At 71.2% G+C, this 55812-nt stretch carries 52 protein-coding genes and 3 pseudogenes; 21 read left to right on the top strand and 34 right to left on the bottom strand.

All coding sequences use genetic code 11. The annotated features are described in order from the left end of the window. Positions 1–144 precede the first annotated feature (144 nt). Positions 145–687 carry a GNAT family N-acetyltransferase gene (locus ACFC09_RS14345; protein ID WP_376527263.1) on the bottom strand — a complete coding sequence of 181 codons (543 nt, stop codon included), beginning with the start codon at positions 685–687 and terminating at the stop codon, positions 145–147. Between the two features lie 121 nt (positions 688–808). Then, a complete protein-coding gene (locus tag ACFC09_RS14340; protein ID WP_376527261.1) occupies positions 809–1372 on the bottom strand; it encodes an NADPH-dependent FMN reductase in 564 nt (187 codons plus the stop codon). A gap of 211 nt (positions 1373–1583) precedes the next feature. Here ACFC09_RS14340 and ACFC09_RS14335 point away from each other — a divergent pair, with 211 nt between their 5' ends. After that, positions 1584–2135 (top strand): MarR family winged helix-turn-helix transcriptional regulator, encoded by a 552-nt coding sequence (locus ACFC09_RS14335; RefSeq protein WP_376527258.1) that lies wholly within the window; start codon positions 1584–1586, stop codon positions 2133–2135. Positions 2136–2222: 87 nt separating this feature from the next. Here the strand turns inward: ACFC09_RS14335 and ACFC09_RS14330 are convergent, their stop codons facing one another. The 8 genes from ACFC09_RS14330 to ACFC09_RS14295 form a co-directional block, all read right to left on the bottom strand. Beyond that, on the bottom strand, positions 2223–4217 hold the full coding sequence (locus tag ACFC09_RS14330) for a phosphocholine-specific phospholipase C (RefSeq protein WP_376527256.1): 1995 nt from the start codon (positions 4215–4217) through the stop codon (positions 2223–2225). Positions 4218–4246: 29 nt separating this feature from the next. Then, positions 4247–5998 (bottom strand): endonuclease/exonuclease/phosphatase family protein, encoded by a 1752-nt coding sequence (locus tag ACFC09_RS14325; RefSeq protein ID WP_376527253.1) that lies wholly within the window; start codon positions 5996–5998, stop codon positions 4247–4249. Between the two features lie 552 nt (positions 5999–6550). Next, on the bottom strand, positions 6551–6871 hold the full coding sequence (locus tag ACFC09_RS14320) for a DMT family transporter (RefSeq protein ID WP_376527250.1): 321 nt from the start codon (positions 6869–6871) through the stop codon (positions 6551–6553). Positions 6872–6996: 125 nt separating this feature from the next. Then, the gene (locus tag ACFC09_RS14315) at positions 6997–7695 is read right to left on the bottom strand and encodes an HAD family hydrolase (protein ID WP_376527248.1); all 699 of its coding nucleotides are present in this window, start codon (positions 7693–7695) and stop codon (positions 6997–6999) included. 222 nt (positions 7696–7917) lie between these two features. Further along, complete coding sequence (locus tag ACFC09_RS14310; protein WP_376527246.1) at positions 7918–9012, bottom strand: ABC transporter ATP-binding protein; 1095 nt, start codon at positions 9010–9012, stop codon at positions 7918–7920. Further along, positions 9009–9989: an ABC transporter permease gene (locus tag ACFC09_RS14305; RefSeq protein ID WP_376527243.1), complete on the bottom strand. Its 981-nt coding sequence runs from the start codon at positions 9987–9989 to the stop codon at positions 9009–9011. Before ACFC09_RS14305 ends, ACFC09_RS14310 begins: the two co-directional genes overlap by 4 nt. Continuing rightward, positions 9977–10933, bottom strand: coding sequence for an ABC transporter permease (locus ACFC09_RS14300; protein ID WP_376527240.1), 957 nt, complete (start codon positions 10931–10933; stop codon positions 9977–9979). The genes ACFC09_RS14305 and ACFC09_RS14300 overlap by 13 nt, the downstream gene beginning before the upstream one ends. 8 nt (positions 10934–10941) lie before the next feature. Beyond that, positions 10942–12093: an ABC transporter substrate-binding protein gene (locus tag ACFC09_RS14295; RefSeq protein ID WP_376527237.1), complete on the bottom strand. Its 1152-nt coding sequence runs from the start codon at positions 12091–12093 to the stop codon at positions 10942–10944. Positions 12094–12367: 274 nt separating this feature from the next. Here ACFC09_RS14295 and ACFC09_RS14290 point away from each other — a divergent pair, with 274 nt between their 5' ends. Next, positions 12368–13138: a GntR family transcriptional regulator gene (locus tag ACFC09_RS14290; RefSeq protein WP_376527234.1), complete on the top strand. Its 771-nt coding sequence runs from the start codon at positions 12368–12370 to the stop codon at positions 13136–13138. Positions 13139–13446: 308 nt separating this feature from the next. Here the strand turns inward: ACFC09_RS14290 and ACFC09_RS14285 are convergent, their stop codons facing one another. From ACFC09_RS14285 to ACFC09_RS14260, 6 genes are all read right to left on the bottom strand, one after another. After that, entirely contained in the window at positions 13447–15132 is a 1686-nt protein-coding gene (locus ACFC09_RS14285) for a TauD/TfdA family dioxygenase (protein ID WP_376527232.1), read from the bottom strand. Between the two features lie 493 nt (positions 15133–15625). Continuing rightward, entirely contained in the window at positions 15626–16174 is a 549-nt protein-coding gene (locus ACFC09_RS14280) for a carbonic anhydrase (RefSeq protein ID WP_376527230.1), read from the bottom strand. 354 nt (positions 16175–16528) lie between these two features. Continuing rightward, complete coding sequence (locus tag ACFC09_RS14275; protein ID WP_376527227.1) at positions 16529–18829, bottom strand: glycoside hydrolase family 3 N-terminal domain-containing protein; 2301 nt, start codon at positions 18827–18829, stop codon at positions 16529–16531. A 54-nt stretch (positions 18830–18883) separates the two neighbouring features. Continuing rightward, positions 18884–19798, bottom strand: a complete 915-nt coding sequence (locus tag ACFC09_RS14270) for a carbohydrate ABC transporter permease (RefSeq protein ID WP_376527225.1) — start codon at positions 19796–19798, stop codon at positions 18884–18886. A gap of 4 nt (positions 19799–19802) precedes the next feature. After that, the gene (locus tag ACFC09_RS14265; RefSeq protein WP_376527580.1) at positions 19803–20618 is read right to left on the bottom strand and encodes a carbohydrate ABC transporter permease; all 816 of its coding nucleotides are present in this window, start codon (positions 20616–20618) and stop codon (positions 19803–19805) included. Between the two features lie 62 nt (positions 20619–20680). Next, on the bottom strand, positions 20681–22012 hold the full coding sequence (locus ACFC09_RS14260) for an ABC transporter substrate-binding protein (protein WP_376527222.1): 1332 nt from the start codon (positions 22010–22012) through the stop codon (positions 20681–20683). Between the two features lie 108 nt (positions 22013–22120). On the opposite strand from ACFC09_RS14260, the gene ACFC09_RS14255 reads away from it, so the two are divergent. Next, positions 22121–23164, top strand: coding sequence for a LacI family DNA-binding transcriptional regulator (locus tag ACFC09_RS14255; RefSeq protein ID WP_376527219.1), 1044 nt, complete (start codon positions 22121–22123; stop codon positions 23162–23164). A gap of 56 nt (positions 23165–23220) precedes the next feature. Here ACFC09_RS14255 and ACFC09_RS14250 read toward each other — a convergent pair. Then, positions 23221–23484 (bottom strand): annotated as a pseudogene (locus tag ACFC09_RS14250) (bifunctional 5,10-methylene-tetrahydrofolate dehydrogenase/5,10-methylene-tetrahydrofolate cyclohydrolase); the annotation flags it as partial. 159 nt (positions 23485–23643) lie between these two features. Here ACFC09_RS14250 and ACFC09_RS14245 point away from each other — a divergent pair. After that, a complete protein-coding gene (locus tag ACFC09_RS14245) occupies positions 23644–23937 on the top strand; it encodes a hypothetical protein (RefSeq protein ID WP_376527217.1) in 294 nt (97 codons plus the stop codon). 20 nt (positions 23938–23957) lie between these two features. Here the strand turns inward: ACFC09_RS14245 and ACFC09_RS14240 are convergent, their stop codons facing one another. Continuing rightward, positions 23958–25427, bottom strand: a complete 1470-nt coding sequence (locus ACFC09_RS14240; protein ID WP_376527214.1) for a PLP-dependent aminotransferase family protein — start codon at positions 25425–25427, stop codon at positions 23958–23960. A gap of 72 nt (positions 25428–25499) precedes the next feature. On the opposite strand from ACFC09_RS14240, the gene ACFC09_RS14235 reads away from it, so the two are divergent. The 6 genes and pseudogenes from ACFC09_RS14235 to ACFC09_RS14210 all read left to right on the top strand — a co-directional run bounded on the left by ACFC09_RS14235 (position 25500) and on the right by ACFC09_RS14210 (position 28542). Beyond that, positions 25500–25961 carry a Tm-1-like ATP-binding domain-containing protein gene (locus ACFC09_RS14235; RefSeq protein WP_376527212.1) on the top strand — a complete coding sequence of 154 codons (462 nt, stop codon included), beginning with the start codon at positions 25500–25502 and terminating at the stop codon, positions 25959–25961. Next, positions 25871–26764, top strand: coding sequence for a Tm-1-like ATP-binding domain-containing protein (locus ACFC09_RS14230; RefSeq protein WP_376527210.1), 894 nt, complete (start codon positions 25871–25873; stop codon positions 26762–26764). The genes ACFC09_RS14235 and ACFC09_RS14230 overlap by 91 nt, the downstream gene beginning before the upstream one ends. A 103-nt stretch (positions 26765–26867) precedes the next feature. Next, positions 26868–27695 (top strand): phosphoenolpyruvate hydrolase family protein, encoded by an 828-nt coding sequence (locus ACFC09_RS14225; RefSeq protein ID WP_376527207.1) that lies wholly within the window; start codon positions 26868–26870, stop codon positions 27693–27695. Positions 27696–27774: 79 nt separating this feature from the next. Next, positions 27775–27906 (top strand): hypothetical protein, encoded by a 132-nt coding sequence (locus ACFC09_RS14220; RefSeq protein WP_376527205.1) that lies wholly within the window; start codon positions 27775–27777, stop codon positions 27904–27906. Between the two features lie 45 nt (positions 27907–27951). Continuing rightward, positions 27952–28206, top strand: a pseudogene (locus ACFC09_RS14215) (cupin domain-containing protein); the annotation flags it as partial. Between the two features lie 93 nt (positions 28207–28299). Further along, a complete protein-coding gene (locus tag ACFC09_RS14210) occupies positions 28300–28542 on the top strand; it encodes a zinc-binding dehydrogenase (RefSeq protein ID WP_376527202.1) in 243 nt (80 codons plus the stop codon). Between the two features lie 128 nt (positions 28543–28670). Here ACFC09_RS14210 and ACFC09_RS14205 read toward each other — a convergent pair whose 3' ends face one another. Then, complete coding sequence (locus ACFC09_RS14205; RefSeq protein WP_376527200.1) at positions 28671–29474, bottom strand: VOC family protein; 804 nt, start codon at positions 29472–29474, stop codon at positions 28671–28673. Between the two features lie 568 nt (positions 29475–30042). Here ACFC09_RS14205 and ACFC09_RS14200 point away from each other — a divergent pair. Both ACFC09_RS14200 and ACFC09_RS14195 read left to right on the top strand, forming a co-directional pair. Further along, positions 30043–30246 carry a cold-shock protein gene (locus ACFC09_RS14200; RefSeq protein WP_007502648.1) on the top strand — a complete coding sequence of 68 codons (204 nt, stop codon included), beginning with the start codon at positions 30043–30045 and terminating at the stop codon, positions 30244–30246. Between the two features lie 88 nt (positions 30247–30334). After that, positions 30335–31999: a DEAD/DEAH box helicase gene (locus ACFC09_RS14195; RefSeq protein WP_376527197.1), complete on the top strand. Its 1665-nt coding sequence runs from the start codon at positions 30335–30337 to the stop codon at positions 31997–31999. A gap of 259 nt (positions 32000–32258) precedes the next feature. Here ACFC09_RS14195 and ACFC09_RS14190 read toward each other — a convergent pair whose 3' ends face one another. Next, positions 32259–33359, bottom strand: coding sequence for a PucR family transcriptional regulator (locus tag ACFC09_RS14190; RefSeq protein WP_376527195.1), 1101 nt, complete (start codon positions 33357–33359; stop codon positions 32259–32261). 84 nt (positions 33360–33443) lie between these two features. Then, positions 33444–34310, bottom strand: a complete 867-nt coding sequence (locus ACFC09_RS14185; RefSeq protein WP_376527193.1) for a hypothetical protein — start codon at positions 34308–34310, stop codon at positions 33444–33446. A gap of 80 nt (positions 34311–34390) precedes the next feature. On the opposite strand from ACFC09_RS14185, the gene ACFC09_RS14180 reads away from it, so the two are divergent. Next, positions 34391–34756, top strand: coding sequence for a hypothetical protein (locus ACFC09_RS14180; RefSeq protein ID WP_376527191.1), 366 nt, complete (start codon positions 34391–34393; stop codon positions 34754–34756). Positions 34757–34875: 119 nt separating this feature from the next. On the opposite strand, the gene ACFC09_RS14175 is transcribed toward ACFC09_RS14180, so the two are convergent. Next, positions 34876–35805 carry an NADP-dependent oxidoreductase gene (locus ACFC09_RS14175; RefSeq protein WP_376527189.1) on the bottom strand — a complete coding sequence of 310 codons (930 nt, stop codon included), beginning with the start codon at positions 35803–35805 and terminating at the stop codon, positions 34876–34878. 40 nt (positions 35806–35845) lie between these two features. Further along, positions 35846–35989, bottom strand: a complete 144-nt coding sequence (locus ACFC09_RS14170) for a hypothetical protein (RefSeq protein WP_376527187.1) — start codon at positions 35987–35989, stop codon at positions 35846–35848. Positions 35990–36165: 176 nt separating this feature from the next. Here ACFC09_RS14170 and ACFC09_RS14165 point away from each other — a divergent pair, with 176 nt between their 5' ends. Beyond that, positions 36166–36675 (top strand): nuclear transport factor 2 family protein, encoded by a 510-nt coding sequence (locus ACFC09_RS14165; protein WP_376527185.1) that lies wholly within the window; start codon positions 36166–36168, stop codon positions 36673–36675. Between the two features lie 64 nt (positions 36676–36739). Here the strand turns inward: ACFC09_RS14165 and ACFC09_RS14160 are convergent, their stop codons facing one another. Further along, complete coding sequence (locus ACFC09_RS14160) at positions 36740–37156, bottom strand: winged helix-turn-helix transcriptional regulator (protein WP_376527183.1); 417 nt, start codon at positions 37154–37156, stop codon at positions 36740–36742. Between the two features lie 480 nt (positions 37157–37636). Continuing rightward, positions 37637–39907 (bottom strand): SpoIIE family protein phosphatase, encoded by a 2271-nt coding sequence (locus tag ACFC09_RS14155; RefSeq protein WP_376527181.1) that lies wholly within the window; start codon positions 39905–39907, stop codon positions 37637–37639. 643 nt (positions 39908–40550) lie between these two features. On the opposite strand from ACFC09_RS14155, the gene ACFC09_RS14150 reads away from it, so the two are divergent. The 3 genes from ACFC09_RS14150 to ACFC09_RS14140 all read left to right on the top strand — a co-directional run bounded on the left by ACFC09_RS14150 (position 40551) and on the right by ACFC09_RS14140 (position 43479). After that, the gene (locus tag ACFC09_RS14150) at positions 40551–40967 is read left to right on the top strand and encodes a nitroreductase family deazaflavin-dependent oxidoreductase (protein WP_376527178.1); all 417 of its coding nucleotides are present in this window, start codon (positions 40551–40553) and stop codon (positions 40965–40967) included. A 421-nt stretch (positions 40968–41388) separates the two neighbouring features. After that, a complete protein-coding gene (locus tag ACFC09_RS14145) occupies positions 41389–42789 on the top strand; it encodes an MmgE/PrpD family protein (RefSeq protein WP_376527176.1) in 1401 nt (466 codons plus the stop codon). A gap of 30 nt (positions 42790–42819) precedes the next feature. Further along, entirely contained in the window at positions 42820–43479 is a 660-nt protein-coding gene (locus tag ACFC09_RS14140; RefSeq protein ID WP_376527174.1) for a TetR/AcrR family transcriptional regulator, read from the top strand. A 151-nt stretch (positions 43480–43630) separates the two neighbouring features. Here ACFC09_RS14140 and ACFC09_RS14135 read toward each other — a convergent pair whose 3' ends face one another. From ACFC09_RS14135 to ACFC09_RS14125, 3 genes and pseudogenes are all read right to left on the bottom strand, one after another. Then, the gene (locus ACFC09_RS14135) at positions 43631–45493 is read right to left on the bottom strand and encodes an ABC transporter ATP-binding protein (RefSeq protein ID WP_376527577.1); all 1863 of its coding nucleotides are present in this window, start codon (positions 45491–45493) and stop codon (positions 43631–43633) included. A gap of 519 nt (positions 45494–46012) precedes the next feature. Continuing rightward, positions 46013–46219 (bottom strand): annotated as a pseudogene (locus tag ACFC09_RS14130) (ABATE domain-containing protein); the annotation flags it as partial. A gap of 334 nt (positions 46220–46553) precedes the next feature. Beyond that, positions 46554–47123 (bottom strand): TetR/AcrR family transcriptional regulator, encoded by a 570-nt coding sequence (locus ACFC09_RS14125; protein ID WP_376527172.1) that lies wholly within the window; start codon positions 47121–47123, stop codon positions 46554–46556. Positions 47124–47345: 222 nt separating this feature from the next. Between ACFC09_RS14125 and ACFC09_RS14120 the strand changes: the two genes are divergently transcribed. Then, complete coding sequence (locus tag ACFC09_RS14120) at positions 47346–48050, top strand: TetR/AcrR family transcriptional regulator (RefSeq protein WP_376527170.1); 705 nt, start codon at positions 47346–47348, stop codon at positions 48048–48050. A gap of 233 nt (positions 48051–48283) precedes the next feature. Here the strand turns inward: ACFC09_RS14120 and ACFC09_RS14115 are convergent, their stop codons facing one another. The 3 genes from ACFC09_RS14115 to ACFC09_RS14105 form a co-directional block, all read right to left on the bottom strand. Beyond that, the gene (locus ACFC09_RS14115; protein WP_376527574.1) at positions 48284–48670 is read right to left on the bottom strand and encodes an SsgA family sporulation/cell division regulator; all 387 of its coding nucleotides are present in this window, start codon (positions 48668–48670) and stop codon (positions 48284–48286) included. 361 nt (positions 48671–49031) lie between these two features. Then, the gene (locus ACFC09_RS14110) at positions 49032–49412 is read right to left on the bottom strand and encodes a hypothetical protein (protein WP_376527168.1); all 381 of its coding nucleotides are present in this window, start codon (positions 49410–49412) and stop codon (positions 49032–49034) included. A 420-nt stretch (positions 49413–49832) separates the two neighbouring features. Continuing rightward, positions 49833–50789 (bottom strand): SDR family NAD(P)-dependent oxidoreductase, encoded by a 957-nt coding sequence (locus ACFC09_RS14105; RefSeq protein WP_376527166.1) that lies wholly within the window; start codon positions 50787–50789, stop codon positions 49833–49835. 267 nt (positions 50790–51056) lie between these two features. Here ACFC09_RS14105 and ACFC09_RS14100 point away from each other — a divergent pair, with 267 nt between their 5' ends. After that, positions 51057–51515 carry a MaoC family dehydratase gene (locus tag ACFC09_RS14100; RefSeq protein WP_376527164.1) on the top strand — a complete coding sequence of 153 codons (459 nt, stop codon included), beginning with the start codon at positions 51057–51059 and terminating at the stop codon, positions 51513–51515. Positions 51516–51558: 43 nt separating this feature from the next. Here ACFC09_RS14100 and ACFC09_RS14095 read toward each other — a convergent pair whose 3' ends face one another. The 3 genes from ACFC09_RS14095 to ACFC09_RS14085 form a co-directional block, all read right to left on the bottom strand. Further along, a complete protein-coding gene (locus tag ACFC09_RS14095; protein WP_376527162.1) occupies positions 51559–52479 on the bottom strand; it encodes a sulfotransferase domain-containing protein in 921 nt (306 codons plus the stop codon). A 382-nt stretch (positions 52480–52861) separates the two neighbouring features. Continuing rightward, a complete protein-coding gene (locus ACFC09_RS14090; protein ID WP_376527160.1) occupies positions 52862–53359 on the bottom strand; it encodes a GNAT family N-acetyltransferase in 498 nt (165 codons plus the stop codon). Positions 53360–53401: 42 nt separating this feature from the next. Beyond that, positions 53402–54271 carry a maleylpyruvate isomerase family mycothiol-dependent enzyme gene (locus ACFC09_RS14085; protein ID WP_376527158.1) on the bottom strand — a complete coding sequence of 290 codons (870 nt, stop codon included), beginning with the start codon at positions 54269–54271 and terminating at the stop codon, positions 53402–53404. A 137-nt stretch (positions 54272–54408) separates the two neighbouring features. On the opposite strand from ACFC09_RS14085, the gene ACFC09_RS14080 reads away from it, so the two are divergent. Together ACFC09_RS14080 and ACFC09_RS14075 are read left to right on the top strand one after the other, a co-directional pair. Then, positions 54409–54537 (top strand): hypothetical protein, encoded by a 129-nt coding sequence (locus ACFC09_RS14080; RefSeq protein WP_376527156.1) that lies wholly within the window; start codon positions 54409–54411, stop codon positions 54535–54537. 248 nt (positions 54538–54785) lie between these two features. Further along, positions 54786–55586 (top strand): SDR family NAD(P)-dependent oxidoreductase, encoded by an 801-nt coding sequence (locus tag ACFC09_RS14075; protein ID WP_376527154.1) that lies wholly within the window; start codon positions 54786–54788, stop codon positions 55584–55586. Positions 55587–55812: the final 226 nt, after the last annotated feature.

Genomic DNA, 55812 nt, shown 5'->3' with positions numbered 1-55812 from the left:
CGTGTCGAGCGCGCGGTAGAACTCGAAGCTGGACCGCAGTGCTTCCGGGTCGGTGCGCTCACGCACCGAGCGACGGCGGGCCGGCGTGGACCTTGGTGTGCCGGCAGGTGTCCTCGGCCCCGTCCCTGGCCCTCGGGCGGCAGCCTAGGCGCTCGGGTCCGGCTTCCAGTCCTGGGCGAGGAGCCCGAGCAGTACCTCGTCCAGGAACTCGCCCATCACCCAGGCCGAGGAGCGCAGCACGCCCTCGCGGACGAAGCCGTTGCGCTCGGCGGAGCGCAGCATCGCGGCATTGTCCGACAGGGTCTCGATCTGGAGCCGATGCAGGCCGCGTACGACGAAACCGTAGTGGCACAGCACCGCGACCACGTCGGTGCCGTAGCCCCTGCCGCGGCAGGACGGCAGCAGCCCCAGCCCGATGTGGGCGGACCGGCTGTGGGTGTCTATGCCCCACAGCGTCGCGGTGCCGACCAGTGTGTCGCCCGCCAGCTCCACCACGGAGAACGGGACGCTCCCCTGCTCCTTGTCGTCCACCACGAGCCGCGGATCCTTCGAGCCGGGTGTGACCGGCCGCCACGGCCCGCTCTCGGCCCGCGACGCGTTGACCACGTCGTCGTAGAGTTCGGCCCGCAGGACCGGGATGTCGTCCTCGTACCGGGCCCTGAGCCCGACCTTGCTGCCTCTTAGCATCCAAGCTTCCTACCCGACCGGGCCGGCGGCGGCAACGCAATAAGCGCTCGTCGCGGCTGCGGTCGGCCGGCCGCCGGGTGTTTGCGACACCCGGCGCCCGGCCGGTGCGGGCGGGGGCGCGTCAGTGCCTGATGGCCTTCAGCGCGCCGGCCCAGGATTCGAGCTGGGTGAACAGGGTGACAGCCGCGTCGTCGTGGTGGGCTCCCGGCTTGAACACGGAGTAGTTCTCGAAGTCGGTGATCAGCGAGAACGACAGCTGCTGGCGCACGTGGGCGATCTGCAGTTCGCTCGAAATCGCCCGCAGGTGCTCGATCGCGCGGGCTCCGCCGAGCCCACCGTAGGAGACGAAGGCCGCCGCCTTGTTGTTCCACTCGGCGTAGAGGTAGTCGATCGCGTTCTTCAGCACGCCGGAGATGGAGTGGTTGTACTCCGGAGTGACGAAGACGTATCCGTCGAACTCACTGATCTTGGCGGCCCATGCCTTCGTGTGCTCGCCGGCATAGGCGCCCATGGACGGCGGAACCGGCTCGTCCAGGTGGGGCAGCGGGTAGTCGGCCAGGTCGATCAGCTCGTAGTCGGCGTCGGTACGCTCCTTCGCCTTGGCCAGGACCCAGTCCGCCACCGCTTTGCCGTTACGGCCGGGGCGGGTGCTGCCCAGGATGATAGCGAGCTTCAGATTGCTCATAGCTGTTCCCTCCGACGCTGATCCACAGCATCACTTGAATTTTCATGCGTGACCTTAGTGGACTGTCACGTGAATCTTCAAGTCAAGCGGGGCGGCGCCGGGCGGCTCGGGACGGCTCGGGGCCCCGGGTGTGTCCTGTGTGGTCGCCGTGCCGGCGCCGGCCGCCGCCGTGCGGGCACGTCGGCGCCTCGGGCGCCATTAGGCTGTGCGCATGTCTGCTCAAGGGGAGGAGCCCGAGGTGGCCGAGCCACACTGGCTCACTGCTGACCAGCTCGCGGCATGGCGTGGATTCAGTAACCTCGCGCAGCGGCTGCCCATCGCGCTTGAGTGGCAGCTCCAGCGGGACTGGCAGCTCAGCTTCATCGAGTACTACGTGCTGGCGCTCCTGTCCGAACAGCCCGAGCACCGCATGCGGATGAGCGAGCTGGCGGCCCGGGTCAACTCGGAGCTGTCACGGCTGTCGCACATGGTCAGCCGTCTTGAGAAGCGCGGCATCCTGTGCCGCGAGCCCGATCCGTGTGACGGACGTTACACGCACGCGATCCTGACCGACGCCGGTTACGACTACCTGGCTCAGGCGGCACCCGGGCACGTCCAGCGCGTGCGTGAGCTGTTCGTCGACGTCCTCGACCCGGAGGAGTTGCAGACGCTGCGCCGGTGCTCCGAGAAGGTCATCGCCCGTATCGACAGCGCGGCGGAGCAGGGCGGACCGGCGGGTGCCGGCCGGGCGGCCCGACCCGAGGGAAGCACGCCGAACTGCTGAACGCCTCGCGTGCCGGCCGTGGCCCGGTGTCGCGCGTCGGCGAGTGGCCCGGTGGCATCGGCACCACCAGGCCACCGCCGGACGCTGTCAGAGCTTGTGGATCGTTCCGGCGTACCGCTCGGCGAAGCGGGTGCCGGTGGCCGCGGTGACGGTGACGTCGTAGCGGCCCTGGCGGTCGGCGTGCCAGGAGACGGTGGTGCGGGCGCGCGGCCCGACCTGGACGGTCCTGGTGTCGTCGGCGAAATCGTTGGCGGTGAGGGTGAAGGAGACCGCGGTGTCGCCGTCGTTGGTGAGTTTGAGGTCGACCGCGGACTTCTCCGGGTGCCCGGTGTCGCGCAGCTTGGCGGTGACCGAGGGCAGGCCGACGTCGGTCTGGCCGTCGGGGGTGACCGTGCCGGAGAAGCGGGTGACGAATCCGTCGGCGCCGTACACCGAGAAGTCGTACCGGCCGTCGGTGGCGGCGGCGTCCCACTCGTAGGTGCGGGTGCCGCCGGGCTGCACCAGGTACGGGGTGCCGCTGAAGGGCTTGAGGATGTTGGGCAGCACGGTGAAGACGTAGCCGGTGGAGCCCTTGTTGGTCATGGTGCAGGTGACCTTGCCGGTGCGGCGGTCGATCGAGACCTCGGCCCAGGGCCGGTAGGGCAGCGGGCGGTGCGGCCGCTCACCGGATTCCTGCTGGGGCATCGTCTGCTTGCCGTCGGCGGGGGCCTGGACGGGCGGCAGGGAGTGCTGGGCGGTGGCCCGTGCCTTGAGTTCGTCGGTGTCCGGCAGACGGGGGAGGCTGTAGTCGGGCCTGGTGAAGTCGAAGCAGGTGCTGAGGTCGCCGCAGACGGCGCGGCGCCACGCCGTGATGTTGGGCTCGTGGACGCCGGTGACCAGCTCCAGGAAGCGCAGCACCGAAGTATGGTCGAAGACCTGGGAGTTGACCCAGCCGCCGCGGGACCAGGGCGAGCACACCCACATCGGTACCCGGCTGCCGAGACCGATGGGCTTGCCGTCCACGAACTCGTCCTTGGTGCCGGGCTCCGCGTAGGGCGGCACGACATGGTCGAAGAACCCGTCGTTCTCGTCGTACATCACCAGGAAGACGGTGTTGCGCCACACGTCGGGGTTGGACATCAGGGACTGGAGGGCCTTGTTGACCCACCAGGCGCCCCAGTCCGGTCCGGCGCTGGGGTGTTCGCAGTAGTTGAAGGGAGCGACGAGCCAGGAGACCGTGGGCAGGCTGCCGTTGCGGCAGTCCGCGTCGAAGGCGGTCAGATCGTGCTTCGTCATCGCGTTGACGTGCAGCGGCGAGTCCGCGGGGGCCTCGGCGAACTGCTTGAAGTACGACAGGGCGTTGTCGTCGTAGTCGCCGTTCTCGTTGTCCGAGCCGTCGGGGTTGTGGTAGACGCGCCAGCTGATCCCGGCCTTCTCCAGGCGCTCGGCGTAGGTGGTCCAGTCGCCCACCGGGTTCTCGGTGACGATCGAGTTGTCGGTGAAGGGGCCGGTGGTGCCGTCGGTGCCGGGGCCGGGCGTACCGGTCCACAGGTAGAGGCGGTTGGGGTCGGTGGGGCCGTTCAGCGAGGTGAAGTAGCTGTCGCAGACGGTGAAGGCGTCGGCCAGGGCGTACTGGAAGGGGATGTCCGCACGGGTGAAGTAGCCCATGGTGAAACGGCCCTTGGCGGAGATCCACTGGTTCTGGGCGCCGTTGTTGACCGCCTGGTGGCCGGAGTCCCAGCCGTGGTCGAGGCCGCCGAAGTCCTGCGCCTTGTAGGCCGCGGTGTCGAAGCGGAACGGCAGCGAGTAGCCCTCGCCGCGCCCGGCGTCGGGCTGCCGGAAGACGGGATTCCCGCCCGGGAGGACGACGCCCTGCTTGTCGTCGAAGCCGCGGACGCCGTTGAGGGTGCCCAGGTAGTGGTCGAAGCTGCGGTTCTCCTGCATGAGGATCACGACGTGCCGGACGTCGTCGACGGTGCCGTGCCTCGCGGCGGACGCGGCGGACGTCTCGGCGGCCGTGGCCGTGCCGGGCATGCCGAGGGCGGCGGTCGCTCCCGCCGCGGCGGCGGTGCCGACGAAGGTACGGCGGCTGATCGGGGTCATGGATGCGGGTCCTTTGCGGTCGTACGGGATCAGCGGGCGGTACGCAGGGCGAAGGTGACGACGGCCGCGGCGTGGTCGGAGGGCCAGCCGTTGCCGCCCGTGCCGGGGACCGGGTGCGGCCAGCCGGTGGTCAGGCTGTGGGCCTGAAGGACCTTCAGGCGTCCGGCGTACTGGACCTGGTCGACGCGGTCCTGCGGCTCGGCGCCGCCGCCGTCGTGCGTCGGGCGGACGGGGGACCAGGTGATGCCGGGGACCTTCACCGGGTTGGGGTTCGCCTCGCGGAAGGCGTCGTTCAGGCCCGCCTTCTGCAACACCTCGGTGACCGGCCAGGCCACGGCGCCGACCCCGTGGTGGGCGGCGGAGGTGCGCCGGGTCCAGTCCAGGTGGGAGGGGGAGGCGAGGCCGGCGGCGAGGATCACCGGGGTGGCGGAGGCGAGGTCGCGCCGCATGGCGGCGGCCAGCGTCTGCGCCTGCCGGTGGCGCAGGGTCTGCTTCTCGGCGGCGACCACCGCGCTCGCGCCCTGCCCGGCCGCCACCGCGTACGGCCCGTAGTCGGCCTCGTCCAGCTGGGCCGCCCACAGCCGTACGGTGCTGCCGCCCGGAAGCCGTACGGTGGCGGACACCGCGGGCAGGTCGGCGGTCGGGTCCGAGACGTCGGCCAGCGGGTGGCGGCTGACGATGCCGAGGCTGCCCGAGGTCTGGTGGACGTTCCAGCCGAGCGCCTGGCCGAGGGCCTTGGCCGCGGTGCCGTCCGTCTCCTGGAGGGCGACGACGTCCAGTCCCTGGGTGAGGACCACCCGCGCCTGCTTCTCCAGCGGGCTGTCGACGTGCGTACCGGCGTCCCACAGGTTCAGCGAGGCGACTTTGAGGGTGAGGTCGTCCCGGTCGGAGCGGACCGGTACCTCGACGGTCACGGTGTCGCTGCCGCCGGCGCTGTCCTGCACGGAGGCCACCAGCCGGCCCGGGGCCTTCGGGGCCCTGCCGGGAGCGCGGCCGGTGACGGTGCCGTCGGAACTGACGGACAGCCAGGAGTCGCCGGAGGTCCGGTGGAAGGACGGGGTGCCGGGCTTGTTGCCCGCCGGGCGGATCCACAGGTTGCCCAACGGGACCTCGACGGTGTCCCCGGCGGTGGCCGGGACGGTGACCGCGTCGACGACGGCGTACGGCCGGACCACCGGGGTGAAGTCGAACGGCGCCGTCTTGGCGATGACCGGGTACTTGTCCTGGTAGCACAGGTAGGCGGTGTACGGGCCGCCGGTGAGGCCCGAGGTGTCGAGGGTGAGGCTGCCGGACGCGGCGGCCGAGTACGCCCAGACGATGGACGATCCCGTGCCGGGCTGCCGGTCGCCGTCGTAGATCCCGATCCAGTTCTTGGCGTCGGGCGAGGAGGTCGTCCAGGCGAAGGTGAGTTTGTCGCCCTCGTGCGGGACGGCCGGCGACTTCAGGACGAGGCTGTCGCCCGACCCGGCGAAGGCGATCGGCCCGGTCCGGGCGAGGATCTGGTTCCCGTCGTTCAACAGCAGGTAGGCCGTGTAGGGCCCGCCGGCCAGCTTGGAGGTGTCGACGGTGGTGGTGCCCGACGTGGCCGCCGGGACGTACGACCACGCCCACGAGGTGCCGTTGCCCGGTGAACTCCCGGGTCCGTAGACGCCGATCCAGTTCTTGGCGCCCGGGGTGTCGGTGGTCCAGGTGAAGGTCAGTCTGTCGCCCGTGTGGGGTGCGGTGGGCGAGGCGAGGGCGAGGGTGCTGTTGGAGGCCGCCACGGTGGGAGTGGGTGGCATGAGGGCACGGATCCTCTCCGTCCGGTCCGGGCACGGGAGGCCAGGGCTGGAGCAGTCGGCTGGGCGGCGGGCCCCGGAGGTCCCCGCCGCGGTGTGTCCCTGGCGCCCGGCGGGGCGTTGCCGCGCACCGGAGTCCAGTTGGCTATACAACTTGGCCCAGTAAGCGGTTCGTGTGGAAAGGTTTCGTGAACGGGACGTGGCGCCCGTCCGGGCAGTGGCCGACAATCCGCCCCGCGCGGGCCGTCGTTGCGTGCGCGCGTGTGCTCGGGCCCGGGGGCGGGGCGGTGCGCGTCGCCGGTACGGCACCGGCGGTTGTACGGGCGCCTTCGCCGGTGCGTGTCTTTGCTTGTGCGTACTCTTGCCGGCGGCTGGGCCGACTGCCGAACCTGCTTCCGGAACGCCGAACCGCCCGCCGGGCAACGGCGGGCGGTTCGGCTGGAGTTCGGCGGGTGCTCGGCGGGTGCTCGGGGGTGCTCGGGGGTGCTCGGCTGGGGAGCCCCGCCCGCGCCGCGGGGCCTGACCGGGCCGCCGCCCCCGCGGCCGGGTCTGTGGTCAGTGGCCGCCGTGCACGTTGAGGACCACCACGCCCGCGATGACCAGGGCGATGCCCAGCCACTGCGGCCACCCCAGCGACTCCCCGAACGCCACCGCGCCGACGGCGGCGACCGCCGCGGTGCCGACCCCCGACCAGACCGCGTAGGCGACCGACACCGGGATGTCCTTCAGCGCGCGTCCCAGGAGGATGAACGACACCACGTAGCCGACCGCCACCGCGACGGTGGGCAGCAGCCGGGTGTATCCCTCGGTGAGCTTCAGACAACTGGTGGCGCAGATCTCGGAGGCGATGGCGAGGGCGAGCAGAACGTAGGGCATCGTGACTCGGCAGGTGTGAGCGGACGGGAACGGAGAGGTGGGGACGGAAGCGGAGAGGCGTAGCCGGAGACGGAGACGGAGACGGTGAGGTGCGCAGGGGCGTGGCCGCGGTGGGCGCCCACCGGTCAGGTTCGGGTGCCGGGGGCCCGTACGGGGGCCGCGGCCAGCCTGGACAGCAGCGCCAGGTCCGCTTCCTCCAGGCTGCTCAGCACCACGGTCCCCGGCTCCGCGGCGATCGGCACGGCGGACGGGACCGCCACCACGGGGCAGCCCGCCGCCCGCGCGGAGGCCACGCCCAGCGGGCTGTCCTCCACCGCGACACATGTCCGCGGTTCGGCGCCGAGCCGCTCGGCGGCCGTCAGGTACGGATCCGGGGCGGGCTTGGTGCGGGCGGTGTCCTCCGCCGCCACGGTCAGCGCGAACCACTCGTGGCCGAGCGTGCGCAGGACCAGGTCGACCACGTGCCGCGGCGAGGCCGTCACCAGACCGACCGGCACCGAGGCGTCCTTCAGCTCGGCCAGCAGCCGAACAACCCCCGGCCGGGGCCGTACGTCGACGGCCACCCGGGCGGCGAAGGCGGAGCCGAGGTCGGCGGCGATCCGCGCCTCCGGCACCGGGCGGTCCACGGCCCGGCGCAAGTACGCCGCGGTGTGCCCCACCGGCCGGCCGAACACCTCGGGGAGATCGGCGTCGGTCAGCCGGTGGCCCAGGTCTTGCGCCACCTCGGCGACGGCCCGCCACCACAGGTGTTCGGTGTCGACGAGTGTCCCGTCCATGTCGAACAGCACGGCGGAGGGACGGACCGGGGCGTTACGGGAGTGCACGAATGCTCTTCCTGTCAGGAGATACGAGATGGGGGGATGGGGATACGGAAAGGGATGTGGATGTGGATGTGGATGCAGGACTGGGAGGCTGTGAGTACCAGATGGGGGGATACCGGGCTGTACGCGGCGGCGAACGGACCGGTGCACGGCGGCGGGACGAACCCGGCCGACGCGGGGCGCGCACCCGTGGTGAGCGCCCCGCGCGACGGCCCGGCGAAGGGGTCAGGCGGCCCGGCGGCGGTCCACCAGAACGGGGCGCTCGGGCAGCGTGAGGGACGCCGTCGCGCCGACCGGCAGACCGGCCGCCGAACCGGAGGGCAGGTCGGCCTTCACCTCGGTTCCGTCGGCCAGCCGCACGGTGAGCCGGGTGACCGCACCCAGGAAGGAGGCGGCCACCACCGTGCCGCCGCCCAGCGGATCGGCGGCGACCCGCACTGCCTCGGGACGTACCAGGACGTCCAGGTCGCCGTCGGCGGGCAGCGCGCCCTCCACCGGCAGCCGGCTGCCCAGCACCTCGACCTGCGCGGCGCCGGCCGTGCGCACCGCCGGCAGCCGGCTCATGGTGCCCACGAACTCGGCGACGAAGGCCGTGGCGGGCCGGGCGTACAACTCCGCCGGGACCGCGACCTGTTCGAGCCGGCCCGCGCGCAGCACCGCCACCCGGTCGGCCATCGACAGGGCTTCCTCCTGGTCGTGCGTCACGAACAGCGTGGTGATCCCCAGATCCTGCTGGAGCCGACGGATCTCCTCGCGCAGCGTCAGCCGCACCTTCGCGTCCAGCGCGGACAGCGGCTCGTCGAGCAGCAGCACGCGCGGTTGCAGCGCCAGCGCGCGGGCCAGGGCGACCCGCTGCTGCTGACCGCCCGACATCTGGTGCGGGAACCTGTCGGCGAGCCGGCCCAGCCCCACCAGGTCCAGGAGTTCCGTGGACCTGCGCAGCCGCGCGGACTTTCCGGTGCCCCGCATCCGCAGGCCGAACGCGACGTTCTCGACCGCCGTCAGGTGCGGGAAGAGGCTGTAGGACTGGAACACCATCCCGGCGCCGCGCCGGTGGGCGGGCACACCCGTGACGTCCACGCCGTCGACCAGGACCTCGCCCGCGTCCGGGTGCTCGAAACCGGCCAGCATCCGCAGCGCGGTGGTCTTGCCGCAGCCGGACGGCCCGAGCAGGGCGAGCAGTTCGCCGGGACGGGCGGCCAGATCCAGGCCGTCCAGTGCGACCGTGGCACCGAAACTGCGGTGCAGCGCGCGGAACTCCACGGTGGCGCCGCCGGACGCGCGGACGGACGCGGACGTGTCCGCGGTGGTTGTGGTCACGACTTCTCCTGGACGGTGACGGTGTCGGTGGCGGCCGAGGGGATGGCCGCCGTGACGTCGGGGGTGACGCCGGTGGAGGCGTCGGCGGGCGCGGCGTTCGCGCGGGCCCCGCGCGGGGTACGGGCCGCGCGCCCGCGCCCGGCGGTGGCGAGCAGCAGCAGGAGGACCCAGGTCAGGACCAGGCTGAGCACCGACACGGACACCGAGACCTGGGCGTTGCTGCCGCCGAGGGACACGATCCACACGGCGAACGGCTGGTAGCCCAGGATCGAGGCGACCGTGTACTCGCCCAGCACCAGGGCCAGGGTGAGGAACCCGGTGTTCAGCAGTGCCCCGCGCAGGTTGGGCAGGATGACGTGGACCACGGTCCGCGGCCAGCTCGCCCCGCAGTTGCGCGCCGCCTCCACCAGCGTGGCGAGGTCCAGCGACCGCAGCCCCGCGTCGAGGGTGCGGTACGCCAGCGGCAGCGCCATCAGCACATAGGCGAGCAGCAGCACCACCGGGAAGTCCGGGTTCTGGATCGCGGTGAAGGTCTGGAACAGCGGGGTGTCGGCGAGATGGTCCGGACCCCACTGAAGGACCGAGCTGATGCCCGCCGTCAGCGCCACCGCGGGCACCACCAGCGGCAGCGAGCACAGCACTTCCAGCAGCACCCGCAGCCGCGGCGCGGTCAGCCGCACCGCGATCAGCGCGGGCACGAGCAGCAGCAGGGTCGCCGCGATGGTGGCGGCGGCGAGTTCCAGGGTCAGCCGCAGGCTGTCCCAGAAGCCCGCCACGCCGAAGATGCCGCTGTAGGAGCTCAGGGTGAGGCCCTTGCCGGGCACGTCCACGGTGAAGACCACCGAGGCGACCATGGGGCCGAGGAAGTACGCGGCGGCGATCAGCCCGACGACGCCGCGCCACACCCGTGGACGCCGGCGCCGCCAGGCGCCTTCCGGCTTCGGCCGCGCGGTGGCGGACGGGGTCAGTGCAGCCATCGTGCGCTCCTGCGCTGGAGGGGGATGTACAGGGCCATCACGACGCCGGCGATCACGATCATGTCGAGGCTCAGCGCCAGCGCCACGTTGCCCTGCCCGGCCAGCACGTTGCCGGACAGCGCGCCCGCGATCTGCAAGGTGACCAGCGGTACGGAACTGCCGACGATGGCCGCCGCGGTGGCGTACGCGGCGAAGGCGCTGCCGAAGAGGAGCACGAAGCCGCCCAGCAGCGAGGGGGCCAGGATCGGCAGGGCCACATGCGTCCAGTACTGCCGGGTGGTGGCGCCGTTGTTCTGCGCGGCCTCGCGCCACTGGACGCGCAGGCCGTCGAGTGCCGGGGTGATGGTGAGCACCATCAGCGGCACCAGGAAGTACAGGTAGACGATGCTGAGTCCGGTGAAGGAGTACAGGCTCCAGCCGTGCTTGCCCAGGTCCAGTGCCCGGGTCAGCTCACCGGAGTTGCCGAGGGTGGCGACGAAGGCGAAGGCCAGCGGCACACCGCCGAAGTTGGCGAGCACACCGGAGGCGGCCAGCACCGCCTCGCGCAGCGCGCGGAAGCGGGAGGTCACGACCGCGTGGGCGAGCGGCAGGCCGAGCAGCACGCCGATCGCCGCGGTGAGAGCGGACAGCTTGACGCTGCCCCACAGGGCGGTGAGGTAGGCGCCGTGCACCGACTGGCTGATGTTGTCCGTGGTCCAGTGCGGGCCGTCGGGCGCGCCCGCGGCCGTCCTGAAGGCGTTGGTGACGATCGCGAAGGCCGGCAGTCCGAAGACCACCAGGACGAAGACGATCAGCGGCAGGACGGCCAGCCGGCCGGCATGGCGGGGTCGACGGCGGGCGGTGCCCTGGGGCGTGGTGGGGGAGGCGACGGTCCCGGTGCCGCCGGCCTCGTCCGAGGACGGGCCGGCGGCGGGGGACGGCGTCGCGGCGCGAGCCGTGGTCATGTCGTCGATCAGCCGATGGCCTTGGCCCACCCGGCGACCACGGCCTTCTGGGCGGCGTCGACCTGGGCGGTGGTCGGGAACTTCGGGCTTCCGGTGACCGGCGGGAGCTTCGCCGCGGCCGCCTTGTCGGCGGTGCCCTTCTCCAGCATGGCCGGCAGCTCGGCGGGGCGGGAGAAGCCCTGCAGCCACAGGTTCTGCCCCTCGGTGCTGTAGAGGAACTCCTCCCACAGCCGGGCGGCGGCCGGATGCGGCGCGTACTTGTTGATGGCCTGGCTGTAGTACTGGGCGTACTGGCCGTCGCTGGGCACCGACACCTTCCAGTCCAGGCCCTTCGCCGCGAACTCCTTGGCGTAGCCGGCGTTGAGGTAGTCCCAGTCGATGCTGATGGGCGTCTCGCCCTTCTCGACGGTGGCCGGGGTGGACTCCACCGGGTTGAAGTTGCCGTTCTGCTTCAGCTTGTGGAAGAAGTCCAGGCCGGGCTGGATGTCGGCCAGCGAGCCGCCGTTCGCCAGCGCCGCGGCGAAGACACCACCGAAGGCCGAACCGGACTTGGTCGGGTCGCCGTTCATCGCGACCTGGCCCTTGTACTCCGGCTTGAGCAGGTCGGCGAAGGTGGTCGGGCACTCCTTGACCTGCTTGGCGTCGCAGCCGATGGAGACGTAGCCGCCGTAGTCGTCGTAGCGCAGGCCGGTCGCGTCCTTCTGGTTGGCGGGGATGTCGTCCCAGGTGGCGACCTTGTACGGGGCGAGGATGCCCTGGGATGCGGCGCTCAGCGCGAAGGAGTTGCCGAGGTCGACGACGTCGGGGGCGCGGCTCTGGCCCTTGCGCGAGGTGATCGCGTTGATCTCGTCCTGGCTGGCGCCGTCCGGGTTCTCGTCGGAGACCTTGATCCCGTACTTCTTCTCGAACGCGGCGATGATCGTGCCGTAGTTGGCCCAGTCCGACGGGAGGGCGATGGCGTTGAGCGTGCCTTCCTTCTTCGCGGCGGCGACCAGTGCGTCCATGCCGCCGAAGTCGGCGGCGGAGGTGGCCGTCGCCGCGCTCTTCCCGCCGCCGGCGGAGGCCGTGGAATCGGAGGAGGAGCCGCAGGCGGTCAGGGCGAGGGCCGCAGTGGTGAGCCCGACAGCCACGGCGGCGGTTCGGACACGAGGGACTATCACGGAATTCCTCCTGGTGAAACGGCGTGCGGGCGCGACGGACCTGCGGAGTCGGCCGTCGGCGTGCCAAGGTTGGCTGTACAACTTTCATCAGTACGCCCGACACCGGTGACCGGAAGGTGAACAGTCCGGCGACTTTCGAGGGATGGCATCGGAATGTCGGCGTTTGCCCGAGGCACTTGCCAGTCTGCGGGAGGCGGCGGCCGGTGCGGAGCAGATAGGGTCCACCGAGGCGCGCACGGCGCGCACATGACGGGGCAGGCCAGGAGGAGGGGCGTTGCAGGGTGACAGCGCGCAGCCGCGCAGGGGCACGCTCTACCGGAAGGTCGCGGCCGACCTGCGCGAGGCCATCGCGGCCGGCGAGTACGGCTCCGGCGGCCGGCTCCCGGCCGAGAGCGTGCTCGCCGAGCGGTACGGGGTCTCCCGGGGCACCGTGCGCCAGGCGCTCAGCTCCCTGCGGGCCGACGGGCTGGTCACCTCCCGGCGCGGCACCCGACGCGTGGTCCTCGGCACCACCCGGGTGCAGAGCTTCGCGGAACTGGTCAGCTTCACCAACTGGGCGCGGTCGCTGGGCGAGGAGCCCGGCGGCCGGGTGGAACGCCTGGAGCAGCGCTCCGCCGACGCCGGCGAGAGCGAGCAACTGCGTCTGGAGACCGGCGCGGAGGTCGTCGTCGTACTGCGGGTGCGCACCCTCTCCGGCCGCCCGGTGATGGTCGAGCGCAGCGTCTACCCCGTGTGGGTCGGTGACCTGGTGGCGCGCATACCGGCCGACGCGGTCTCGCACACCGAACCCCTCCAGGAACAGGGCGTGGTGTTCGCCGACGCGGACCACACCATCGACCTCGTCCTGGCCGACGCCGACGACGCCCGCCTGCTGGGCTGCCGCGTCGGCGAGGCCCTGCTGCGCGAGCGCAGGCGCTCCACCGACCCGGTCGGGGCGCCCGTCGAGTGGTCGGAGGACCGCTACCTGCCGGGCACCGTCGCCTTCACCGTGCACAACTCCATCGCCGGCTCGGCCCTCGCCCGCCACCACCGCACCACTCCCTGACGGGCTGCCTCCGCAGGCGACAGCGGCCGACCGGGGAGGGCCCGCGGTGCTGCCGGCCGCGCCGGTCGACGGGCCGGCCGGCCCGGTTTCCCGGCCGGGCCGGCCAATCGAGTCCGGTGGGGAAAGCGAACGGCGGAGGAGACGCGCAGAGCCGCCCGTGGAGCACGGCGACGCAGGGCCGATCCGGCACGGAGCCACCGGAGGTACATCACCGCATTCCCCCCAGGGCACCCGCCTCCGCGGCCGTGTCCCCTCTCCGCCACGGCAGACGGAAAGGGGACCTCGACGGTGCCGTACCCCGGACGGGCCTAACCCCGCATCAGCGAGGTGAGCAGCGGCACGAAGTGGGCGAAGTCCGGTGCCGGAACCCGGGGGTCCTTCGCCTGTTCGTCCCAGCGGCGTACGGCGACGGCGTCAGCGGCGTGCGGAAGCGCGGCGAAGGCGGCTGCCTCGGCCTCGTCCATGGGGCCGCCCTGCACCTGCAAGGTGTACTCGGAGGCGGGGGACAGGGCGGCCCGGTAGTCGGGCTCGACCGCGCAGAGGTAGCGCTTGGCGGCCACGTGCAGCCGCACCGGCTCGGTGACGTCCGGGCCGAACCAGCGGGTGAGCAGGTCCGCACCGGTGTGGCTGTGCCGGTTGTCGGTGCCCTCCATCAACTCCGTACCGGTCACCGGCCCGTGGAAGTGACCCACGTCGTGCAGCAGCGCGGCGGCCACCAGGTGCGGGGGAGCGCCCGCGGCCTCGGCCAGCGCGCCGGCCTGCAACATGTGCCCGGCGACGGTGACCTCCTCGCCCAGGTACTCCGCCGTCCCCGGCCCGTCGAACAACTCCGCGAGGGCGTCCAGCGAGTCGGACCTGCGCAGCACGGCCAGGGTGCTCGCCAACCCGTCCAGATCGGCGTAGGCGCCTTGCAGATGCCGGGCGCCGCTGCGGCCGAAGGCGGTACGGGCGTGCAGCAGACGCGTGTTGTCGAAGACCAGGCAGTCGCCGGGGGCCAGCCGCAGGTCCAACTGGAGGCCGGGCCGCAGCAGCAACTCGGCGAACCGGCGGTAGGCGGCGTAGAACGCCTCCAGATCCGGCGCGGGCAGCCGCAGCGTGCCGATCGACCGGTTGTTGAACCGCACCTCGCGGATCCGGCCCAGCGGGTCCACGTCGATCAGCGGGCGGTCCGCGCGCAACTCGGTACGGTCGTCGCGGAAGACGAACGGCACCGGCGTCCGCGTCAGCAGGTCGAACGCCTCCGGGTCCGCCGAGCGCAGCAGTGCCGCCGCGGCGAAGCCGTCGACCAGCCCGGAGTCCCCGCCCTCCGCGGAGTTCTCCAGGCAGTGCAGCAACTGGAGGGTCGGCACCGGGTCGCGGTAGGGGTTGTCGGTGTGCGGGGTGATCCGCGCGGAGGTGAACGCGAGGTTGTTGGGGTCGGGCACGACCCGGACGTCGAACAACTGCCCGTAGTTGGTCTCCCGGACGAACCCGAAACTGCGGGCGACGTCGAGCACCTGGCCCTCCCGGCGCGGCACCTCGCGCAGCAGCGCGAACCCGAGGCGCTGCACCGCCTCCAGCACCCGCGCCCGCTCGGCGGGATCGCCGAGATAGCCGGCCCAGTCCGCCTCCGGCAGCCGGCCCGCCAGGTCCTTGGCCCGCCACAGCTCCTTGCCCGCCTCCGTACGGCGGTCACCGGCCGCGGGCGGGACGGCCGGGCGGTGGGCGTGCAGCCAGTCGGCGGCGTACGCCGAGCGGTGGCCGTCGGGCTCCCAGCGGACCTCGGCCACCGCCTCCGCCACCTCGCCCGGTTCCACCACCGCGACGGACTCCACGACCTCGCCCACGGCGAGCCCGGACGGAAGGTCCGTGATCTGGAACAGCTTCTGGCCGGACCGCGGATCCCGGCACTGTGCGCACGGGCAGTTGTCGCGCAGCCACACGGCGGGCAGCGCCGCGACCCGGGCCGCGAGCGAGGAGGCCGGATCTCCGGCCCCGGGACGTGACGTGGTCATGAGTTTCTCTCCTCCACTGAAGTTGTCTAGCCAACTTTGATCGGCCTTGGTGAGCCGAAGGCGATCGGCAGATGACGACAGGGCGAAGACGGGCCGAGCAGCGCCGGGACTGCTTCAATCGTCCGGCAGGACTCTGCGGGCGCCCGCTACCGAGGCCCAGGCCCGGGAGTGATGCGCTGCCCGTCGCCAGGACGGGCCACGTGAGAAGGGCACCCCCACCTCTTCCCCGACGCCACCCCCACGCCAACTGGGCAGCAATTCAGCGAGGTTGGAAACGACTTATCGACTGCGTCTTCGGGGTACGCGACTACGCTGGATTCCAGCCTCTGGCGCCCGCTGCCCCCGACCTCTCCAGCTCACTTCGCTCACAACGGCGAAGCGGCCGTGCGGCTCGTCGTCGCCTTCGGCTGAACCCGGCACGGCGCCGCACCGGCGCGCCGCGGATCTCGGCGTCCGCACCGGCCGCGCGGCGGGATCCGGATTCGGTACTGCGTCAGCCCGGGGCGACGACGGTGGTGAGCACGCCGGTCCGCAGGTCGTAGGCGTAGCCGCCGATCTTGAACTTCTCGATGCTGCCGGCCAGCTCCGGTGCCCTGCGCAGCGACTCCACGTCGGTGCGTACGGTGGCGGACGGATCGAGCACCGCCATGGCGGCGGCGGTCTCCTCGTCGTAGCCGCCCCGCTCGGCGTAGGTGCGGCGCAGTTCGGGGTCGGCGAACAGTCCGGAGCCGCAGTCGGTGTGGTGGATGATCGCCACCTCGAACCAGTCGGCGTCGGGTGTCTTGTTCTCGTGCAGATGGCAGATCCAGGTCAGGTCGTGGATCACGGCGGGGGTGATGCGTCCGCCGACGTTGCGGGCCACGATCGCGTCGCCGAGCTGCACGCCCACGATCGCCGCGGGCTCGACTCGCGGGTCGATGCAGGTGATCAGGTACACCTGCTTGAACGGGATGAACGGGATCTCGGGGACGTGGGTCTTGGCGTCGGTGGCGGCGAACTGCTCATTGCGCTGGAGATACGGGGCGAAGTTCGACGTGGCCATGGTCGGGTTTCCAATCAGGGCGGAGCAATGGCGGGGGAGACCGAGCGGGCGGCCTTCAGTATCAGGTCGGTGACTTTCGGGGGCCGGGATATCGGGGGCGGCGCGCGAAGATGCACGCAATCGCTTCCCGACGGCGCACGGCCGCGAGTACCCGCGTCGATGCGCCCCGAGTACTCGTGTCACTGCGTCCCGGTTCGCACCTGGGAAGGGTGTCTCCGGCAGGTCCGCGGTGCTCCGCCCGCCGGGCCCGGTCGTCACGGCGTTCGTGGCCGTGGCGGACGCGGCGGTCGTGGTGGTCGTGGTGGTCGTGACCGGCGGGCGGCGTTCTCGCCGTGAACCGGTGGCGGCTCGCCGTCAGTCGTGCTGCCGTGTCCCGCACCGCAGCCGCCTGTCGGGGCCGAGGGCCCGGACCGGACCCGTGAGGGTCAGGCGGGCGGTGTGCCGTACGTCCGTGCTGGAGGTGGCCAACCGCAGTTCCAGCGCGCCCGGTTCGACGACGCGGGTGCCCGTGCGGTCGGTGAAGGCCGAGAGGTCGGTGTGGAAGCGGAAGGTGACCCGGCGGGACGCGCCGGGGGCCAGGTCCAGTCGGTGGTAGCCGATCAGGCGTGTGTCGGGGCGGGTGACCGAGGCGACCGGGTCGTGCAGGTACAGCTGGATCACCTCCGCGCCCGCACACTCGCCCGTGTTGCGGACCGTCAGCGAGAGGTCGTACGAGCCGTCCGTACCGATCTCCGCCTCCGTGCCCCGGAAGTCCTCCCACGCGAACGTCGTGTACGAGCGGCCGTGGCCGAAGGCGTACAGCGGGGTCGGGTCCAGGCTGCTGACCTCGCCCGCCAGGCCCAGCGGGGGCTGGAGGTAGGTCCACGGCTGGCCGCCGGGGGAGCGCGGCACGCTCACCGGGAGGCGGCCGGAGGGGTTGACCCGGCCGGACAGCACACCCGCCACCGCGGATCCGCCCTCCGCGCCGGGGAAGAACGCCTGCACCACCGCGCCCAGGCGGCCCTCCCAGCGGCCCAGCGCGTACGGACGGCCCGTCAGCAGCAGCAGGACGACGGGGACTCCCGTCCCGACGAGCGTGTCCAGCAGGTCGGCCTGGACGCCGGGGAGGCGGAGGTCGGCCGCGTCGCAGCCCTCGCCCGACGTGCCCCGGCCGAACAGCCCGGCCCGGTCGCCCAGCACCGCCACGCACACGTCCGCCTCCGCGGCCCGAGCGACCGCCTCTTCGAAGCCGCCGCGGTCCGGGTCGGACACCCCGCAGCCCTCCGCGAACGTGACCTTGGCGTCGGGGAGTTCGCAGCGCAGCGACTCCAGGACGTCTCTGATGCCGATGCCCGTCGGCACGTCGGGGTGGTGGGGGAGGACATGGGAGGGGAACGAGTAGCAGCCCAGCATCGCCAGGGCGTCCGCCGCGCGCGGCCCGACCACCGCGATCCGGGTGTCCGGGGCCAGCGGCAGCAGGCCGTCCGGGTTGTCGAGGAGGATCACGGACTCCTCCGCCAGGCGGCGGGCCAGCGCGCGGTTGGCCGCCGAGTCCAGATCGACCGGGCCCTCCGGTTCCGGCTGCCAGTCCTCGTCCAGCAGGCCCAGTTCGCACTTCTGGAGCAGGACCCGGCGGGCCGCCCGGTCCACCAGCGCCTGCGGGACGAGCCCGTCCCGTACGGCGGCCACCAGCGGCTTTCCGTAGCACTTCAGGGTGGGCAGCTCGACGTCGACGCCTGCCTCCAGGGCCGCACGGGCCGCCTCCGCCGGGCTGCCGGCCACCCGGTGCAACGTCTCCAGGAACCCGATGCCGAAGTAGTCGGCGACCACCGTGCCGGTGAACCCCCACTCCTCCCGCAGGAGTCCGGTCAGCAGGCGCGGGTCCGCGGCGGCCGGGACGCCGTCCGTCTCGTTGTACGCCGCCATCACCGAGCGGGCGCCGCCCTCGCGCAGCGCCATCTCGAACGGCGGCAGCGTGACGTCCGCGAACTCCCGCACCCCCGCCCGCACCGGCGCCAGGTTCCGGGCGCCCGCCGAGGACGCGTATCCGGCGAAGTGCTTGAGCGTGGCGACGACCCCGGCCGACTCCAGACCCCGTACGTACGCCGAGCCGACCGTGCCGACCAGGTACGGGTCCTCGCCGATCGTCTCCTCCACCCGCCCCCAGCGGGGATCGCGGACCACGTCCAGGACGGGGGCCAGGCCCTGGTGGACGCCGGCCGAGCGCAGATCCCCGCCGATGCGCCGGCCCAACTCCTCGACGAGCGCCGGGTCGAAGGTCGCGCCCCAGGCGAGCGGGACCGGGTAGGCGGTGGCGCCCCAGGCCGTGAAGCCGGCCAGGCACTCCTCGTGGGCGACGGCCGGAATGCCGAAGCGGCCCGCGGCGGCGATCCGGCGCTGGGCGCGGGCCAGCGCCCGCGCGGCGAGGGCCGGGTCCACGGGGGCCGTGCCGAAGGAGCGGGTCAGCTGACCGAGGCCCAGCGTGATCAGCTCGTCCCAGTCGTGGCCGGAGGCCATCTCGCGCTGGAGGGGGGCGACCCCGTCGCCGTCCGTGGCGGCGCCCACCCACACGCCGTACAACTGGGCGGTCTTCTCCTCCAGCGTCATCCGGGAGAGCAGGTCGTCGACGCGGGCGGGGGCGGCCAGGGCGGTGTCCCGCCAGGGAGCGGTGGTCATGGAACTCCTGTCAGAGAGAGGGGGAGGCGGGCAGCCGCCGCGGAGCGGCCGGGATCATTTGCCGCCCACGCCCATCAGACCGCCCACCAGCGCGCGCCGGGCCACCAGGTACACGGCGAAGATCGGGATGCCGGAGAGGACGACCGAGGCGAGCAGGGCGGGGATGTTCACGCCGAACTGGCTCACGTAGGTGAACAGGCCGAGGGTCAGGACACGCGGGCCGTCGGACTGGGTGAAGATCAGCGGGAAGAGGAAACCGTTCCACGCCTGGAGTGCGGAGTAGATCACCACGGTGCCGATGCCGCCCCTGGCCATCGGGATGACCAGTTGGAACAGCATCCGGGTGGCCGAGGCGCCGTCCAGGGCCATCGCCTCGTACAGCTCCTCCGAGATGTCCCGCAGCGTGCCGGTGAGGACCAGCACCGACACCGGCATCGCGAAGGCCGCGGTCGGCAGGACGATCGCGAGCAGGCTGTCGTACAGGTCGAGCTTCGCGATCATCAGGTAGAGCGGCACCACGACGGCCTGCGCCGGGATCGCCACACCGAGCAGGAACAGCCGGAAGGCGGCCGTCGACCACAGGCTCCGGGTGCGTACGGCCACGTGGGCGAGCGGGACGCACAGTACGAGGACGATCGCCACGACCGCCGCCGCGACGATCGCCGTGTTCGCCAGGAAGTGGCCGAAGCCGTTGTGCAGGACGGTGTCGTAGTTGTCCAGGGTCGGACGGGCGGGCGGCTTGAGGGCGTTGTTGCCCAGTGCCTGGTCCTGGCGGGTGAGCGAGGCCGAGATCATCGCGTAGATCGGGACGATCACGATCACCAGCCAGAGCGCGGAGCCCAGGCCGGCCAGCGGGTTGGGCCGCCTGCTCCAGGGCCGCCTCCGCCAGGGCCGGCGGCGGCGTCCGGCGGGCCGCGGGGCCGGCGGCCCGCCGGCCCGTACGGGACGTGGCAGCGTGTCGGGTGACATGGCGTCACATCCCTTCCCGGGTACTGCGCATCGTGCCGAAGCCGGACAGCCGCACGAGCAGCAGGGACAGTGCGGTGGCGGCCACCACGAGGAACGTCGCGACGGCGCTCGCGTAGCCGAAGTCGTAGCTCTTGAAGCCGGCCTCGTACATCAGGTACGGCAGGATCGCCGTGTCGGTGCCGGGGCCGCCCTGGGTGAGGATCAGCACCGTCTCGAAGTACGTCAGCGAGCCGACCACCATCAGCACGCCGGACGTGGTGGCCGTGTTCCGCAGCTGGGGCAGCGTGATCGAGAGGAACTGGCGGAAGCGGCCGGCGCCGTCGATCGCCGCGGCCTGGTACAGCACCTCGGGGATCTGCCGTGCCCCGCCCTGGTAGATCAGGGTGTGGAACGGGATGAACTGCCAGCCGCCGACGAACACGATGGCCCAGAACGCGCCGCTGGTGGAGCCCAGGGTGTCCTGGTGGACGATGCCGAAGTTCGGGTCGAGCAGGGCGTAGAAGAGCAGCGAGATCGCGGTCGAGGAGAGCAGGAACGGCACGAAGAAGACCGCCGACAGGACCGCGCGGTTGCGCTGGCGGCCCGCCGCCCAGACGCCCAGCAGCAGTGCGGCGACCGTCTGGAAGGCCCAGCTCGCCAGGGTGAGCAGGACGGTGACCGTCAGGGACTGGGCGAGGCGGTCGTCGCCAAGCAGCTTGCGCCAGTTGGCGAGGCCCGCCGGCCGCGGGTCGCCCAAACCGTTCCAGGTGGTGAAGGACAGGTAGAACGCCAGCACCATGGGGACCAGGGCGAAGAACGCGAAGAACAGCACTCCGGGCAGGGCCCAGGAGGCGTGCGGGCGGCCCGCCCGGGTGCGCGGGCCGTCCTTGGCCGTGCTCGTGCTCACTTGAGCCCCTTCAGCGCCGCTACGAATTGGGCCGGCGAGGACTTCCCGACGAACAGTTTGTTGATCTCGGTGAGCAGGGGCGTGGAGACGCCCGGGTCCACGGCCTGGTCCCAGCTCAGCGTGAACGCCGGGGCCTGCTGCACCATCCGGTACTGGAACGTGGCGAACTCCGGGTTCGGCGAGGCGCCCAGCAGCTTCTCCGCGTTCGACGTGGTGGGGATGTCGCCGTTGGCCACCAGGTCCTTGGCGTACGTCTGCGAGGCGCAGCCGCGCAGGAACGCGATCGCGGCGTCCCTGTCGGACGTGCGGGCGTTCACGGACCAGTAGTTGGTGGGGTTGCCGACGACGTTGCGGATGTCGCCCGCGCCGCCCTCGATCTTCGGGAAGGCGAACCAGCCCAGGTCCTTCCTGGCGAAGTCAGGGAACTTGCCGAGCTGCGTCGAGTACTCCCACGAGCCCATCAGGTGCATCGCCGCCCTGCCCTTGGCGAAGACCGCGGGCGCGCCGCCGTTGGTGTACGCCACTGAGCTGAAGCCCGTGCCGAAGGCCCCGTCGTCGATGAGCTGCTTGACGGTCTCGGCGGCCTTGAGGACGGCCGGGTCGCCCCAGCCGGCCGGGTCGCCGTTCTTGACGCGCTCGAAGACCTCGGGGCCGCCGATGCGGTCCACCAGGTACTCCAGCCACATCAGCTCCGGCCAGATGTCCGCGCCGCCCAGCGCGAACGGGGTGATCCCGGCCTTCTTCAGCTTGGCGTTGTTGTCGAGCAACTGGTCCCAGGTGGTGGGCGGCTGGAGCTTCTGCTCGGCGAAGACGGCCTTGTTGTAGAAGAGGATCACGGGCTGCATGCCGCGCATGGGTATGCCGTAGTCGCGCCCGTTCAGGCCGCCGGCCGCCAGGACCGAGGGGAGGAAGCCGTCCTTGAGGACCGGGTCGGACTTGATGGTGTCGGTCAGGTCGACCAGTTGGCCGGCGTCCTCGTACGCCTTGATCGAGCCGCCGCCCCAGTTGAAGAACACGTCGGGAGCGTGGGGCGAGCCCATCGCGGTGCGCAGCTTGGCCGGATACTCGGAGCCGGGCACCTTCTCCAGTTTGATCCGGCCCTTGGTCTGCCCGGCCGCCACCGACGCGTTGAACCGGTCGACGGCCGCGGCCTGCACCTTCGCCGCGTCGTCGCCGTAAACGAACGCGGTGAGCGTGCCGCCGCCACTGCCGGATCCGCCCGAGGAGCCGCAGGCCGAGAGCCCGGCGGAGAGCAGGGTGGTGGCACCGGCGCCGAGCACCCAGCGCCTGCTGAAGGTACGCCCGCCGTCGGACGTCTGGGACTCCATGACAGCACCTCTCATCCGAATGTTTCGACTGATGCTTCGAATGTTCCGGGAACGTATGGCCCGGCAGGGGCTTCGTCAAGGGGTTGCGCAGGGATTACGATCGCGGGCATGAAGCCTGCAAAGTCCGCAGAAACGCAGACGGCGACGCTCGCCGAGATCGCGCGCGAGGCCGGGGTGTCGGCTCCGACTGTTTCGAAGGTCCTCAATGGCCGCACGGACGTCGCCCCGGCGACCCGCACCCGGGTCGAGGATCTGCTGCGCGCCCACGGCTACCGCCGGCGCCGGGCCGAGGCTTCCCGTTCACCCCTGATCGACCTGGTCTTCCACGAACTGGAGAGCGCCTGGGCCATGGAGGTCATCCGGGGCGTGGAGAACGTGGCCAGGGAGGCGGGCCTGAGCGTCGTGCTCTCCGAGTCCGCCGGGCGGCTCACCCCGGGCCGGACCTGGGCCGACCAGGTCGCCGCCCGCCGCCCGCACGGCGTGATCCTCGTGCTGTCCGGGCTCGACGAGTCGCAGCGGGCGCTGCTCACCAGTCGCTCGATCCCGTTCGTGGTGATGGACCCGGCGGGCGATCCGGGCGCCGACGTGCCGTCGATCGGCGCGACCAACTGGCAGGGCGGCCTCGCCGCCACCCGGCACCTGGTGGAGCTGGGCCACACCCGGATCGGCGCGATCAGCGGGCCGTCCCGGATGATGTGCAGCCGGGCCAGGGTCGACGGCTACCGGGCCGCGCTGGAGACCGCCGGGCTGCCGGTCGACTCCTCACTGATCGCCACCGGCGACTTCCACCACGAGGCCGGTCACCGGCTCGGCCTGGAACTGCTGCGCCGCCCGGACCGGCCGACCGCCGTGTTCGCCGGCAACGACCTCCAGGCACTCGGACTGTACGAGGCCGCACGGGAGTTGGGCCTGCGCATCCCGGAGGACCTGAGCGTGGTCGGCTTCGACGACCTGCCGGTGGCCCGCTGGGTGGGCCCACCACTGACGACGGTCCGCCAGCCCCTGACGGAAATGGCCGAGGCGGCGGCCAGGCTGGTCCTGGACCTGGGCCGGGAGGAGGAGACCCCGGTGGCGACCCGAGTGGAACTGGCCACCACGCTGGTGGCCCGAACCAGCACGGCGGCACCCGCGGCACCTGCGGCGGCTCGGTAGCGGGAGCGACTGGTGTCGAAACTTTCGGAGACCCCAAGGGCTGCTGGAAGCAGCCGTCAACGGCGCTGAATGCCCAACTGCTTCGCGGCTGCTTCCACGGTCTGCGCGAGCAGGACGGCGATGGTCATCGGCCCGACGCCGCCGGGCACCGGAGTGATCAGACGGGCCCGGGTACGGGCGCTGTCGAAGTCCACGTCGCCGACGTTGCCCGGGTTGTAACCGGCGTCGATCACCACGGCGCCGGGCTTGACGTCCTCTCCCCGGACCAGCCGGGGCCGTCCCACCGCGGCTACGACGATGTCCGCCTGGGCTGTGCCGGCGTGCACGCGTGAGGCGGCGGGGCCGTCCCGACCCGGCGGAATGGCTGGTTTCCGCTGCCGGGCCTTCCGTCGGCCGGTTACTCCTGAACTTTCTCGGGGGTAAATTCGTTGCTGGCAACCGCCATTGTGGTTCATTGGACGTCCTGCTTCACTGCATGCATGACCAAGCGAATAGCGAAAGCGTCGGTAGGAATTCTGATGGCGGTGGTTTCGGCTACCGGTATTCTCACCGCAGGCGCCGGAACCGCTTCGGCAGCCACCCTTCAGAATACTCTGGAAGGTTCGTACTACGGCACCCAATGGCTCACGCCGTACATGGAATGCCACAACGAAGAAATCGACCGCAATAAGAGGACGTACGGGAATGAGGCCGGCGGGGGCAACGAATACTTCTACTGTGCAGTGGGAGACCGCGGATTGGCCTACAACTTGTGGTGGCGGCACTACGTCTGACGGAAAAGTACGTCAGCCGGTCACGCAGGTCGGTTCGGCAACGCTCGCGGGGCCCGCCGCGCAGGCCGGTTTCCGCCGTTCTCGTGAGCGATCCGGTCGCGGTCGGTCGGCGCGACAAGGTCGGCGATGACCTGAGCCGCGCCGGCGAACCGGCCCTGCGGGTGCCACACGGGCAGCCGTACGAAGGTGCGGTGCCCGCCGTGCGGAGAGAACGCCGGGCCCGCGGTGAGCCGGATTCCGCTTGCCAGGGCACGCTGCGCGAGGGCCATCGCGTCCTGGCCGGTGTCGGTCCACAGGCCCGAACCGCCCACGGGAGCGCCCCAACTCCAGTGGGGCAACACCGTACGGAGGACCTCTTCGGTGACCGCGAACTGCTGTGCCAGGAACGCGCGGCGCAACTCCCGCTGCCGGTCCGCGCACGGCAGCAGTTGCAACGCGGCCAACTGGTCGGCGACCGGGCCGCCGAGGTCGATGCTGCCGCGCAGCGCCGCGAGCCGTCCGATGATCTCCCGGGGCCCCCGTATCCACCCGACTCGCAGCCCGCCCCAGAACAGCTTCGACAACGTGCCCACGACCAGCAGCCGTTCCGGGTCCGCCAGGCGCTCCAGGCCCGGCAGCGGCTGCGACCGGAACCAGCCGAGTTCGGCCTGCGACTGGTCGTCGACCACGAGGGTGCCCCGCCCGGCCGCGATGCCGGCGAGGGCTCTGCGCTGCGGCTCCGGCATGTGGATGCCGGTCGGGTTGTGCAGCGCGGTCTGCACGTACAGCAGATCCGCGTCGGCGGCGGCGGCCTCAAGGAGGTTCAGGTCCACGCCGGCCGCAGTGAACGGGACGCCCCGCACGCGTCCGCCCGCGGCCGACAGGGCTTCCAGGGCGCCTCGGTAGCTGAGATCTTCGACGAGGGTCGACGTGCCGGGCCCGGCGAGGGCGGTTGCGATCAGCCAGACGGCCTGTTGGGAGCCCGCGGTGACCAGCACCTGGTCCGCGCGCGTCGGCAGACCCCGCTCTGTGACGCGCGCGGCGAGCGCCGCCCGCAGCTCGGGCAGCCCCGCGGGGTGGTAGCCGGTCTCCTGGAGATGGTGCTCGCGCAACTGCCTGCCGACCTCCGGCATGACGGCCGCGACCAGTTCGGCACCGGGCAGCGCCCCGGAGGAGAGATCGACGACCACCCCGCCGTCAGCGAACGAGGCCAGCCGCCCCTCGTCGGGCCGTACCGGTCCGACGGCCCCGCGCACATACGTGCCCGAACCGCGTGCCGCGGTCACATGTCCACTCGCCGTCAGCTCCGTGTACGCCCGGGCCACCGTGCCCCTGGCCACGCCGAGCGCGGTCGCCAGTGCGCGCTGACCGGGCATGCGCCACCCGGCGGGCAGATACGAGCCGTCGATCAGCTCGGCGAGCGCGTCCCGCAGCGGGACGCTCACGGGCGCCGTGCCGCGCCACACGCCGAGCAGCCGGGCCACCCGCTCGGCATCCGCGCTCGTCCGCATCGATCGCACCCCTCTCAGGTGTGGTCCACTCTGCCTCAAGTGGACCACTCAGGTCGCTCCCACCCCGCCACAATGCCTGGTACAGGGCGCGCAGGAGAACAGGAGGCACGAGGGATGGCCACGGTCGTTCTCATCGGCACGTTGGACACCAAGGGCGCGGAGTACGCGTGGATCGCCGACCGGGTACGTACGCACGGGGCGAGCACCGTCACCATCGACGTCGGTCTGTTCTCGACCGCGGACGCGGACATCGGCGCTGCGGAGGTCGCCCGGTCCGGGCACGCCGATCTCGCGGCGCTGCGGGCGGCACGCGACCGGGGCGCGGCCATGGAGGCGATGGCGTCGGGTGCCGCGTCGGTCGCCCTTGCGCTGCATGCGGAGGGCCGGCTCGACGGGGTGCTCGCCGTCGGCGTTCCGGTGGCTCCTCGGTCGCGTCCCGCGCGATGCGGGCCCTGCCGGTCGGGGTGCCGAAACTGCTGGTCTCCACGATGGCCTCGGGTGACGTCTCGCCCTACGTCGGTGAGAGCGACGTGACGCTCATGCACTCGGTCGTCGACGTCGCCGGGATCAACTCCGTCTCCGAACAGGTCTTCGACAACGCCGCCGCGGCGATCGCCGCGATGGCCGCGCAGCAGGAGGCCCGCCGCACCGCACCGGCGGGTGAGCGGCGGCCCCTGGTCGGTCTGACGATGTTCGGCCTGACCACACCGGCCGCCGACGAGGCACGGGCGGAGCTGGTCGGCCTCGGTTACGAACCGCTCGTCTTCCACGCCACCGGTGCCGGCGGGCGCGCGCTGGAGAAGCTCGCGCGTGACGGCCGGCTCGCGGGAGTGCTCGACCTGACCACCACGGAACTCGCCGACGATCTCGTGGGCGGTGTGCTGAGCGCGGGGCCGCACCGGCTGGAGGCGGCCGGTGAGCGGGGCATCCCCCAGGTCGTCTCGCTCGGCGCCCTCGACATGGTCAACTTCGGGCCGCGGGAGACGGTGCCCGCCGGTTTCGGCGACCGTACCTTCGTGATCCACAATCCGACCGTCACCCTGATGCGGACCACGCCGCAGGAGAACGCCGAACTCGGGTGGCGCATCGGCGCGAAGCTGTCCCGCGCCCGCGGTCCGGTCACGGTGCTCCTCCCGCTGCGCGGGGTGAGCGGTGTCGACAAGGAGGGCGGCCCGTTCCGGGACGCCACGGCGGACGGGGAACTGTTCGCCGCGTTGCGCACCGCGCTCACCGGGTCCGCGGCCGAGATCGTCGAAGTGGACGAGCACATCAACGACCCCGGGTTCGGGCGCGACGCCGCGCGGCGCCTGCACCGGCTGATCACCTCGCCGCGCTGACGCGGGCGGGCGGCCGAAGCGGTACGGGCGCCCGCGGGAGCACCCCACCGACATGGCGGAGCGGCAGATGTCCACGCGTGCGTGGGCGGGAAGGAACACGAGCATGGACCGGAACACGGCACTCGAACGGCTCAGGACGACCCTGGCGGCCGGCGGACCGATCATCGGCGGCGGCGCCGGAACGGGCATCTCGGCCAAGTCCGCCGAGGCGGGCGGCATCGACCTGCTCATCGTCTACAACTCGGGGCGCTACCGGATGGCCGGCCGGGGATCCCTCGCGGGCCTGCTGGCCTACGGCGACGCGAACGCCATCGTCATGGAGATGGCGGACGAGGTGCTCCCCGTCGTCAAGGACACACCCGTACTCGCGGGTGTCAACGGCACCGACCCGTTCCGGGTGATGGGCCGCTTCCTCGACCAGATCAAGGAGGCCGGGTTCAGCGGCGTGCAGAACTTCCCGACCGTAGGGCTGATCGACGGCGTCTTCCGGCAGAACCTGGAGGAGACCGGGATGGGCTTCGACCTGGAGATCGAGATGATCGCGGCCGCACACGAACGCGAGCTGCTGACCGCGCCGTACGTGTTCGATCCCGGCCAGGCCACTGCCATGGCCGAGGCCGGCGCCGACGTCCTCGTGCCGCACATGGGCCTGACCACCAAGGGCACCATCGGCGCACACACCGCACTCACCCTCGACGAGTGCGTCGAGCGGATCCAGGCGATGCGGGATGCCGCGGTCGCCGTCAACCCGGACGTTCTCGTGCTGTGTCACGGCGGGCCCATCGCGGAACCCGCGGACGCCCAGTACGTACTCGCGCACACGGAGGGGGTCGTGGGCTTCTTCGGCGCGAGCTCGATCGAACGTCTGCCCACGGAAGTCGGCATCCGCCGGCAGACCGAAGACTTCAAATCCATCGTCGTCCGGCCCTGAACGCGTCCACGGGCGAGACACCCGCGCACTCGACGAGGACCGACCCCACGTACCCCACGTACCCCACGAGGAGAGGAACATGAACGAATCCGGGACGAGGACCCACACCGTACCGTCGGAGCTGCCGACCGAGGTCTTCGACTGGGGAAGCATCAAGTGGGGGGTGAGCGCCGGCCTCTTCCCCGGAGCCCTCTCACCGCGGGCGAGGTGATCATCAACCCCGCCAAGGGGCACGACCTGCACACGCACCCGGGACTCCGACGAGGTCCTGTACTTCATCGAGGGCGAGGGCGTCCAAACCGTCGGGGACTCGGGGGAGTTCGTGGTGCGGGCGGGGGACTTCGTGTTCGTGCCCAAGGGAACGGTGCACTCGACCTTCAACACCGGCTGGCGGCAACTGCGTGTCGTCGCGATCTACACGCCGGGCGGCGCCGAGCAGGCACTGCGGGCGGCGCCCGACCATGCCGAGCTGGCTCCCGGCGCCCTGCCGCTCTGGGAGCGGGCCCACTGAAAGCCCCGGTTTCGGCGTGACCACGCTGCGGCCCGGCGACGGGGTGTACGGATACCGCGCTTCCCGCACCAGGGCGGCGGCCTCGCGGAGTGCGTGACCGCCCCGTCCGGGCACTTCGCCCGCGAGCCTGCCGGGCTCTCGCACACCGAGGCCGCGGCGCTGCCGCTCCTGGTGGAGCCCGACCTCGGCGGGCTGGACCAGCTCACCGGCCTGGTCGAGGCCGGGAAGCTGCGGCCCGAGGTGCCGGTGGTGCTGCCGCTCGCCGACGCCGCCAAGGCCCACGAACTCATCGAGTCCGGGCGCACCCGGGGCAAGGTGGTGCTGTCCGTTCACTGAACCGGATCGCGAACCGCCGCCGGTCCCACGGCCGGAGGCGGTTCCACGTCTCGCGGTGCCGCCGCGCCAACGCCGGGTCCGGTCAGCCACGCCTTGCCGGGGCACGTGGCCGGCAGGGACGTACGAGGTCAGCGCGGCCGGCGCGAAGTCACCGTGAACTGGGCGCCGTCGGGGTCGCGCAGCACGGCTTCGTGCTCGCTCTCCTTGAGGACGCTGCCGCCGTGCTTCTCCGCGGTCCGGGCGCGTGCCGACACCTCGTCCACGGTGAAGTGGATCTGCCAGTGCGGCCGGACCGAGGGATCGGGTGGCGTCTCCACCGCGCCCGAGTCGATGCGGGCGACGACGACACCCTGGCTGCGCAGCAGGACCTTGCCTCCCGCGTACTCGATGTCGCAGCAGCCGGGCAGGTCCGAGGCCCAGTCGAGGACCTCGCCGTAGAAGAGGGCGGCGTCGAACGCGTCACGTGTGTGCAGGGTGATGAACGTGGGTGCCGCCAGCCGCCAGGCCTCCCACTCGGTGACGAGCTGGCCCTGCCAGATCCCGAACGTGGCCCCGTCGCGGTCCGCGAGGAGCGCCGCGCGTCCGGGCGGGAAGGAGATCGGTCCCACGGCGGCGGTCCCGCCGCGTTCCCGGACGCGGGCGACGGCCACGTCCGCGTCGGTCACCGCGAAGTACGGCGTCCAGGCCACGGCCATGTGCCACAGCGAGGCCACTCCCGCGATCCCCGCGACCGGTACCCCGTCGGCCAGCGCGGTCCGGAAACGGTCGCCCAGCCTGGCTTCGCGCCACTGCCAGCCCAGCACGGCCCCGTAGAAGTCCTGGGTGGCGCTCAGATCGCGGCTGGACAGACTCACCCAGCATGGCGCGCCGAACACGGAACGTGAGAAGACGGCATCGGTCCCATCGGAGGAGTGCGACGTTGAATGGTTCATGGCCCTCGTGCCCTGGTCTCGTACGTCGGCAGCCGCTGCTCTGCCTCCAGTGTCCGGCCAGAGTTCCGTTCCTGCACGTCGCCTGCGCCTGCCCGGCAGCCGGCTCGGTTCCGGTTCAGGCCGGCGAAACCCGGCGGCGTGGCCCTCGGCGCGAACGTGACCGAGGCGGACGAACTTGAGAACGTGTGGCGCTCAGCAGGGTGAAGCGCCCCTGACACTCACCGTGTGTAGCCGTAGGAACCAGGGCGGTGAGTCACAGCGGCGGTAGGAGGGGGTCCGTCCGGACACGTTCCCCGCGCGCACGTTCCCCGAGCGCTCGTTCCCCGAGCGCTCGTTCCCCGCGCGTCCGTGGCCTGAACGACGTAGCGCCTCGCCCCCGCCTCCCGCAGGCGCGCTCGACACCGAATTTGGAGGCGCCGCGGACCGCGCGGCTGTGCTAAAGTCTCCTTGTTGCAGTTGTGGTACCCATGAACCTATGTGCGCCTGACGGGAATGCTTATCCATCGGGCGCATTATTTGTTTTCCGGCATCTCCGGATGGGGCCTCTGCCTACAGAACGGAGAAAGTCGTGGCACAGGGAACCGTGAAGTGGTTCAACTCTGAAAAGGGTTTCGGCTTCATCGAGCAGGACGGCGGCGGCCCCGACGTCTTCGCCCACTACTCGAACATCGCGACCCAGGGCTTCCGTGAGCTCCAGGAAGGCCAGCGGGTCTCCTTCGACGTCACGCAGGGCCAGAAGGGCCCGCAGGCGGAGAACATCGTTCCCGCCTGATCGCCGGACGCGTATCCGCTCACCGGGGTCCGCACCGTCATGGTGCGGACCCCGGTTTGTGCTGTTTTCCAGGAAGGCAGACAACTGCATGTCCCGCAGGCCCCAGAAGCCCAACCGGCGCGCCTCGTCAACTCCACCGTCCACGTCGCCGCCAGGGGAGTTCCGGCTGCCGGAAAGCACGACACCCGCGCTACCCGCTGTCGAGGACTTCGCCGGTCTGGACATGCCCGAGGGGCTGTTGAAGACCCTCGCCGCGCAGGGCGTGACCGCCCCTTTCCCCATCCAGGCCGCGACGCTGCCCAACTCGCTGGCCGGCCGCGACCTGCTGGGACGGGGACGCACCGGCTCCGGCAAGACGCTCGCGTTCGGCCTCGCGGTCCTGGCCCGCACGGCCGGACTGCGCGCGGAGCCCAAGGCGCCTCTCGCCCTCGTACTGGTGCCCACCCGTGAACTCGCCCAGCAGGTGGCGGACGCGCTGACCCCGTACGCGACGGCGGTGAACCTCCGGTTGGCCACCGTGGTCGGTGGCCTGTCCATCACCAAGCAGGCCGGTGCGCTGCGCCGTGGCGCGGAGGTGGTCGTGGCGAGCCCCGGCAGGCTCAACGACCTCGTGGAACGCGGGGACTGCGTACTCGACCGCGTACGCATCACGGTGCTGGACGAAGCCGACCAGATGACCGACATGGGTTTTCTGCCGCAGATCACCAAGCTGATCGAGCAGGTACGGCCGGACGGCCAGCGCATGCTCTTCTCGGCCACCCTGGACCGCAACATCGACCGCCTGGTGCAGCGCTTCCTGACCGACCCCGTGGTGCACTCCGTGGACCCGTCCAAGGGCGCGGTGACCACCATGGAGCACCACGTGCTCCATGTCCAGGACGAGACCGACAAGAAGGCCGTCACCACGCGCATCGCCGCCCGTGACGGCCGCGTCATCCTGTTCCTCGACACCAAGCGGTCCGCCGACCGGCTCGCCAAGCGGCTGCTGTCCGTCGGTGTCCGCGCGGCGGCACTGCACGGGGGCCGCTCCCAGCCGCAGCGCAACCGCACCCTGGAACAGTTCAAGAACGGCCAGGTCACCGCGCTGGTCGCGACGAACGTCGCGGCCCGTGGCATACACATCGACGACCTCGACCTCGTCGTGAACGTCGATCCCCCTGCCGACCACAAGGACTATCTCCACCGGGGTGGCCGCACGGCCCGTGCCGGCGGCTCCGGCAGCGTGGTCACGCTGGTCCTGCCCGACCAGAAGCGGGACATCACCCGGCTCATGTCGGACGCGGGCATCCGCCCCCGTACGGCCCGTGTCACGTCCGGCGATGGGGAACTGGCCGCCATCACCGGCGCCCGCGAGCCGTCCGGGGTGGCCGTCACCATCGAGGTCCCCCAGCCGGCGACGGAGACGGCGTCCCGCCCGGACCAGAAGACCGGGGCCAAGCCCGGCACGCGATCCGGCCGCCGCCGCCGCAACGGCGACAGGGCCAAGGCGACGACAACTCCCGCCACCGGGACGAGGGGCCGGAACTCCGATCGTCAGGCGGGATCCGGCCGGGCCACCGGCGATGCCGTCGGCGCGGGTGGCCGCGGCTCCGACCGCCAGCCCGCGGCCGGTGCGGCGACCGGCGGTGGCTCCCGCAAGGGTGTCCGCGGATCCGGCAGGCGAGCCGCGTCCGGTGGAGCCACGGGGGGCGCTGCCGGGACCGGTGGTCGCGGTGCCGATCGCCGGGGTGGCCGCCGTACCTCTGCCGGCTGAGCCGCAGCGGGCAACGTCGGCCCTGGAGAGGTCCGGCCGCAGGGCTGGACCTCGGTGAGGTCGTGGGCGGCGAAACAGTTGCCGGCCCCGCCGGCGGGTGCAGGTCGTCCGGCAGCGGGGTCGGGAGCCGCTTGACCGTGTCGCACCGCTCGGACGAATGACCGACCCCGCATCATCGCCCCGTTCGCTGAGAACGGGGCGAACTGCTTGCGGCTCGGGCCCCGGGCCGCAGCAGCCCCGTACGCACCGGGACAGACCGTCATCGTCTGAGGTGCGCGTGCAGGGCCATCAGCAGCAGGGCCGACGCACGGGGGTCCGCCAGGGACAGCCCGGTCAACTCCTCGATACGGCGCAGCCGGTAGCGCACCGTGTTGCGATGGCAGAACAGCGCGCGGGCGGCCGCGCCGGTCGATCCGCCCGCGGCGAACCAGCCGTCCAGGGTGCTCAACAGTGTGTCGCGCTCGGCCTCCGGAAGGATCAGGACGCCGTGTAACAGATGTTCGGTCACTTCGATCGCGGTGTCGGGCGCGCTGGCGACCAGGGTGGCCATCGGGTCGTCCGCGAACTGGGCGATTCCCGGTTCCGAGGAGGGCAGCGTGCCGAGCGCGACGAGGGCCTGGCGGCGGGCGGCGGGAGCGTCGGCGACGTCCCGGAAACGGCGGCTGATCCCGATGCGCCACCGGGATGCGGGACGCAGGATCTCTCGCAGCCCGTCGGGGTGTTGCGCCGAGCCGAGATCGGCCACGCAGACGGACACCGGCTCCTTCAGCCGCCACAGCAAGCGGGCCGCCCGAGAGCCGCTGGTGATCGCCCGGTCGGCCAGGGGCGACTGGCCGTGCTCGACGACAGCGACCTGGAAAGTGCCGTAGCGGAGCAGTCCCAGGCGTTGGGCCGCCGTCGCCTGCCGGCTCGCGTCCGGCAGGCCGAGCAGGATGTCGAGGAGTTCGTCGCGTTCCTCGCGCAGCCCTCGGGCTCGGGCGGCCAGGGAATCGCGGTACCCGGAGTGCAGTTCGTCGGACACCACGCTGAGCACGGACCAGAAACGTGTCGCTTCCGCCAGGAGCGCGCTTGTGCCGTCGGCGTCCTCGGCGGGGATCCGGAGGGCGAGTTCCTCCCAGACGTACTGGATGCCGAGGCGGACGGCGTGCAGCAGGGCTGGCAGTGGCACCCCCTGTTCGGCCCTGCGGCGGCCGAGTGCGCGCAACGAGTCGAGGTCGAGTGGTACCTCACCGGTCAGTTGACGCAGGAAGTTCTCCAGCCGGCCGGTCACCGCTTCCCGTCTGTCGGCCGCGGCCACGGCTGACGCTCCGGACAGGTCGCTCTCCGCGGCGGTGACCCGTTTGGCCAGCTCAGCTGCCATGGAGTCGAGATCGGCAAGGGCTGAGCGTGCTGCCGCGGCGACTGTGTCGGACGGTGCTTCGGTGGACAGGCCCTGGACCATGGATTACCTCCGGCGTCCGTCCCACATTAACAGACCAGCGTTTTGATAATTGTATGCAGCCGGGGCGGGCCGGAGATGAGACGCGATGCCCTGTCCGGAATTCGCCTGGGGCCAGGCGGCGAGGAGGGCGTCGGCCGCGGTGCGCGCCAGGTGCCGCGTCTCGGCGGGGGTGAGGGTGTCACGGACGGCGCGCTGGATCAGTTGGTGTACCTGGACCCCCTGTTGGGGGGTGTTGGGGGTGTGCTCGGTCAGGCTCAGTCGCCGCAGCGCGGCCAGGGCCAGGTGCACGTCGTCCGGTGTGACGTCGTCGTGTCCGGTGGTCCGGCCGAGGTGGGTGAGGGCGGGTGGGCCGGTGAGGACGGCCGGGGGGATGCCGTTGGGGTCGAGGAGTGCGGTGAGCTGGAGGAGGGGCCGGGCCAGGCCGGGTGGGCGGAGGGTGTCGGCGCGGTCGACGGACAGGCTCCAGGCGGCGGCGACGGTGTGGGGCTGGTCGTCGGGCAGGGCGTCGGGGGCGACGTCGGCGAGGGTGCGGGTGCGGTCGGCGAGCAGGGCCCGGTACGCGGCGCAGCTGACACCGGTGTCGATCAGGTACGCGGCGGCCTGGGAGAGCGCGAGCGGCAGGTGGCCGAGGTCGTCGGCGAGCGCGGCGAGCTGGCCGGCGGGTTCGGTGCGGGCGTGGGCGGCCAGGCCGCGGGTGAGGTAGGCCAGGGCCTGGCCGGGGGTGAACAGGCCGACTTCGAGCAGCCGTCGGCCCTCCCCGGTCAGGGCGGCGTCCTTGCGGCGGGTGGTGGCCAGCGTGAACCCGCAGGGGTCGGCCGGCGGCCACAGGCCGCTCAGGTCGGCGGGGTCGCCGATGTCGTCCAGGACCACCAGCCACCGGCCAGGAGCCCCGCCAGCCGTGTGGTCTCGCTACGGTCCTGGAACCACTGTGCGCGCGGCGGGATCACCCCGTGGACGAGGTCTTCGACGCCGTCACGGACGGCAGTACCGCGGGGGCCCTGGGGTTTTGGAAGCTGCCAGGCGGCTTCGAGAAGCTGCTCGCCCAGTGGTCGACCACGGGGCCCGTCGCCTATGCCGAAGCCGAATACTTCGGAGGCGTCGGCGTGCAACGGGCCGCCGTCTGGCTCGACGGGACACTGGCGCTGGGGCCATTGGACGAGCCGGAGAAGACGCGGTTCTGGCGAACAGTCAGCCCGATCTCGCAGGCCCTTCGGCACCTCGGCGTGAGGCGGAGCCTCGGTGAGGACGAATTCGACGCCGTGGGACTGGGCCGCCATCGCGACAACGACGGCTGGATCTCGTCCAGTACGTCGTGAGACCCCGCCGGACGGCGGCGACTTCCAAAGCCCTGCTCCAAAGCCTCATGGAGCCCGCGCATTCCCATCAGCCGGGGGCCCCGGCAGGATCTCCGGGAATGCTTCAGCGTGCCGAGGCTTCAGCTTGCCGGGCCGTGCGCCTGCGTGGAACCGGCTCGTACGACGATGATCCGGCGCCCGCGTGTGTGACCGGCCCGGCTGTCGGTGTGTGCCGCCGCGGCCTCGGCGAGCGTGTACGTCTTCTCGACCGGGAGGCGGAGCTTGCCCCGCGAGATGAGGGCGGCGGCCTCGGCGAGCGCTTCCGGGACGCTTCCGGCCACGCCGGAGAACCGGACACCGAACTCCGGCGCGCCCAGATCCGCGATGGAGATCACCTTCTGCGGGTCCCCGGTCAGCTCGACGAGTTCGCGGATCACGCCCGAGCCGGCCAGATCGAGAGCCGCGTCGACCTGGCCGAGCCGCCGTACCCGCTCGACCCAGCCCTCGCCGTACGTCGTGGCGACGGCGCCCAGGCTGCGCAGGTAGTCCTGGTTCGCGGCGCCGGCCGTGCCGATCACCGTGATGCCGCGGTCGCGGGCGAGTTGCAGCACTACCGATCCGACTCCCCCGGCCGCCCCGCTGGCCAGCAGCGTCTGTCCGGGCCGCACGCCGACCTGGCGGATGATGCGTAGCGCGGTCTCCACCACCGAGGGGTACCCGGCCGCCTCTTCGAACGTCAGGCCCTCGGGCATGCGGGCCCAGGCCGACAGCACGGCGAACTCGGCATAGGTGTCGGCGCCTTCGCCGAACACGTGGTCGCCGACCTCGACGCCTTCGACTCCCTCACCCACTTCGTCGACCACGCCGGAGGCGTCCTGCCCGACGCCGGAGGGCAACTCGACCGGATGGGCCTTCAGTTTCTGGCCCTCCCGAATCCTCCAGTCGACGGCGTTCACGCCCGCCGCCCGTACGGCGATGCGTATGTGGCCGGGGCCCGCGTGGGGCTCCTCGGCGTCTTCGAGGCGCAACACGTCAGGACCGCCGAACTCGGCGAAGCTCACTCTCTTCATGCAGCCGACCGTAACACTAACGGTTAGTGTTTACAAACCGTTACGTATTTGGATCTGATAGTTTCAAGGGGTGGCGGCCTGCCAGGCACAACTGCCGGGCGAGACGGACCGCTTCGTCGCCGCCGTCGGCGTCGCCGACGGGTCTCATGTCCGGCTGGGCGTCCAGGACCGTGGTGAAGGCCATGCGCGCAGCGCCTCGACGTCGGCGAGCAGGACGCGGATCGTCATACCGCCGCGTGCCGGCGGCCGGAACCCGGCCGCGCAGGCCACGCAGGCGCGCAGCCCTCGACCGCGGCCGTCGCCTACTTACTTTTTAGTCGGTACTTCCGGGTGCGGATGCGGGTTTCTCTCGTGAACGCCATGACGAACAGCGCAATCAACACAAAGCCCGGCAACTCTCTCGACGAGCGCATCCGGTACGTCGAGGACCGGCTGGAGATCCAGGATCTGATCGTGCGCTACGGCCTCGGACAGGATCTGCACGAGGGCGGCGACAACAACGTGCTGGAACAGTGGGACGCCGTGTTCGCGCCGGGTGCGACCGTGGACTACTCCGTCACGGGTGACGCCTCGTTGAAGGGTCTCGACCACCGCAAGCTGGTCGAGGTCATGCGGGGCGCGGGCGGTTCCATGACCCAGCTGGAGAAGTGGCAGCATTTCCAGGGTTTCTCGACCGTGGAGATAGCCGGCGACACAGCCGTGGCACGCACCCAGCATCTGCACACGCACAAGGGCAGTACCGACGGGAAAGGCTGGAACCTCATGCAGACCGGGTTCTTCGTCGACCGTCTGGAGCGCCGACCCGAAGGATGGCGGATCTTGCACCGCACGCTGGAGATCATCTGGATGGACACCTTCCCCACGCTCTGAACCTGCGTGGGGGGGACGAAGGATGCCCAGGCCCGGCCCTCGGCCTGCGCCCGGACGTCCGGACTCACGCCCGAGCCGCGGTCCGCTTCCGCCCCTTGGCCGTCCGCTGCGCCTCGGCCGTCGGACACGATTCGGCCGCCCAGTCGTGCAGGGCGTTGAGCGCCGGGGTCAGGGCCTCTCCCGCCGGGGTGAGTTCGTACTCCACGTGCGGCGGGACCTCGGGATAGACGATCCGCCGGACCACGCCGTCGGCCTCCAGGGCACGCAGTTGCTGGATCAGCATCTTCTGTGTCACCCGAGGGATGGCCCGCTCCAGTTCGGAGAAGCGGAGCCGATGCCGGACGAGCAGGTGATGGACGATCAGCAGCTTCCACCGTCCCTCAAGGATGCCGAGGGCGTGCTCGACGCGGTCGATCGAGCAGCTCTCCGCCGAGTCGTCACCGGCGGCGCCGACACTTACCTTTTCACCTGTACTGGCCATGAAGGGATGGTAGGCATGCGGCCGAGCGGGAGGCCATGGAGTCCGGCGCGGCCGGAACGCGACCCGCGTCGTGGCTCGCGGTCGTGGGGCCGGCCTGCTGGGGACCGGCTTCCTTGTCAGCCAGCGCGCTCCTTGTCTGCTTCGGTGTGCTGGTCCCGTGCGCGGCACGCAGTTTCCGGCCCGGGAGCCCACCCCCGGGTTCGCCCACCAGGCTGACTCGGCATGCTCCCTCGGGTGCGGGACGCCCGCGCGGGACCGGGCTTCCTGGCGTCGCGGTCGATGCGGGCGAGGTGTGCCGCGTGGACGGCTGTGCCGCGCGGGTGAGGCCGTACGCTGCGGCGGCCGGGTTCAGTAGTCAGCGCCGCGGCCGGACAGCGGACCGGCGGCCGGGTTCAGTAGTCAGCGCCGCGGCCGGACAGCGGACCGGCGGCCGGGTTCAGAAGTCAGCGCCGCGGCCGGACAGCGGACCGGCGGCCGGGTTCAGAAGTCAGCGCCGCGGCCGGACAGCGGACCGCCGTTCCGCGCCGCCGTGGTGAGTTCGAACCATGTGGTCTTGCCCCGTCCGGCGGGCGACGTGCCCCAGGAGGAGGCCAGGGCGTCGACGATCAGCATGCCCCGGCCGGACTCCGCTTCGTCGTCGCCCCGGTCCCCTTCCAGGACGGCGACGACCACCGGTGGGTGCGGATCGCTGTCGCGCACCTCGACGCGGAGCCGATCGACGTACTCCCGCAGCCGGACATCCACGTCGGAGCGGGCGTGGACGAGGGCGTTCGTCGCCACTTCCGACACCAGAAGTTCCATGTCCTCCGACAGCGAGCCCTGCCCCCAGGAGAGCAGCACCTCCCGCAGGAAATGGCGTAGCTGACCGACGTGTTGAAGATCGTCGCGCTGGAGGGAGGTCTGGGCGATCCGCGTTCCCTCGGACCCGCGCCGCCCTTCGTACCGTACGAGCAGCAGCGCCGTGTCGTCGCGGCGCTCGACCGAGCGAGGGGCATCGACCAGGCGGTCGGCGATCAGTTCCAGATTTTCTTCGGCATGTGCCGCCAGAGTGCCCGCCAACTGTTCGTCGGCGGCTCGGGCGCCGCGGCGGCGGCTCGTGTCGAGGAGACCGTCCGTGTACATCGCGGCGACCGCGCCACGCGGCAGCACCAGCTGTGTCTGCACGTACACGGCGTCCGGTTTCACGCCGAGCGGCGGGCCGGGGGTCACCGGGGGCACCGTGACCCGCTGGTGCGAGACGATGATCGGCAGCGGATGACCGGCGCTCGCCACCTGCGCCCTGCCGCCGGTCAGCTGTAGCCACATGCAGCAGCAGGTGGCGAACAGATCGGTGTCGAGGTCGGCGAGCAGCCGGTTGCTCCGGGCGAGCACGGTGGCCGGATCATGACCTTCGGCGGCATAGGCGCGCACACTGGTGCGCAACTGTCCCATGATGCCGACGGCCTCGATGCTGTGCCCCTCGACATCGCCGATGACCAGCCCGACCCGGTCGGGATCCGGCAGTCTGATCACGTCGTACCAGTCGCCGCCGACCGCCGACCCGCGGGTCGAGGGCAGATACCGTGTCGCGGTGTCGAGCTCTTCGAGATGCGGCAGGCTCTTGGGCAGCAGGCTCTGTTGCAGCCCCTGGGCGATGGCGTGGTCCTGTTCGGACGAACGTGCGCGTTGCACTGACTGGGCGACCGCGCCGAGCATGATCATGAGTACGGCCAGGTCCTCGTCCGGCAGGGTGTGCGGTTCGTCGTAGCCCATGACGCAGCATCCCGCGGGCCGGCCGTCGACGATCAGTGGCAGGAACAGCCAGGCCCGGTCGTCGTGGTACCTGTCCAGCGCCGGATAGGCCGACAGCAGCTCGTCCCTGGTCGCGAAGCATCTGGGCTGGACGGCCGTAGAGACGTCGGTCTCCGGGGAGCGGCGGGTGAGCGGGATGCCGTCGACACTTCGTACGTCCTCCTTCGGCAAGCCGGCCGATCCGACGACCCGCAGACGGCCCTGGTCGGTCAGGCACAGGAGCATCGACCGGCCACCGAAGAGCGTCACCACCTGCTGCTGAACCGCTGCCACCACGTCATGAAGGCTCACGGCCGCCTTGAGCACGGTGGCCAGTTGCTGGAACTGGCTGAGGAACGCCGTGCTCCGGGTGCTGCGTGGCCCCGGCCACTTCCACAGCTCGCGCTCCGACCCGCCCCGGGCCGCGTGGAACTCGTCCGGACCGGCACGCTCGGGGATGAACACGGGGGCGGGAGGTGCCTCGACGGCGGCCGGGGAGCCGGCGATCCGTTCGAGTTCGGCGGCGAGGTCGTCCGCCACCCGGACCAGGAAGCCGACCGTCTTCTCGGAGATGTCCTGGGGCGGGGCCCAGCGCAGCACCAGGACACCGAAGCGCGTCCTGCGGGTGCGCAGCGGCACGGACACCAAGGCCAGCGGGTACGGAACGTACTGGATCATGGCGGGGTAGTCCTGGATCAGCTCCTGGATCTCCGGAAACCTCCTGATCACCGGCTCACCGGAATGGTGAGCGAGCGTGGCGGAGTAACAGGTGTTGTCCAGGGGCAGCCGCGGGGGCAGCACGAAGGCGAGCGGGGTGTCGATCGCCATCGCTGCCGTCAGAAACCGTGAGTCGGCCGTCACGAGGTATGCCGTGGTCGCATCGGCCCGCACATGCTCGTGGATCAGCCGCAGCGCTCCCGCGATGGCCGCACCCGCTGCCGGGTCCGGGGTTCGCGGATGAGCGGGTGACTCCCTGTCCACGTACTCATCCTAGGTCCGCCGACCGTACCCGCAGGCTGTGCGAGCACCGATCCGCGCAGGCCGGGCGAGGTTTCCGCGGCATCCGTTCGGTGTCGCCGGCCACCGTCCCCCACCTGGGGCGACGACGGCGGGCGGCCGGATCCGGTGGCGGCGGTCCACCCGCCCGCGGCGGACGCGGGTTATTCCGCGTCGGCGCGGTGCGGCTGTGACCGCCCGGATGCAGGCCGCTCACCTGGTACTGGTCCCGGCCGGAGGTGTGCGGCGGCAGTCGGCGCCTGCCGACACACGGTGAGCTGTGGGCGGCGCAGCCGTCGGGATTGCGCCGTGCAGGGTCACGCTGGTGGCGGGTTGCGGGCAGGCCCCGGACGGGTTTCCGGGGCGGGCACCGGAAGTCGGGGCGCGGCCGTGCGTGTCGGTGTGGGCGGCGGGATCGGCGCCGGACGCGCCGGCGCTGTCGGCTGGCGCGGGGGACAGCGCCGCGGGCGGGGCCGGCGTGGGTCGGAGCACGGGGCGGCGGCGTCCAGAGCACGGACGCGGAACCGCACTGCACTCCGCACAGTAAATGATAGCTTTATTATCACTTACTGCTGGCCTCCGTCGTCAGACGGATCGCCGGAACCAGCGACGCCGCGAGGAGGACGATGTGCGCCCAGAGGTTGAACACGCGCTTCGGATCGACCGGAACACCACCGTCGTGGACCGGCGAGTCGACATCACCACGATCGGTGCCCGGTCCGGGAAACCCCGGCGCATCGAGATCTGGTTCTACCGGGCGGGGGACCGGCTCTATCTGAGCGGCCGGCCGGGGCCGCGCTCGTGGTACGCGAACCTGCTCGCGAACCCGGAATTCACCCTCCACCTCAAGGGGGAGGTACGCGCGGACCTGCCTGCCAGGGCGGTCCCGATCACGGACCGGGCCGAGCGGCGGCGCGTCTTCACCCGGCTCATCGACGACATCGTGCACTCGCCCGCCGTCCCGGCGCCGGACCCGCCGCTCGTGGTGGACGACTGGGTCGCCGGCAGCCCCCTCGCCGAGATCCGGTTCATCGAAGAGGGCTGAGTGTGCTGATGGCCATCGTCCTGGGCGGCCGTGTCCCGCTGGGCGTTGTCCGCGAGGCGTTGCCCGCGGGATTCCGGCCCGCGCGCGAACACCGCGGCGCAGCGGAGTGGGAAGCGCCGGCCGAAAGCCGGCCTGGCCGGGTGCGGGAACCGATACGGGCGTCGGCTCCGCCTTCGGGTGGTCCGTACTCCGGCGGCGGCCGGGGCCGAGCCACCGTCGCGCCCGCGGCCGGCCTCCCCTGCCGGGGCCGGTGGCGCCGCGGTCGGGGGACCGTCGCACCGGCGTGGATCCGCCGCATTCCGGCGTCGGTCACCTCTTGCCGCCGCCTTCGGTACGACGCAGGGGCCCGACACAACTAAGACAACCACTATCACTTGAGTGTCGCCCGCAGGTACGGCGACACGGCATGGAGACGACTCCCATGACTGACACCACTCCCGTCACCGGGAACGATTCCGCACCCCTCGCCGAGCGGATCGCCGCCTGGGTGACCGCGCTGCGCTACGACGACCTGCCCACCGAGGTGGTCGAGCGGACCAAGCTGCTCATCCTCGACCAACTCGGTCTGCAACTGCGGGGCGCGACCCTGCCGAACATACAACCCGTGCTCGAACTCGCCGACCGGCAGCCCGGGAAGGCGGAGGCCACGCTGTCGCACTCCGGTGCCCGGTCCACGGTGTCGCAGGTCGCCTGGGTCAACGGCACCCTGGGGCACAGCGCCGAGTACGACGACGCGCACGCGCAGGCATGGCACACCAACTCGGCCGTCATCCCCGCCGTACTGGCGCTCGCGGAACGGGAGGGCACCTCCGGACGCGACGTGATCACCGCCGTCGTGGCCGGCATCCAGGTGATGGGTCTGCTCGGCGCGGCCACCCCGCAGATGGTCGCCATCGGCTGGCACGGTTCGAAGGTCCTCGGTGTGTACGGCGCCGCCGCGGCGGCCGGCAAGATCCTGGGACTGACCACGGCCCAGCTGACCCACGCCTTCGGCGTCGCGGGCAGTGACGCCGGCGGTGCCATGGAGTACGACAGGAGCGGCGGCGAGGTCAAACGCCTGCACGCCGGTCTGGCCTCCCGTTCCGGTACGGAGGCCGCGGAACTCGCCCAGCTCGGCCTCACCGGACCGCCGACCATCTTCGAAGGTCCCCGCGGGCTGCTGCACCTCTTCGGTGGCGGCGGTGATCCGGCGGCGCTGGAAGCGGCCTGGGACCAGTGGCTGGTGCTCGACACCATCGTCCGCTTCTACCCGGGGGTCGCCACCAATCACGCCCCGCTGGACGCGGTCCGGCTGCTGCGCGAGGAACACGACATCAAGGCGGCCGACGTCGAGCGGATCCGGGTCGGCCTGGTCGACTTCGCGGTCGGCCACGGAGCCGGCGTCACCCGACCCCGCGACGCCGTCTCGGCACAGTTCAGCCTCGCCTTCAGCACCGGACTACAGTTCGTCACCGGCCACAACGCCCCGGCGGACTACTTCGACCCTGCCCGTTGGACCGACCCCGAGATCCTCGCCGTCGGCGACCGTGTCGAGCCGTACCCGATGCCCATCCCCGAGGGCGACCCCATCTTCAGCAGCCAGGTGGACATCGTGCTGCGTGACGGCACCACGCACGGCGTCTACCAGGCAGGATTCCGCGGCCACCCGAGCCGCCAGGCCACCGCGGCGGACGTCAGGGGTAAATTCCACGAGAATGTCGACGGTCTCATCGCGCCCGAGCGGACCGACGCGCTGGTGGCCCTGGTCGGCGGCCTGGAAACGCAGGACGGTGTCCGGGCGCTGGCCGAGCTGCTGGGTGTGGACGGCCGCCGCACCGGCTGAACCCGACCGTGACCGAACAGGAGACACACCGTGCCCCGCCCAGCGAAGCAGCAGGACGAACCGCAGCCGCCCGCTGCACGGAGCCTGCGCCGTGACGCCGCCGAGAACCGCGCGCGGCTGATCGCCGCGGCCGAGCGGGTCTTCGCGGAGCAGGGCACCAGCGCCGGCCTGGACGATGTCGCACGTGCCGCGGGGGTGGGGCCGGCCACCCTCTACCGGCGCTTCGGCAGCAAGGAAGCGCTGGTGCGCGAGGTCCTTCAGGTGTTCTTCAGCCGCCTGATCGATCTGGCCCGGCAGGCATACGAGGAACCCCCGCAGACGTGCCTCGACACGTTTCTGGACACCGTCGGCTGGGAGATGGCGGCCAACCAGGGCTTCATGCACGGAATGTGGGGCGACCTCGCACCCGCGCCGCTCGTACGGGAACTCAGCGACCTGACCGGGCAACTGCTCACCAAGGCGCAGCACGGCGGCGGTGTCACGACCGAGGTCACGGTCGGCGACATCGCCGCCGCGATCTGGGCGCTGCGCGGGATCGTGCACACCAGCGGTGACGTCGCGCCCGATGCCTGGCGTCGGCACGTCACCTACGTACTCGCGGGCTTCCGCACCCCGGTCGATCACGCCGCGGCCAGCCTGACCCCCCGACAGATCGCGGCGGCCGTCGCGGCCACACACCACAGGCGGTAGCCCCGCCCCCCCCGTGTCCGACTGCCGACCGGCATCCAGCGGCCCCCGGGGAAGCAGGCCGCGGTGCTCCGTTCCGCTGGTCATGGTCGCGGACGACGGGTTCGCCGTGGGCCGTGGGAGACGCGGCCTGCCGCAGCGGCGTCGGTACGGCTCAGGCGGGTGCCCCGCGCTGCTCGCCGCCCGGCTCGGAGGTGACCTGGAAGGACAGCAACTGCTGGAACAGGCCGGGCTGTTGCGCGAGTTCCGAGTAGGTGCCTTCCTGCACGATCCTGCCCTCGTCGAGGACCACGATCCGGTCGGCCACGGCGACGTTGGTGATGCGGTGGGTCACCAACAGCACCGCCCGGTCGCGGGCCAGATCCCGCAGCCGCCGGAAGATCCGGTACTCGGCGCGGGGATCGAGGTTCGCGGTCGGCTCGTCCAGGACCAGCAGCCCGGCCTCACGGAAGAACGCCCTGGCCAGAGCGATGCGTTGCCATTGGCCGCCGCTGAGTTCCTCGCCGTTGAGCCACTCGCGGGCAAGGAGGGTGTCCAGGCCGGCACCGAGCCCGTCGACGACCTCGTCGGCGCCGGCGGCCTCGCACGCCTCACGCACCGCCGTGTCGCCGCGTGCTGTCGGCTGCCCCAGGTTCACGTTCTCGCGTACGGTCAGCGGCCAGTGCGCGTAGCTCTGTGGCACCAGGGCCACCTGTTGCCACAGGGCCTGCGGGTCGGCCTCGCCGATGGGCATCCCATCCCACAGCACCTGCCCGCTCGTGGGCAGGTTCAGGCCGCTGATCAGCTTGGACAGCGTCGACTTGCCCGATCCGTTGTAGCCGACCAGGGCGGTGACCTCACCCCGCCGCAGGGTGAGCGAGACGTCGGACAGCGCGTCGCGGTCCTTGCCCGCGTAGCGGTGGGTGACCGACCTGACCTCGATCGTCCTCGGCGGTACGGGGCGGCGCGGACCCCGGCGCATGCGGAACCCGCCCGCCTTGTCCAGGAAGCCGCTCCAGTCGTCCATGTACAGGCCCGTGCGCACGGCTCGGGCGCCGACGGCCACCAGACCGCGGACCGACTGGCCCACCGTCTGGAGGGCGAAGACGGCGGTTCCCGCGTGTCCGACGCTGATGCGCCCATGGGCCAACAGCAGTACGACCGCCGCCCATACGATGGCCGACCCCAGGCCGCCGCACAGCGCGCCGATCAGGGACATGCGGGCGCCCTTGTCGGCCGCGGCCCGGTCCTCCCGGTTGATCCGGGCGACCGTCTCCCGGTACCGGCCGGACAGGAACGGGGCCATGGTGCCGGCGCGGATCTGGTCGGCGGCGTCCTTGGTGTAGATGTGCCAGCGCAGCACCGACAGCATCCGTAGGTCGCCGTTGCTGCGCAGGTTCGCCAGGTACCGCGCCCGTGCGGCACTGACCTGGGCCAGGGCCTGCGGCAGGCTGGCCGCGATCAGGAGCGGCAGCAGCATCCAGTTCACTCCGGCCAGGACGAGAGCCCCGGCGACGAACGACGCCGACGAGGCGATCAGGTCCTGCCCCTCGTCGATCAGGTCCCCGGTGACCTGCGCTCCGCGGTCGGCTGCCTCCCGGGCACGGTTGAACTCGGGGTCGTCGTAGGCGCACAGCTCGACCTCGGCGCAGCCGGTGAGCAGCATCTGCTCGGCCTCGCGCGACATCAGCGGGCCCAGCCGGGAGGACAGCCAGTTGACGGTGATGCCCAGGAGAGCGCGCACACCGGCGGAGCCCGCGAGCAGGGCCACGGACGGCCACGCCTCAAGAAGCCGGTCGTAGACGTCTCCGCTGGTGAGCAGCGCGGTCAGGGTGCCACTGATGGCCACCAGGCCGAGGGCCTGCATGACACCGGCGACGGCCTGGCACAGCAGGAGGCCGATGGTCGCCCGTCGGTCCACTTGCCAGGCGAGCGCCAGGGAGCGGCGCACCAACTGGGGCAGACGCCGGGCCATGTCGCGCATCCGGATGGAGCGACCGGCCGCTTCACGGCTGCCGGTCAGGTCGACGTACCGCATCTGCGGGGCGGAGGCGTCTGTTCCGTGCTCGGTCTTGCGGGCGGTGCTGCTCGGAGCATCGTCTGGCCGGCCGGGCGCTGTGGCTGCGGCGTGCTGGGGAGGGGCGGTGCGCGGTCCGGGGACCTTGTCGGCTGACGCATCGTCGGTGGGCTCGCTCATGCTTCCCACCTCGTATCCGGCACCGCCGAGGTGCGGATGCCGTCAACCTTGAACGTGATCGTGCCGGGCCGTTCGATTCCGGGAGGCTGGTGCGCGGGGGCCGGCCTGGGGTGCATGTGTCCTCCGTCTGTGCGTCGGTGTGGCACTGGTGCACTAAAAAACGCGGTGGATCCCGGTCCTGTAACGGTCCGACAGCGGACAGTTCGTGAATGTCGGTTCTCACTCCGGTGCGGGGTGTCCCGCCCCGTTCGAAATTGCCTCTCGGTCGTCGCGGCGACCTGCGGTCAGGTAATTCCTCGTGGACCGCCGAGGCTGTCGTGTCCCAGGGCATGTTGTCGCCGAGGACGGCTTTCGGTGCTCCCGTCCCCTTGTCGGCTCATCGCATCTGAGGGCGTGGACAGCAGACGCGGGGAGGGCGTCCTGGATCGCGGCCGCTGTCGCGGCGGAGTGAATCGACTCCCTCAGTTCCCGAGCGAGGTCGAGTTGGGCAGCGGTGCAGGAGTCCACGGCGAGGCCGCTCACCGCCAGCCGGTCGACGAGTCGGTGCGGCGTGGGGATGCGCTCCACAGCGTTGCCATGACGGGGCCTCGCGGCAGTGCCGGCCGCTGGTCGGTGAACGCGGTTCGGCGGCCGGGCACTCGATCATCGCCTGATCCGGCTCAAGGCGTTGCCCGGCGGCTCGCTCATTCGGTGTCACCGACGCCCGCCGCCAGGGTGGCCCCGGCCTCGTGGGTGATGCACGCAGAGTGCTGTCGCCACCGCGCCGCTCACCGACGGCTGGTCCGAACGGTTCGTCGTCCCCTGCCTCGGAGGCGCGGGCTTCGCGCCCGCCGATGTGCCCGACGCACTTGACCCGCCCTCAGCCGAGGCCAACCGCACCCCTGGGACTGCTCGCAGACGGTCAGGCGACCTCCCAGGCCGCCTCGATCATCCGGAAGATCTCGTCCACGGCGGCCTGCGGGTCGGCCGCCTCGCGCGCCAGCGAGTAGGCGTCGATCACGAACCTCGCGAGCGTCCGGCAGGCCGTCGTGGTCTGGGTCAGGCCGGGATCGGCGGCGATGGCTGTTGCGAGCGAGTCCGCGTGGCGCAGTCGTATCGACTCCTCGTACTCCCGCAGGGCACGCGACTCGTCGATCATGCGGTAGATCGGGGCGGTTCCGTCTCCCGTGCAGTGCCGGACCATGGCGTGGATCTCGCGGCGCAGTGCGGGGATCAGCGGTTCGTCCGGTGCGCGGTCGGTGACCGCCTGCGTGAGGCGTTGTTCGAAGTCGGCGTCCTGCTCGAACACCAGGGCCTCTTTGGAGGCGAAGTGGGAGAAGAGCGTGGTGACGGCCACGTCGGCCTCGGCGGCCACGTCGCGGATGCCCACCGCGTCGTATCCGCGTTCCAGGAAGAGCCGCAGGGCGGCGTCGGCGATCTTCTGGCGGGTCGCGGCCTTCTTGCGTTCGCGGCGTCCGGTCGGCACGGTCATGCAACTGACACTATCAAATCCGAAGGAGCAACGGCTCCTAAACAATAACCGTTAGCGTTATGGTCCGGCCCCGGCCCCGGCCCCGGCCCCGACCCCGGCTCCGATCCCGACCCGGGGCCGGGCACCCGTGGGGACAATCGAGCGTGGAGGAAGTGATGGCCCACACCATGAGCTAGGTCACAGTTCTTAAATTCGAGGGCCCCCTCATGTTATGCTGCCCGCATGTGCCCCCAGCCCACCCTTTCCGCACCACGGGCGGCGGCCAGGCCGCTGCGGCGCGATGCGCAGCGCAACCGGGACGCGATCCTGGCCGCAGCCCGCAAGGCTTTCGCTGAGCAGGGTCTGGCCGCGTCCCTTGAGGGCGTCGCCCGCGAGGCGGATGTCGCGATCGGAACCCTCTACCGGCACTTCCCCAACCGGCTCGACCTGGTCGAGGAACTCTTCACCGCGAAGTTCACGGATCTGCTCGACGCGGCGGAAGAGGCGGCGGCCATGGACGACGCCTGGGAGGGGTTCTGCCATTACCTGGAACGGCTGTGCCAGCTACAGGCATGCGACCGCGCCTTCAACGACCTGGTCTCGGCCCGGCTGCCTCTCCACGCGCTCGGCAGAGGACTGATCGAGCGCGCGAAGGAGATGGCCACCCAGACCTTCCGCAGGGCCCAGGAGCAGGGTGTCCTCCGCGGCGATGTCACCTACCAGGACGTCGCGTTCGTGATCTGGTCGCAGGCCGGGATCATCCAGGCCACCCGCACGGTCGCCCCCACCGCCTGGCGTCGCCACCTTCATCTGATGCTCGACGCCTTCCGTGCCGAGTGCGCCCACGAACTGCCCGAGCCCCCGCTGACCCGCCAGCAGGTCGACGAGACACTCGTCCCGCTGGAGTGCCCCGAAGCGGATTGCGGCGACTGCTTCGGCGAGGCGTGACCGGCGTACCGAGCAGGTGTGACCACCGGGTCACACGCCAGACGGCGGGCCCGGTACCGCAAGGCGCATGAGCAGGTCCGGTACCGCGAGGCCCGGAACGGGCCCCGTACACGAGACACACACGGCAGGCCCGGACACACAACGAGCCCGGCACCGCGATCGGCAACCGGACCCTCACCCTTGAGGACCGTCGGGCCCTCAGGCCCGAGGCACCGTCGTCCCGCGGCCGGGCTTCAGCCGTCCGCCAGCAGCTCTGCCAGCTCGGTGTCCAGGTCGAGCCGACGGGACTCGGCACCCGGAGGCACCACGGACCGGGTGTCGCGCAGGAAGGACGCCACACCCCGCGCGGGCAGTTCGAGCAGCGCGGATCCGGCGGGCGTACGGAGGGCGATGTACACCACGGCACGCCCCGCGCCGCCGGCCGGCCACATCCGCACATCTCCGTGTCCGGTGTGCCGGCTCAGGGCCTGCTCCAGCATGTCACGGCTGAGGAACCACTCGACCGCCGCACACCTGGCGGCGGGGTAGAAGGCGGCACGGACGGCGTAGGGATCGGCGTCGTCGTACCGCAGTGTGACACGCATCGACACCGGCTGGTCGTACGAGACGAACAGCCGCATGGGCAGTTCGTGCGCCACGGTCCTGACCGAACTCACGGTGCCTCACTCTTTGTTCCCGCAGTTCCCGCTGTTCCTGCTGTTCCTGCTGTTCCCGCAGTTCCTGCTGTTCCTGCTGTTCCTGCTGTTCCCGCCGAACTCCCTGTCCCGCCGGTCCGGTACTCCGCTCGCCCCTGGGGCGCCCGGACGTATCGGCCGAACGGCACACACGACTGGTACGTGTGTGCCGTTCGGCCGGGAAGGGTGTCATCGGCCCGGGTCCGCCCCCGCCCCGGCGCGCGGTCGCCCGACGGGGCGCGAACACACACCCCAGGGCCGCGTCCACGCGGGACGTGGTGCCCGACCGTGACCGCCGTTGGCTGCGTCACCGGTGGTTCAGGTACGAGACGAGCTGGTCCGCGTACCAGCTGTTGGTGGCGACACCGCGCCACGGTGTCACCTCGCGCCACTGGTTGCCGTACCCGATGTACACGTGACGGCCGTCCCGGCGCTCCGACCACTGGTGCCGGCCGTCCCAGTTGATTCCGCGTCCGTCGTCGTGCCGGCCGTTCCAGCTGATGCCGTGTCCGCCGTCGTGGGAGCCGATCCAGCCGCCGTCGGTCCGTACGGCGGAGATCGGGGACGCGGTGTGCTGCGCGGGCTGTGCAACGGCGGCCGACGCCGTACCGCCGGCGCCGAGCAGCGCCCCGCCCGCCATCGCCGCAGAAGCAAGACCGACCGAGACCCGCTTGATCCACCTGTTCATGGCCATCTCCTCGTTGTGTGCCGCGATTCCGCCGGTAGGCGGTCGCCGCCATCTTCGTGATCCGCGATCCGGGAAATCCGGACCGTCCGGGTGCCGAGCTACGGGGGCTCATCCGGAGGGGGTCCTCATGTTCGGCCAGTGCCCAACGTACCCGAGGGGGGCCTCACATTTGCAAATGCGTCGACAGTGACGCTTGTCACGACACGTAGAGGGTGGTTGTGAGGTAAGGGCAATGCGAAAGCAAATGTGCCTCTCCGGTCCCGGCGCGGTGATGGTTCCGTGAGCGGCCTCCCGCGGCGGGCCTGGCGGGGGCCGTCACGGACGCGGCTGAAGCCGCCGTACAGCTGTCCCCTCTGACTGGCACACGTCCGCGGAGCACGCGCAGGCGAAGGGCGCCGTGGGAAGGGGGGCGGGCAGCGTTCAGGAAGGCGTGCGGGGATGGTGTCGAGGTTCGACGCCGGTCAGGTCACGGCTGGCGTCCCACAACCGCGCCGCCACGGAGGTGTCCGTGAGGTGGTTCCACACCCCTTCACGTCGGGGCTTGCCGCGCAGGCTGAAGACACGCGGTCCCCACAGCTGCCCTCCGCGCACGGTGGGGTCCAGCACTGCTCGGACCGCGGGCCATGCGCCGGCGTGCTTGCCCTGGACGAGGAGGGCGGCTGGTGCACCGCGGAGCCGCGCACCAGCGGTCCGCACATGGACCGGCGGCCGTGACGGGGTCAGGGAGTCCAGCGCGCCGCCGGGATGGACCACCACGCTTGCCACCGTGCTGTCGGCGGCGCGCAGGCGGCGGTCGAGTTCGAGGCCGAAGTACATCTGCGCCAGCTTGGAGCGTCCGTAGGTGCGCTTGGGCGAGTAGTCCTTCCGGGATTGCAGGTCGTCGGGGTCGAGCCGCTCGGACTTCGCCGCGAAGCTGCCCACGGTCACGACGCGGGCCTCCGGTGCGGCGGACAGCAGCGGCATCAGCCAGTGGGTCAGCGCGAAGTGCCCGAGGTGGTTCGTGCCGAACATCAGCTCGTGACCGTCCCCGGTCTCCCGGCGCGGCGGGGCGTCGAGCGCGACGCCGGCGTTGTGGACCACCGCGTCGAGGTATTCCACACCCAGCGATTCCACCGCTGTTCCGAGCGACGAGAGGTCGGCGAGGTCCAGCCGTACGGCCCGCACCCGCGCGCCGGGGACACGCGAGCGGATCGAGGCCGTGGCGACTTCGGCCTTCGCGGGATTCCGGCTGCCCAGTACGACGGCTCCGGTAGCGGACAACTGCTCCGCGACGAAGTACCCGATGCCGGCGTTGCCGCCGGTGACCAGGACGACACGGCCATCGGCACGCGGCAGCCGATGGACATCCCAGGGCGGGGTGGAGGACGTGGACGACATAGGGGCGGGGCTCCCTTGCTCTTGAAGGTTCCTGCGACTGCCCGGCAGGACGGCTCGACACCCACGCTTCCAACGGCCCCCGAGACATCGCCTACGGATCACCGACAGCCTCGCCGGACGGCCGACATCCTGCCGACGGGTACGCACGATCGGTGGCTTTGGACCGGTCACGGGATTCGGCCCGGAGATCTCCATGGAAGTGATCTCCGGGACGAGGCGTTCCCGGCCGAACGGTCACCGCCGTCCACTCCCCTGAAGAGGTGTTCATTGAGCTTCGGTAGGTATTTCGAGGAGTTCGAGGCCGGACAGGTCTTCAGTCACTGGCCGGGCAAGACGGTCACGGAGTACGACCACCATCTGTTCTCCCTACTGACCATGGTGCGACACCCCCTGCACCTCGACGCGCACTACGCCGAGACCGCGACCCGGTACAAGCAACCCCTGGTCATCGGAAGCTATGTCTTCTCGTTGCTTCTGGGCCTGTCCGAAGCGGACGTGGCGGGGCGCGCCATCACCCACTGCGGGTTTGAGAAGATCGAGCACCACGCGCCGGTTCTCCACGGCGACACCCTCTACGCGGAGAGCGAGGTGTACGCCAAGCGCGACATCCCCGAACGTGACGGCCGCGGTCAGGTGGGCGTGGAGACCCGAGGTTACAACCAGCACCGCACCTTGGTGATGACACTGCGCCGCGAACTCGTCGTGCCCAAGCGCCCGCCGGGCTGACGCGGCCTCCGGAACGGAGCCGATGTCCGGGCGGTGGCATCGCTCACGTCGACATCGGTGATGCGTCGCGGGCAAGCCAGCAGCGGAGGTCTTCGGGGAGCCGCAGCAGTACTTGGTCGTGCAGCGCGAGTTCGTCCTCGGAACACAGGGTGCGCCACTGTCCGCTCGTGCCCTTGTGGAAGAAGTTCCACGTCCCGAGTGCGGAGCCGGAGAAGCCCGAGTCCCAGATCTCGTGCCCCTTCGCCTTCATCTCGGCGAAGGTGCAGGCCCTCACCAGGTCCGGCCAGACGGGGGCGTCGACGGAGATGCCGAGGAAATCGGCCAGCCGGCGCATCTGGCCCTCCAGGTCGTCCAGCATGTCCTGGTAGTGCAGGAAGTACACGTTGGGCTCGGACCGGTGTTCCCACCACGAACGCAGCTGGTGGGTGGGCGAGTTGTAGGGCCAGCCGTCCCGCTCCCACGGATATGCGCTGCGGGTGAAGAATTCCTGCCAGAACGCGTGCACGTCCTCGGGTACTTCCGGAGGACAGAATGACGAGGCGCCCTTCTCGCCCTGATCTTCCATGGCCGCCGCGAGGGCGGCACGCGGCCCGGCGGAACTCATACTGCGGGCATGGTGATGGGTGGACAGGGCGAGGTCCCGCAGGTCCCGGCCCACCACCAGATAGGACACCTCTGAATAGAAAGGAAGCGCGTCCAGGGGAAGATGCGTTTTGATGAAACGACGATGGCGCTGTGCGGAAAGCGACGCCATGACCTCGGGGAGCGGGGCGATACTCATGTCGAGCCATGGGCTCAGCTCCATGAGCGGAAGAGGCAGACGGACACTCTGGAAGATCAGAGACGCCACGATCTTCTGCGTCCACGTGGTGCCGGCCTTGGTGGCGGTGGAAATGACGATGTCCCCGCGTCGGGGCGCGTAGGAGTGCCACCGCTTACTGTCGAGCAGCGGACTTTGGTACACACGCGAAGGTGGACGCAAGGATCTCAACACGACGAGGGCCGCTCCATTCTTCCTGCCACGCTCACTCCCCGATCAGGAGCCGTTTCCCGTACCCAGGAGAATGAAGTGGCAGATCGTCCTCCTGTCCACTCCGAGGTTCGCTGTCATTGACCGGCCCATTCTGATCGGCAGTCTCCGTCATGCAACACTCGGCAGTCTCCGTCATGCAAAACTCGGCGGGCTCCGCCATGCAAAACGATGCCATCCGATCACTGCAAGAGATATGGACGGAAATCACTCGATGAGGTGCCGATCCGGGAGGATTTCCCCAGCGATCGGCGCGCCCGCCGCGCCGCGTGAACCGGTCTCGCCCCGGCTTCTCGCGCCCGGACACCGAGTCCGATCAGGGGAGTGCCAGGTCGCGCTGGTACCAGGTGCCCGGCTTTCCGCCGAGGTGGGCCGGGTCGGCCGGGCCGACGCGGACGAACCCCGCTCTGGCCAGCACCTTCTGTGACGCGACATTCTGGTGGGCCGTGGCCGCGCGCAGCGTCCGCAGCCCGTGCCGGGCCGCCGCCAGCCGGCACAGCTCCCGGACGGTCGCGGTCGCCACGCCACGGCCGGCGACGGCCTGCGCGACCCGGTAGCCGAGTTCCGCCGAGTGGTCCTCGATGCCGACCAGGTTGAACCGGCCGAGTACCGAGCCGTCCTCGGCGACAAGCACGTGGAAAGCGCAGGTGCCGGCCTCCTGCTCAGCCAGCAAGGCGGCATACCGGTCGGCGAAACGGTGGAAGAAGTCGTCGCCGCGGTCAGGGATCGAGGCAGCGAAGTAGGCGCGGTTCGCCAGCTCGAAGTCCAGGACCGCCGGGGCATGGCCGGCACACAACTGCTTCAGCTCGGGCATTGCCCGACCTTACCCACGAAGTACGCCAGGTCCACCTGGTTTTCACCCGTGACAGACAGCACCGAGCCCAAGGCGCGTGACGTACTTCGACCGCACCCCGTCCCGCAGGGGCTTCTCGGGCTGGGAGGTCTGGGAGGTCAAGACAGGTCGGGCCAGTTCAGGAGGTTCTCCAGGGCGGCGCGGTCTCCCTCGCTCCAAGGGGAGGCGGCGGTGCAGGGCCAGCAACAGATTGCTTGCCGATCCGTGGACGTCGGCGTCCGCCTCATGTCGGCCGTCGATGAGGTGTGAGCCCGACTCCGTCAGGTCGATCAGCCAGGACTTGCCTTCGGTGGCGTGCAGGCCGATCCGGGTCGGCTCGTGCGGCCAGGGGCCGGCGGTGCCATGGCTGACGCCGACGAACTCGGCGATGCCGTCGAGTGCGACAACCGTCGGAACCGGTTGGAGAGTTCCGGTGGCCAACTGCGCGTCGAAGGCGTGGACAGCGGCCTCCTGAACCTGATGGCGGGCCACGGCACCACTCGTCTTCGGGACGTCGGAGTCGCCCCACCAGGTCCAGCAGCCCAACGCGGGACCTGCGGCTCGCAGGGCGGCGATCAGTTCTCGGGTGGCCGCGGCGGAACGGGCGGCGATCAGCTCTCGGGTGGCCGCAGCGGGACGGGCCAGTGGGTCGGCAGGCAGCGTGGCATCGGCCGGCGCCACGGTCGGCGGCTTCTCGCTGGGGCCGGCCGCGACCGCCGCCGCCCAGAACCGGTGCACCTCGGTGATGTGCTCGACGAGGTCGCGGAGCGACCAGTCGGGGCAGCTGGGGACGCGGACATCCAGATCAGCGGAGTCCGCGACGCTGCTGCGCAGAGCGGCGGAGCGGTCCTGGATCAGGGCCAGCAGGTCTTCAAAGGCAGGTGTCTCGGTCATCCCGGCGTTCTATCACCTGGCACTGACAAGGGCCCGTCGCCTCTCCACCGACCCACGAGTACTCCAACAGAACGTCGTGGGCGGTCTGTTGGGGGAGGGGGTCGTCCCCTGCGACCTGGCTCAGGCGAGAGCGGATCATGATCGACGGGTTCGGGCGTCCCGAAGAGATCGCCGATGCGGTGGTCCATCTCGCGACCCCCGTGCCGACTGCATCGGCGGCGCCCCCCCTGCGCGTGGACGGCAGAACCACGCGCTCGGTGAACTGACACACCGGACGCGCGACGCAGTCGGCCGGGTGCCCCGTTGCCCGCCGGCCCGCCGGCCCGCCTGCCCGCCTGTCCGCTTGCTTGCCTGCCTGCCTGCCTGCCGTCGCCCGGCCGACCGAGAGATCCGCGACACGTCGGTCCGGAAACACCTCCCGCCCGCACAAGAAGTCTACGACTGTATACTTATCTCTGGAGGCACACTTCCCCGGCCGGCGCGGTGCGGGGAGTCCAAGAGAGGGAAACAGCACATGAACCTGAATCTGACCGGAAAGCGCGCCCTCGTCACGGGGTCGAGTGTCGGACTCGGCGAGGCCACCGCGAAGCTGCTGGCGGCCGAGGGCGCCGCGATCGTGGTCCACGGTCGGGACCAGGAGCGCACGGAGAAGGTCGCGCGGGAGATCCGCGAGGCCGGCGGGAGAGCCACCACGGTACTGGGTGACCTGGCCGACGACGCCGCTGCCGCCGAGGTCGCCCGAGCGGCCACCGCGGACGGCCCCGTCGACATCCTCGTCAACAACGCCGGTTTCTACCGGCACCTGTCGTGGGCGGAAGCGACCCCCGACGAGTGGCGGGACACCTACAACGTCAACGTGGTCTCAGGTGTGCGGATGATCCAGCACCTGGTTCCGGCGATGCGTGAGCGCGGCTGGGGCCGGGTCATCACCATCGGCGGCGGTCTCGCCTCCCAGCCGATGAACACGCACCCGCAGTACAACGCCACCCTGGCGGCCCGGCACAACCTCGCCGTGTCGCTGGCCCGCGAACTGAAAGGCACGGGCGTCACCTCGAACGTGGTCTCGCCCGGAGCCATCCTCGTCGAGGCCACCAAGGAACTCGTCACCGAGATCGGCCCCGCCCGCGGATGGGGTGAGACCTGGGAGGAGATCCGGCCCAACGCCGTCAACGCCCTCATCCCGAACGACCAGGAGCGCTTCGGCGAGCCGGACGAGATCGCCGCGGCGGTGGCGTACCTGTGCAGTGAATACGCCCAGTACGTCAGCGGCGCCACGATCCGTGTCGACGGCGGAGTCGTCCGCTCGGCCTTCTGAACTCGACACGGTCAGACGGCCACGGCCGGCACGGGTGCCGAACGGCAACGGCTCGGCACCCGCACCGGGACCGCCACCTCTTCCTTGCGTACGCCTTCCTGCGCCGCCACCTGACCGAGGGTGTCCTGGAACTAGTAGTGCTTGGTCAGGTTCGCATCGGTGTGGGTATGTCGCGGTGGCAGGTGGGGCAGGCGCCGGTCCAGACTGCGAGGAGTGTCTGAAGCTC

The organism is Streptomyces sp. NPDC056161 (assembly GCF_042268025.1).
GTDB lineage: Bacteria > Actinomycetota > Actinomycetes > Streptomycetales > Streptomycetaceae > Streptomyces.
The sequence above is the reverse complement of the archived record's forward strand: the minus strand, read 5'-3'. Positions and strand labels throughout refer to the sequence as shown.

Bases quoted from the DNA above. Each gene is read 5' to 3' on its own strand.
- ACFC09_RS14320 (WP_376527250.1), bottom strand. From the start codon at position 6,871: ATGCCCTACGTTCTGCTCGCCCTCGCCATCGCCTCCGAGATCTGCGCC.
- ACFC09_RS14240 (WP_376527214.1), bottom strand. From the start codon at position 25,427: ATGCGGACGAGCGCGGATGCCGAGCGGGTGGCCCGGCTGCTCGGCGTG.
- ACFC09_RS14330 (WP_376527256.1), bottom strand. From the start codon at position 4,217: ATGACCCCGATCAGCCGCCGTACCTTCGTCGGCACCGCCGCCGCGGCG.
- ACFC09_RS14080 (WP_376527156.1), top strand. From the start codon at position 54,409: ATGATCGACGGGTTCGGGCGTCCCGAAGAGATCGCCGATGCGGTGGTC.
- ACFC09_RS14190 (WP_376527195.1), bottom strand. From the start codon at position 33,359: ATGGCAGCTGAGCTGGCCAAACGGGTCACCGCCGCGGAGAGCGACCTG.
- ACFC09_RS14305 (WP_376527243.1), bottom strand. From the start codon at position 9,989: ATGGCTGCACTGACCCCGTCCGCCACCGCGCGGCCGAAGCCGGAAGGC.
- ACFC09_RS14285 (WP_376527232.1), bottom strand. From the start codon at position 15,132: ATGACCACGTCACGTCCCGGGGCCGGAGATCCGGCCTCCTCGCTCGCG.
- ACFC09_RS14120 (WP_376527170.1), top strand. From the start codon at position 47,346: ATGTGCCCCCAGCCCACCCTTTCCGCACCACGGGCGGCGGCCAGGCCG.
- ACFC09_RS14245 (WP_376527217.1), top strand. From the start codon at position 23,644: ATGACCAAGCGAATAGCGAAAGCGTCGGTAGGAATTCTGATGGCGGTG.
- ACFC09_RS14225 (WP_376527207.1), top strand. From the start codon at position 26,868: ATGGACCGGAACACGGCACTCGAACGGCTCAGGACGACCCTGGCGGCC.
- ACFC09_RS14170 (WP_376527187.1), bottom strand. From the start codon at position 35,989: ATGGCCTTCACCACGGTCCTGGACGCCCAGCCGGACATGAGACCCGTC.
- ACFC09_RS14280 (WP_376527230.1), bottom strand. From the start codon at position 16,174: ATGGCCACGTCGAACTTCGCCCCGTATCTCCAGCGCAATGAGCAGTTC.
- ACFC09_RS14105 (WP_376527166.1), bottom strand. From the start codon at position 50,789: ATGTCGTCCACGTCCTCCACCCCGCCCTGGGATGTCCATCGGCTGCCG.
- ACFC09_RS14175 (WP_376527189.1), bottom strand. From the start codon at position 35,805: ATGAAGAGAGTGAGCTTCGCCGAGTTCGGCGGTCCTGACGTGTTGCGC.
- ACFC09_RS14235 (WP_376527212.1), top strand. From the start codon at position 25,500: ATGCCTGGTACAGGGCGCGCAGGAGAACAGGAGGCACGAGGGATGGCC.
- ACFC09_RS14165 (WP_376527185.1), top strand. From the start codon at position 36,166: ATGACGAACAGCGCAATCAACACAAAGCCCGGCAACTCTCTCGACGAG.
- ACFC09_RS14345 (WP_376527263.1), bottom strand. From the start codon at position 687: ATGCTAAGAGGCAGCAAGGTCGGGCTCAGGGCCCGGTACGAGGACGAC.
- ACFC09_RS14075 (WP_376527154.1), top strand. From the start codon at position 54,786: ATGAACCTGAATCTGACCGGAAAGCGCGCCCTCGTCACGGGGTCGAGT.
- ACFC09_RS14110 (WP_376527168.1), bottom strand. From the start codon at position 49,412: ATGAACAGGTGGATCAAGCGGGTCTCGGTCGGTCTTGCTTCTGCGGCG.
- ACFC09_RS14335 (WP_376527258.1), top strand. From the start codon at position 1,584: ATGTCTGCTCAAGGGGAGGAGCCCGAGGTGGCCGAGCCACACTGGCTC.
- ACFC09_RS14115 (WP_376527574.1), bottom strand. From the start codon at position 48,670: ATGCGGCTGTTCGTCTCGTACGACCAGCCGGTGTCGATGCGTGTCACA.
- ACFC09_RS14145 (WP_376527176.1), top strand. From the start codon at position 41,389: ATGACTGACACCACTCCCGTCACCGGGAACGATTCCGCACCCCTCGCC.
- ACFC09_RS14090 (WP_376527160.1), bottom strand. From the start codon at position 53,359: ATGCCCGAGCTGAAGCAGTTGTGTGCCGGCCATGCCCCGGCGGTCCTG.
- ACFC09_RS14205 (WP_376527200.1), bottom strand. From the start codon at position 29,474: ATGAACCATTCAACGTCGCACTCCTCCGATGGGACCGATGCCGTCTTC.
- ACFC09_RS14255 (WP_376527219.1), top strand. From the start codon at position 22,121: ATGAAGCCTGCAAAGTCCGCAGAAACGCAGACGGCGACGCTCGCCGAG.
- ACFC09_RS14195 (WP_376527197.1), top strand. From the start codon at position 30,335: ATGTCCCGCAGGCCCCAGAAGCCCAACCGGCGCGCCTCGTCAACTCCA.
- ACFC09_RS14325 (WP_376527253.1), bottom strand. From the start codon at position 5,998: ATGCCACCCACTCCCACCGTGGCGGCCTCCAACAGCACCCTCGCCCTC.
- ACFC09_RS14135 (WP_376527577.1), bottom strand. From the start codon at position 45,493: ATGCGGTACGTCGACCTGACCGGCAGCCGTGAAGCGGCCGGTCGCTCC.
- ACFC09_RS14300 (WP_376527240.1), bottom strand. From the start codon at position 10,933: ATGACCACGGCTCGCGCCGCGACGCCGTCCCCCGCCGCCGGCCCGTCC.
- ACFC09_RS14230 (WP_376527210.1), top strand. From the start codon at position 25,871: ATGCGGGCCCTGCCGGTCGGGGTGCCGAAACTGCTGGTCTCCACGATG.
- ACFC09_RS14220 (WP_376527205.1), top strand. From the start codon at position 27,775: ATGAACGAATCCGGGACGAGGACCCACACCGTACCGTCGGAGCTGCCG.
- ACFC09_RS14340 (WP_376527261.1), bottom strand. From the start codon at position 1,372: ATGAGCAATCTGAAGCTCGCTATCATCCTGGGCAGCACCCGCCCCGGC.
- ACFC09_RS14275 (WP_376527227.1), bottom strand. From the start codon at position 18,829: ATGACCACCGCTCCCTGGCGGGACACCGCCCTGGCCGCCCCCGCCCGC.
- ACFC09_RS14270 (WP_376527225.1), bottom strand. From the start codon at position 19,798: ATGTCACCCGACACGCTGCCACGTCCCGTACGGGCCGGCGGGCCGCCG.
- ACFC09_RS14160 (WP_376527183.1), bottom strand. From the start codon at position 37,156: ATGGCCAGTACAGGTGAAAAGGTAAGTGTCGGCGCCGCCGGTGACGAC.
- ACFC09_RS14085 (WP_376527158.1), bottom strand. From the start codon at position 54,271: ATGACCGAGACACCTGCCTTTGAAGACCTGCTGGCCCTGATCCAGGAC.
- ACFC09_RS14260 (WP_376527222.1), bottom strand. From the start codon at position 22,012: ATGGAGTCCCAGACGTCCGACGGCGGGCGTACCTTCAGCAGGCGCTGG.
- ACFC09_RS14125 (WP_376527172.1), bottom strand. From the start codon at position 47,123: ATGACCGTGCCGACCGGACGCCGCGAACGCAAGAAGGCCGCGACCCGC.